Annotated in this window: 44 protein-coding genes and 2 tRNA genes (2 of these 46 cut by a window edge); 22 read left to right on the top strand and 24 right to left on the bottom strand. The window is 44.5% G+C overall.

The window, feature by feature from the left end; translation table 11 throughout:
* A protein-coding gene (locus BSR11_RS16365) for a TonB-dependent receptor domain-containing protein (protein WP_072671396.1) crosses the window boundary here: on the top strand, positions 1-4 show its final stretch. It extends 2192 nt beyond the left edge of the window; only the last 4 of its 2196 coding nucleotides appear in the window; its start codon lies beyond the left edge, outside the window; its stop codon occupies positions 2-4.
* A gap of 75 nt (positions 5-79) precedes the next feature.
* Here the strand turns inward: BSR11_RS16365 and BSR11_RS16360 are convergent, their stop codons facing one another.
* Positions 80-1246: a glycerate kinase gene (locus BSR11_RS16360; RefSeq protein ID WP_072671395.1), complete on the bottom strand. Its 1167-nt coding sequence runs from the start codon at positions 1244-1246 to the stop codon at positions 80-82.
* Between the two features lie 140 nt (positions 1247-1386).
* Here BSR11_RS16360 and BSR11_RS16355 point away from each other — a divergent pair, with 140 nt between their 5' ends.
* The 3 genes from BSR11_RS16355 to BSR11_RS16345 all read left to right on the top strand — a co-directional run bounded on the left by BSR11_RS16355 (position 1387) and on the right by BSR11_RS16345 (position 3575).
* On the top strand, positions 1387-1773 hold the full coding sequence (locus BSR11_RS16355) for a YacL family protein (protein ID WP_072671394.1): 387 nt from the start codon (positions 1387-1389) through the stop codon (positions 1771-1773).
* Positions 1774-1980: 207 nt separating this feature from the next.
* The gene (gene glnK, locus BSR11_RS16350; RefSeq protein WP_004394213.1) at positions 1981-2319 is read left to right on the top strand and encodes a P-II family nitrogen regulator; all 339 of its coding nucleotides are present in this window, start codon (positions 1981-1983) and stop codon (positions 2317-2319) included.
* Between the two features lie 26 nt (positions 2320-2345).
* The gene (locus tag BSR11_RS16345) at positions 2346-3575 is read left to right on the top strand and encodes an ammonium transporter (RefSeq protein WP_072671393.1); all 1230 of its coding nucleotides are present in this window, start codon (positions 2346-2348) and stop codon (positions 3573-3575) included.
* A 52-nt stretch (positions 3576-3627) separates the two neighbouring features.
* Here the strand turns inward: BSR11_RS16345 and BSR11_RS16340 are convergent, their stop codons facing one another.
* The 16 genes from BSR11_RS16340 to hemL all read right to left on the bottom strand — a co-directional run bounded on the left by BSR11_RS16340 (position 3628) and on the right by hemL (position 29977).
* Positions 3628-4719, bottom strand: a complete 1092-nt coding sequence (locus tag BSR11_RS16340) for an ABC transporter ATP-binding protein (RefSeq protein ID WP_072671392.1) — start codon at positions 4717-4719, stop codon at positions 3628-3630.
* A complete protein-coding gene (locus tag BSR11_RS16335; protein ID WP_072671391.1) occupies positions 4716-6320 on the bottom strand; it encodes an ABC transporter permease in 1605 nt (534 codons plus the stop codon). The genes BSR11_RS16340 and BSR11_RS16335 overlap by 4 nt, the downstream gene beginning before the upstream one ends.
* Before the next feature lie 230 nt (positions 6321-6550).
* Positions 6551-7549, bottom strand: a complete 999-nt coding sequence (locus tag BSR11_RS16330; protein WP_072671390.1) for an iron ABC transporter substrate-binding protein — start codon at positions 7547-7549, stop codon at positions 6551-6553.
* A 394-nt stretch (positions 7550-7943) separates the two neighbouring features.
* Entirely contained in the window at positions 7944-9356 is a 1413-nt protein-coding gene (locus BSR11_RS16325; RefSeq protein ID WP_072671389.1) for a phosphoglucomutase/phosphomannomutase family protein, read from the bottom strand.
* Positions 9357-9416: 60 nt separating this feature from the next.
* On the bottom strand, positions 9417-11822 hold the full coding sequence (locus BSR11_RS16320) for a glycoside hydrolase family 94 protein (protein ID WP_072671388.1): 2406 nt from the start codon (positions 11820-11822) through the stop codon (positions 9417-9419).
* A 61-nt stretch (positions 11823-11883) separates the two neighbouring features.
* Positions 11884-13815, bottom strand: coding sequence for a beta-N-acetylhexosaminidase (locus BSR11_RS16315; RefSeq protein WP_072671387.1), 1932 nt, complete (start codon positions 13813-13815; stop codon positions 11884-11886).
* Positions 13816-13870: 55 nt separating this feature from the next.
* A complete protein-coding gene (locus BSR11_RS16310) occupies positions 13871-15589 on the bottom strand; it encodes a glycoside hydrolase family 9 protein (RefSeq protein ID WP_072671386.1) in 1719 nt (572 codons plus the stop codon).
* 231 nt (positions 15590-15820) lie between these two features.
* Positions 15821-16816, bottom strand: a complete 996-nt coding sequence (locus BSR11_RS16305; RefSeq protein ID WP_072671385.1) for an ABC transporter ATP-binding protein — start codon at positions 16814-16816, stop codon at positions 15821-15823.
* A 40-nt stretch (positions 16817-16856) separates the two neighbouring features.
* A complete protein-coding gene (locus tag BSR11_RS16300) occupies positions 16857-17840 on the bottom strand; it encodes an ABC transporter ATP-binding protein (RefSeq protein WP_072671384.1) in 984 nt (327 codons plus the stop codon).
* A 2-nt stretch (positions 17841-17842) separates the two neighbouring features.
* Positions 17843-18868 (bottom strand): ABC transporter permease, encoded by a 1026-nt coding sequence (locus tag BSR11_RS16295; protein ID WP_072671383.1) that lies wholly within the window; start codon positions 18866-18868, stop codon positions 17843-17845.
* A 2-nt stretch (positions 18869-18870) separates the two neighbouring features.
* Positions 18871-19857 (bottom strand): ABC transporter permease, encoded by a 987-nt coding sequence (locus BSR11_RS16290; RefSeq protein ID WP_072671382.1) that lies wholly within the window; start codon positions 19855-19857, stop codon positions 18871-18873.
* A 219-nt stretch (positions 19858-20076) separates the two neighbouring features.
* A complete protein-coding gene (locus BSR11_RS16285) occupies positions 20077-21747 on the bottom strand; it encodes an ABC transporter substrate-binding protein (protein WP_072671381.1) in 1671 nt (556 codons plus the stop codon).
* A gap of 713 nt (positions 21748-22460) precedes the next feature.
* The gene (locus tag BSR11_RS16280) at positions 22461-25799 is read right to left on the bottom strand and encodes a hybrid sensor histidine kinase/response regulator (protein ID WP_072671497.1); all 3339 of its coding nucleotides are present in this window, start codon (positions 25797-25799) and stop codon (positions 22461-22463) included.
* Positions 25800-26054: 255 nt separating this feature from the next.
* A complete protein-coding gene (gene rsmC / locus BSR11_RS16275; protein WP_072671380.1) occupies positions 26055-27077 on the bottom strand; it encodes a 16S rRNA (guanine(1207)-N(2))-methyltransferase RsmC in 1023 nt (340 codons plus the stop codon).
* Between the two features lie 65 nt (positions 27078-27142).
* On the bottom strand, positions 27143-28228 hold the full coding sequence (locus BSR11_RS16270; protein WP_072671379.1) for an AI-2E family transporter: 1086 nt from the start codon (positions 28226-28228) through the stop codon (positions 27143-27145).
* 456 nt (positions 28229-28684) lie between these two features.
* Complete coding sequence (gene hemL / locus BSR11_RS16265; RefSeq protein ID WP_072671378.1) at positions 28685-29977, bottom strand: glutamate-1-semialdehyde 2,1-aminomutase; 1293 nt, start codon at positions 29975-29977, stop codon at positions 28685-28687.
* An 857-nt stretch (positions 29978-30834) separates the two neighbouring features.
* Between hemL and erpA the strand changes: the two genes are divergently transcribed.
* Entirely contained in the window at positions 30835-31176 is a 342-nt protein-coding gene (gene erpA / locus BSR11_RS16255; RefSeq protein ID WP_072671495.1) for an iron-sulfur cluster insertion protein ErpA, read from the top strand.
* Between the two features lie 71 nt (positions 31177-31247).
* On the opposite strand, the gene shyC is transcribed toward erpA, so the two are convergent.
* Complete coding sequence (gene shyC, locus BSR11_RS16250; RefSeq protein ID WP_072671377.1) at positions 31248-32540, bottom strand: peptidoglycan DD-endopeptidase ShyC; 1293 nt, start codon at positions 32538-32540, stop codon at positions 31248-31250.
* 130 nt (positions 32541-32670) lie between these two features.
* Here shyC and tyrS point away from each other — a divergent pair, with 130 nt between their 5' ends.
* Positions 32671-33861, top strand: a complete 1191-nt coding sequence (gene tyrS, locus BSR11_RS16245) for a tyrosine--tRNA ligase (RefSeq protein ID WP_072671376.1) — start codon at positions 32671-32673, stop codon at positions 33859-33861.
* An 83-nt stretch (positions 33862-33944) separates the two neighbouring features.
* Here the strand turns inward: tyrS and dacB are convergent, their stop codons facing one another.
* Both dacB and BSR11_RS16235 read right to left on the bottom strand, forming a co-directional pair.
* Complete coding sequence (dacB, locus tag BSR11_RS16240; protein WP_072671375.1) at positions 33945-35375, bottom strand: serine-type D-Ala-D-Ala carboxypeptidase; 1431 nt, start codon at positions 35373-35375, stop codon at positions 33945-33947.
* A gap of 115 nt (positions 35376-35490) precedes the next feature.
* On the bottom strand, positions 35491-36495 hold the full coding sequence (locus BSR11_RS16235; protein ID WP_072671374.1) for a porin: 1005 nt from the start codon (positions 36493-36495) through the stop codon (positions 35491-35493).
* Between the two features lie 565 nt (positions 36496-37060).
* Between BSR11_RS16235 and greA the strand changes: the two genes are divergently transcribed.
* Entirely contained in the window at positions 37061-37534 is a 474-nt protein-coding gene (greA, locus tag BSR11_RS16230) for a transcription elongation factor GreA (RefSeq protein ID WP_072671373.1), read from the top strand.
* Positions 37535-37685: 151 nt separating this feature from the next.
* Here the strand turns inward: greA and yhbY are convergent, their stop codons facing one another.
* Entirely contained in the window at positions 37686-37982 is a 297-nt protein-coding gene (gene yhbY / locus BSR11_RS16225) for a ribosome assembly RNA-binding protein YhbY (protein WP_040903858.1), read from the bottom strand.
* 118 nt (positions 37983-38100) lie between these two features.
* On the opposite strand from yhbY, the gene rlmE reads away from it, so the two are divergent.
* The 15 genes from rlmE (at position 38101) to nlpI (ending at position 54135) form a co-directional block, all read left to right on the top strand.
* Positions 38101-38730 carry a 23S rRNA (uridine(2552)-2'-O)-methyltransferase RlmE gene (gene rlmE, locus BSR11_RS16220; protein WP_004394171.1) on the top strand — a complete coding sequence of 210 codons (630 nt, stop codon included), beginning with the start codon at positions 38101-38103 and terminating at the stop codon, positions 38728-38730.
* A gap of 98 nt (positions 38731-38828) precedes the next feature.
* The gene (gene ftsH, locus BSR11_RS16215) at positions 38829-40766 is read left to right on the top strand and encodes an ATP-dependent zinc metalloprotease FtsH (protein ID WP_072671372.1); all 1938 of its coding nucleotides are present in this window, start codon (positions 38829-38831) and stop codon (positions 40764-40766) included.
* A 173-nt stretch (positions 40767-40939) separates the two neighbouring features.
* Positions 40940-41776, top strand: a complete 837-nt coding sequence (folP, locus tag BSR11_RS16210; protein ID WP_072671371.1) for a dihydropteroate synthase — start codon at positions 40940-40942, stop codon at positions 41774-41776.
* Positions 41777-41785: 9 nt separating this feature from the next.
* Complete coding sequence (gene glmM, locus BSR11_RS16205) at positions 41786-43126, top strand: phosphoglucosamine mutase (RefSeq protein ID WP_072671370.1); 1341 nt, start codon at positions 41786-41788, stop codon at positions 43124-43126.
* 253 nt (positions 43127-43379) lie between these two features.
* Positions 43380-43715 carry a preprotein translocase subunit SecG gene (secG, locus tag BSR11_RS16200; RefSeq protein ID WP_072671369.1) on the top strand — a complete coding sequence of 112 codons (336 nt, stop codon included), beginning with the start codon at positions 43380-43382 and terminating at the stop codon, positions 43713-43715.
* 26 nt (positions 43716-43741) lie between these two features.
* Positions 43742-43825, top strand: a tRNA-Leu gene (locus BSR11_RS16195).
* Positions 43826-43880: 55 nt separating this feature from the next.
* Positions 43881-43957 (top strand) — tRNA-Met (locus tag BSR11_RS16190).
* Positions 43958-44163: 206 nt separating this feature from the next.
* Positions 44164-44619: a ribosome maturation factor RimP gene (gene rimP / locus BSR11_RS16185; protein ID WP_072671368.1), complete on the top strand. Its 456-nt coding sequence runs from the start codon at positions 44164-44166 to the stop codon at positions 44617-44619.
* Positions 44620-44654: 35 nt separating this feature from the next.
* The gene (gene nusA, locus BSR11_RS16180; RefSeq protein WP_072671367.1) at positions 44655-46142 is read left to right on the top strand and encodes a transcription termination factor NusA; all 1488 of its coding nucleotides are present in this window, start codon (positions 44655-44657) and stop codon (positions 46140-46142) included.
* Between the two features lie 22 nt (positions 46143-46164).
* Complete coding sequence (gene infB / locus BSR11_RS16175) at positions 46165-48867, top strand: translation initiation factor IF-2 (RefSeq protein ID WP_072671366.1); 2703 nt, start codon at positions 46165-46167, stop codon at positions 48865-48867.
* Positions 48868-48963: 96 nt separating this feature from the next.
* Positions 48964-49359, top strand: a complete 396-nt coding sequence (rbfA, locus tag BSR11_RS16170) for a 30S ribosome-binding factor RbfA (RefSeq protein ID WP_072671365.1) — start codon at positions 48964-48966, stop codon at positions 49357-49359.
* Positions 49359-50297 carry a tRNA pseudouridine(55) synthase TruB gene (gene truB, locus BSR11_RS16165; RefSeq protein WP_072671364.1) on the top strand — a complete coding sequence of 313 codons (939 nt, stop codon included), beginning with the start codon at positions 49359-49361 and terminating at the stop codon, positions 50295-50297. Before rbfA ends, truB begins: the two co-directional genes overlap by 1 nt.
* A 126-nt stretch (positions 50298-50423) precedes the next feature.
* Complete coding sequence (gene rpsO, locus BSR11_RS16160; RefSeq protein ID WP_004394154.1) at positions 50424-50693, top strand: 30S ribosomal protein S15; 270 nt, start codon at positions 50424-50426, stop codon at positions 50691-50693.
* 283 nt (positions 50694-50976) lie between these two features.
* Positions 50977-53112, top strand: a complete 2136-nt coding sequence (gene pnp, locus BSR11_RS16155) for a polyribonucleotide nucleotidyltransferase (protein ID WP_072671363.1) — start codon at positions 50977-50979, stop codon at positions 53110-53112.
* Between the two features lie 117 nt (positions 53113-53229).
* Positions 53230-54135 (top strand): lipoprotein NlpI, encoded by a 906-nt coding sequence (gene nlpI, locus BSR11_RS16150; protein ID WP_072671362.1) that lies wholly within the window; start codon positions 53230-53232, stop codon positions 54133-54135.
* 50 nt (positions 54136-54185) lie between these two features.
* Here the strand turns inward: nlpI and BSR11_RS16145 are convergent, their stop codons facing one another.
* From BSR11_RS16145 to BSR11_RS16135, 3 genes are all read right to left on the bottom strand, one after another.
* Positions 54186-55064, bottom strand: coding sequence for a U32 family peptidase (locus tag BSR11_RS16145; protein WP_072671361.1), 879 nt, complete (start codon positions 55062-55064; stop codon positions 54186-54188).
* Positions 55065-55077: 13 nt separating this feature from the next.
* Positions 55078-56091, bottom strand: coding sequence for a ubiquinone anaerobic biosynthesis protein UbiU (gene ubiU / locus BSR11_RS16140; RefSeq protein WP_072671360.1), 1014 nt, complete (start codon positions 56089-56091; stop codon positions 55078-55080).
* Between the two features lie 174 nt (positions 56092-56265).
* Positions 56266-57671, bottom strand: partial view of a bifunctional diguanylate cyclase/phosphodiesterase gene (locus tag BSR11_RS16135; RefSeq protein WP_072671359.1) — the 3' portion only. 646 nt of this gene lie beyond the right edge of the window; the window shows 1406 of its 2052 coding nt (coding positions 647-2052); its start codon lies beyond the right edge, outside the window — the gene reads right to left on this strand; its stop codon occupies positions 56266-56268.

Here is a 57671-nt window from a genome sequence, read left to right as displayed (position 1 = left end):
CTAATAGTCATATTGAGTGACAAGTCGTGAATAGATAATGCCAGTGATCCTGACGGTCACTGGCATTTTTTCCTTAATATTAGCGGTTATGGTGTGTTGCTAACGGGTTGTTAGTGAGAGCTAAACCAAACACCGCGGCCACATTACGTGCAGTGAGCTCGATATTGTGCGCGGCCTCGGCAAAAGCGGTTGTTAAGTCAACGCAACCTGGTACAACACTGAACACGGCATCCATCCCATGTTGATGCACAACGCCGCAATCGGCAGACAAGCTTCCAGCAATGCCAATTACCGGAACCGAAAAACGTTTGGCGGTTCGCGCGACCCCGATGGGCGTTTTGCCATAAATAGTTTGACTATCAATACGTCCTTCGCCAGTAATCACTAAATCAGCATCTTTGACCATATCACTCAGATTAACGGCTTCCATAACAATCTCAATGCCGGGACTCAGGCTTGCACCAAGTAGGCCAATCAGCGCTGCTCCTAAACCTCCCGCCGCGCCTGCGCCGGGGATATCTTTGACATCGATTGCCAGTTGCGTTTTGATGATCTGCGCGTAATGGGCAAGGTTGGCATCAAGCTGCGCAACCATCTCTGGTGTTGCGCCTTTTTGTGGGCCAAATATCTGCGTTGCCCCTTGTTTACCGCATAAAGGATTATTCACATCACAAGCCACTTGTAGCGTGATGTTAGCTAAGCGTGGGTCGATAGCAGAGGTATCAATGCGAGCCAGTTTAGCCAGTTCTTCACCACCAAAACCTAAATCATCCCCTTGTGCATCAAGCATTTTAACCCCTAATGCTTGCGCCATGCCTAAACCAGCATCGTTAGTGGCGCTGCCACCAATCCCTATGATGATCTGCTCAACCCCGTGATCAAGTGCGGCTTTGATCAGTTCACCGGTGCCATAGCTGGTGGTTTTCATTGGGTTGCGCAGCTCTGGCGCGACAAGGTGTAAACCAGAAGCGGCCGCCATTTCTATCACGGCGGTTTTTCCATCGCCCATCAATCCGTAGAAGCCTTCAACTTGTTCACCTAAAGGACCTGTCACCGAGGCGGTAAAAATAGATCCTCCAGTGGCGTCAATCAGCGATTGAACCGTGCCTTCTCCACCATCAGCCATAGGTAACTTAATGTAATGCGCATCAGGGAAAACCTGTTTGCAGCCATTTTCTATTGCAGTGGCTACCTGCATCGCGGTTAAGCTTTCTTTATAAGAATCGGGAGCAATGACAATTTTCATTATTACACCTTATGGAGAGAGGCTATTCACTAGACTAAACCATTACTAGGTCAATGGAGGGCTTGTGTTTCTTTACTATCGATAATCACAGATAATAACAAGATTATATGTATCCCCAAGTAGCAATTGCAGAGAACCTGATGGACTACGAATTTAAAAAAAATACCCTTGATGGCAGCTATTACTGTTCATTTTCAATGGGCCACGAAATCATTGGCCGCTGGCTGCAAGAAGAGATCAGTCATGACCGTCAAAAGGTCGATTACGTGTTACAAGCCATTCATCAAGCCCAGCAAGCGCCGAGCCAAGAGCAAGTATTAGAAGGGCGTGAAATTAGCTTGATGATCCTAGCCGATGAAGTGACTGTGCAAGCCAATGTGTTGTCGCATGAGGATGAGTTAGACGTCGAGAGTGACTTTGATTTTTATGATTGTGAAAGCACAGCGAGCTGTGGTTTGGATGATTTTATCTTGATGATTGAGCAGTGGTGTGAATTTATTCGCTATCAGCCGACTTCGCTCGGTTAGGTCGAGGCTGACAATATGTTGCACAATATCAGTGAAACGTGAAGCGGTTGCTTCAATAGTGGGAATTAACGCACCTTTATGGTGCGTTTTGCTTATTTAAAGCATCAGCTTTAAGCTTAATTTATTTTATAAACAATAAGTTAAAAAGTTGGCACGTACCTTGGATTGTATGAGTAGGACATGGATGACTGCGATTGAGAGGATACGATGAAACTGATTAACGCGATAATTAAACCTTTTAAACTTGATGATGTACGTGAGGCTTTAGCTGATGTTGGTATTGAAGGGATGACGGTAACGGAAGTTAAAGGTTTTGGACGTCAAAAAGGCCACACAGAGTTGTACCGTGGTGCTGAATACCAAGTGGATTTTTTACCCAAGGTGAAATTAGAAATTGCCACTCAAGCTGATAATGTGGATCGCGTTCTTGAAGCGATCATTAAAGCAGCGCACACCGGGAAAATCGGTGATGGCAAAATTTTTGTTTATGATTTAAGCCACGCGGTTCGCATTCGTACTGGCGAAACCGACAGTGAAGCGCTTTAACATTCAATGGATTGGAGAATATGACTATGGAATTGTCACTGACAGTAACTGAGCTGCGCTATGCACTGGATACGTTCTTTTTATTAATTTCTGGCGCATTAGTGATGTGGATGGCGGCTGGATTTGCCATGTTAGAAGCGGGTTTAGTTCGCTCTAAGAACACCACCGAAATTTTAACGAAAAACTTTGTCTTATACGCGATAGCTTGTACCACCTTTTTGATTGTTGGTTATCACATTATGTATGTGGATAATACGGAAGGTGGCTTATTTCCTTCCTTAGGTGGCTTGATTGGCAGCCAAGAAGAAGGCGCAGATTTTGCCTTACAAGCGGATTTCTTCTTCCAAGTGGTATTTGTCGCCACCGCAATGTCAGTGGTCTCTGGCGCTGTGGCTGAGCGAATGAAGCTGTGGGCATTTTTGATTTTTGCCTTAGTACTGACGGCATTTATTTATCCGGTTTCAGGCTACTGGACATGGGGCGGTGGCTTTTTAGATGCTGCAGGATACAGTGATTTTGCTGGTTCTGGGATTGTCCATATGGCCGGTGCTTCTGCGGCTTTAGCGGGTGTGCTTTTACTTGGTGCTCGTAAAGGTAAATACGGCAAAAATGGTCAAATTTTCCCAATTCCAGGTTCAAACATGCCATTAGCAACCTTAGGTACTTTTATTCTATGGTTTGGCTGGTTTGGTTTTAACGGCGGATCACAATTGATGGTGTCGGACTTTGAAAACGCAACCGCGGTAGCGCAAGTTTTCCTCAATACTAATGCGGCAGCGGCAGCGGGAGCGATTGCAGCGCTACTGGTATGCAAAACTACTTGGGGTAAAGCCGATCTGACCATGATCCTCAATGGTGCATTAGCGGGTTTGGTGGCGATCACTGCCGATCCTCTGTCACCATCGCCCCTCTATTCGGTTGCGATTGGCGCAGTGGCTGGAGTGATAGTGGTGTTTAGTATCGTTGGTTTAGATAAACTTCGCATTGATGATCCGGTCGGTGCTATATCAGTGCACGGTGTGTGTGGTTTGTTTGGTTTGCTGGTGGTGCCTTTAAGTAACCCTGAAGCGACGTTAGCGGCTCAATTATTCGGTGCGGCGGTGATTTTTGCTTGGGTGTTTACGGCTAGCTTAGTGGTGTGGGCTATTCTCAAAGCGACGATTGGTATTCGAGTCTCAGAAGAAGAAGAAATGCAAGGTATGGATATTCATGACTGCGGCGTTGATGCTTACCCTGAATTTGTCACTCTAAAATAGCGATATTGAATCGTTGATCATCCCCTTACTGAAGGCTCAGTAAGGGGATTTTTTATGCCAGTAAACGGCAAGCGTAAGCGATGTTGGTAATAGCGACCGTTTGACCCACAGCAAATTCAGCGTGGCGGTTAGTGATCACCGATAAAGTGAGCTCATCGAGCTGTAGAGTATAAAAATAATCATGACCACGAAACTCACGGCTGAGCACCGTCGCTTGAACCTGTTGCTCGCTTAATTCACGACTGAGTTGAATGTCTTCTGGACGAATGGAAAGGGTGACACTGGTTTCTGATAATCCGGGCAGCGTGATATTACCTAAGCGAGTCTTGACCAGATCACCATCAACATGACCCGTAATTAAATTGGTGTGACCTAAAAACTGGGCAACAAAGGCGTTGATAGGCTGTTGATAGACCTGTTGTGGTGTGCCGATTTGTACTAATTGACCTTGCTGCATCACGCCAATTTTATCGGCGAAGCATAGCGCTTCGGCTTGATCATGAGTGACTAAGATGACCGTTGTTCCTGAGCGTTTAAATAATTGACGCATCTCATTACGTGTGGCTTCACGAAGCGCTGCATCAAGGTTACTAAACGGTTCATCAAGCAATACTAAGTCGGGCTCAGCGGCTAAGGTGCGAGCGAGTGCTACACGTTGCTGCTGACCTCCAGATAACTCGTTGGGATAACGATGAGATAAATGGCTCAGACCCATTAGCTCTAACCAAGGGATAGCTTTTTTAGCGCGTTGGGATTTCGGGGTTGTGCGCATGGCAAACATGATATTTTGTTCCACTGTCATATGTGGAAATAACGCATAATCTTGAAAGACAATACCAATGTTACGCTCTTGCGTCGGTAAGTTGGTCATGTCTTTGCCATGCAGAGCAATTTGCCCTGAGTTCGGCTGCTCAAAGCCAGCCAACATGCGTAATGTCGTGGTTTTTCCGCAGCCACTAGGGCCTAGTAAGGCTAAAATCTCGCCCGCTTGCAGTTGAAAAGAAACATCAGAGACCGCTGGTTGCTCGCCGTCGGTGAACCATTTGCTTAACTGCTGAGCTTCAATTTGGTATTGGCAATCTGGCGCTTTTTCGACTGCTAGCGTGTCTTGCATAGCGTCGATAACAAGTTGATATGAGCTCATTGGGTTCCTTTGATCTTTTCGCGATTTAAAATTAAACCGATCGATAAACTAGAAAATAAAACAATAGCCGCAGCGAAAGGTGCGGCCTCTGCCATCATCCCTTCTGATGTGCGTGAGAATACGGTCACCGCTAAAGTATGATAACCCGTCGGAGCGAGTAAGAAGGTGATTGGTAGTTCTTTCATGCAGAATAAAAACACTAAAGCGATGGACGCTAAAATACCGCGTCTTAAGCGAGGCAGAACCACATAAAAAAAACTAGCGCTGGGACTATAGCCTAAAGATTGTGCTGCTTCTTCGGTATTTTGACGAGTTTGGATTAAGGCGCTGCGAATCGGGCCCATCGCGAGGGCAAGAGTTGCCAAACTCCAAGTTAGAATCAGTAATGCTAAGGTTTGGTATAAGAAAAACGCACTATGCAGAGCAAAAAACACCATGGCTAAAGCTAGGGTTAAAGGTGGTAATGCATAACCGATATAAGCACTGCGTTCCATCATACGTGTTAGTGCCGATGGATAGCGAGTGGCTAAATAGCACAGTGGTAACGCCATCAAGGCGGCCAGTAAAGCAGCTGGCGCAGCAGCAAAGGCAGAGCGAGCAAAAGTAAAAGGGACTTGCATCAGTAAACTGACATCCGGTGGTATCACGATCATCCAATAGCTAAGCATGGCTAATGGTAAGCCGATTGAAGCTGAGAATACTAAGGTAATATAGATCCATGCGGCGGGAGTCCAAGCTCCTAAGGCTAGTAGTTTTGCATGACGTGTGACGCCACTGCCGACACTGGAGAGTCTTTTTTTCTTTAGTAATGAATATTCAATAAATAGGAAGCTACCCGCTAGGGCCAGTAACATCAGTGATAGCCAAGCGGCGTAAATGCGATCAAACGCCCCTGAATATTGGTTGAAAATGGCAAAGCTAAACGCTTCATAGCGCATTAATGCTACCGCGCCAAAATCGCCCAGCACATAAAGAGCCACCACCATATAGCCAGCCAATAGCGCTGGTAGTAAATGCGGTAGCATCACAAAACGAAAGGTGGCCAATCGTGAATAACCAAGGCTGTAGGCGCTCTCTTCTAAGCTACTATCTAGCCCTAGCAGCGCGGCACGTAGGTTTAAAAAAATGTAAGGATAAGTATAGAGCGAGAGTGCCCATACTGCGCCCCAGTAGCCGGAGATATTATTGATTCGAATATCAAATAGATGAGCTAATGCACCCATATTGCCACCGATACCAAGTAGCGCGTAGGCCATCACATAGCCCGGTATAGCTAGCGGAACAATCGCTAGAATGGTTAACAGTTTCTTCCCTGCGATCGAAGTACGGGTAACTAACCACGCCATGGGCAGTGCTAAAAAGGTACAAACGGCGAGTACGCCAAAGGTAAGGGATAATGTATTGAGCAAAAGTTGCCAATTACGGGCTCGAAATACCAATTCAACGAGCTGATCATAATCAGCTTGTGATGCACGCAGAACTAAGTAAAACAGTGGGATGATCATCAATAGCGAGATAAAACCAGCACTGAGCAGTAAATAAAGCGGGGGACGTTGACCAATCGCTCGTATTGAAAAGTCTGGTTGTGATGAAACACTCATAGGAGTTACTACCTGTATTCAGCGTCCTTGGTGGAGTTTGCTAATTATTGCTATCTCTGATTGAGCGTGATGGCGCTGAGACGGAGACAGTCTGATCAAGGCCAAATCATAGGGCCAAGTTGCATACTATAGATTACGATTAAATAGCAAAGCCAATGCTTGCGCACTGGCTTTGTGGTCGAGATATTACCATTAAGGGTAATGAATAAGGTACGAAATTATCGTAAAACTTATAGCAAACCTGCGTCACGCAACAGTTTTAAGGTACCTTGTAAATCAGCCAGTTGATCGAGATCAATACTTGGTGCCGCTTGCAATAGCGTATCTAGCTCACCCAATACAGGGTTAGGAATAATGCCCTGAGTGACTGGGTATTCACCAACTACAGAGGTGAAGTATTGTTGAGCGGCAGGAGACAACATGTACTCAATAAATTGAATCGCTTGAGGCTGTTTTTTACTGCTTTTTAAAACAGCAACACCCGCAACATTAACCAAGTTACCAATATCACCTTCAGCAAAGTACGTCTGTTTGGCTGGGAAGTTAGCATTGGCAGCAACAAAGCGAGGTAAGTAGTAGTTATTGACTAAGGCAAAATCGATTTCGCCATCACCAATGGCTTGTACTTGGGTGGTGTTATTACGATAAATTTTTGGTTGGTTGGCTTTCATTGCTTTTAACCACGCCAAGGTTTTCTCGTCACCATGTTGTACTCGCATCGCGGTAACGAATGACTGGAAACCACCGTTAGTGGGTGCTAGACCAAAGCGGCCTTTGTATTTTTCTGAAGTCAAATCAAACACAGAGGCTGGAATGTCTTCCGCAGATGCACGTTCAGTCGAATAAGCGATAACGCGTGAGCGGCCACTCGCCGCCACCCATTGACCCGTTTTGCTGGTATAAATTTCAGGTAGCTGTTTGTAAAGCGCTTCTGGCAATGTTGCTAGTAAGCCTGCATTAGCTAGGGCACCCATTGCGCCTGCATCTTGTCCCCAATACACATCGGCAGGTGAGCGAGCGCCTTCTTCTTGTAATAACACCGCAAGTTGAGCGGTATCACCGTAACGTACGTTAACTTTAATGCCACTCTGCTTTTCAAATTGTTCAATGATAGGCTTAACAAGCGTTTCACCACGGCCAGAGTAAAGCGTGATGTCTTGTGCGTGGAGTAATGGTGCGGTAATTAAACTACTGACTAAAGCGACAGCTGAGAGCAACTTCTTTTGCATGAATAAACCTTTTATCTCAAAGAGTAGGACAATCGACGGTATTTAACTTACTTACTGCAATGGAATGGCATTAAGCGTTATCGATACTATTATATAAATAAGTTTGATAATTATTATTAATCGTACTCCCTGGGTCAATAGTTACCCAGAGAGGAAAATTGCAAAAAGAAAGAATGTGATTTAATACCTTGAAATAAAACAATAAAGCTCAAAACTGAGTAATTGTAACAAATTGTATGATTAAGAAAGCGAGAAAGCGGTCTTGGTTTCCATTAAAAGATAGAGAGATAAAAGTGCTGGGCAGCTCGTCTTTATTTGAGAGCAAGAAGTGAAAGCACGATAGCTTTCACTTCTACATTTTGCATCCAATATACCTATTGAACGTTGACTGGATTTAAAGTTGTAAAAACGCTTTCATTTGGTCGACTAATCGCTCAGCGGTGGGTTTATCTGCCATCTCGGCAAAGATCCTTAGCAAAGGTTCAGTGCCGGAAAAACGAGCAATGATCCAGCCTCCATTACTGAAATAGACTTTCGCCCCATCTTCGTAGCTCACTTTTGCAATTTCCTGGTCAAAGTTGGGCAGCTGTTTTTCGACGTACAGTTTGTGATAGAGGGAGGCTTTTTGCTGTGGGTTAAATTTACAATCTCCTTCTGCGGTGTAAGCATAACCATAGCGACAGTAGATTTCTTGCAGCAATTCTGAGAGTTTTTTACCAGTGACGCTGAGCATTTCCACCAATAAGCTGGAAGCAAATACCCCATCTTTACCTTTGATATGACCACGAATGGTTAAGCCGCCGGAGCTTTCACCACCAATCAAAGCATCGACCGCTTCCATTTGCGAAGAAATATGCTTAAAGCCAACCGGAACTTCAAAACATTGCTCGCCATGATCAGCGGCAATTTTATCCAATAAATGCGTGGTAGCGATATTACGTACTACCGAGCCTTTCCAGCCTTTATATTCCAGTAAGTAATAGTAAAGCAGCATTAGCACTTCGTTGGGATGGATAAAATGGCCTTTTTCATCAATGATCCCCAGTCGATCCGCATCGCCATCGGTACCAATGCCAATGTCATAACCTTCATTTTTTACTAGGTGTTGCAGGCGATACAAGGTGGCAGCACTGGGGGATGGCATTAATCCGCCAAAATCGGGATTTTTACCATCGTTGATCACATCGACATCACAGCGGCCATTGATCAGTACCGTTTGTAGCGCATTTTTTGCCACACCAAACATAGGATCGATCAATACTCGTAAATTCGCTTTACGGATCGCGTCAATATTAATCAAGTTAATGATCGAATCGACAAAATCATTCATTGGATTAATGTTGATGATTTGTTGCTCGGCTACCGCTTGATCAAAATCGAGCGAGCGAACGTCACTCAGTGTCAGCGTGGCTATCTGTTGTTCAATCTTTTTAGTAATGACTTCATCAGCATCACGCCCACCACGGATAAACACTTTAATGCCATTATAATCGGCCGGATTATGCGAAGCAGTAATGCAAGCAGAATAAGCACAGTTCATGACTTTTGCTTGAAACATCACCACAGGTGTAGGGACAAACTTATTAATAAAACTCACCACTATGCCATTAGCGGCCAAGACTTCGGCAAACCAGCGTCCGGCTTTATCGGATAAAAAGCGGCGATCGTAGCCAATCACAAAACCTTGCTCGGCGACCTGTTCTTGCTGAATGATATTAGCCAGCGCTTGTGCGACAATGCGTACATTGTCTTTGGTAAACTCTTCACCAATAAAGGCTCGCCACCCTCCGGTACCAAATTGAATCATGCTTCTCTCCTTAGAGGGGCGCAAAAATGCGCCCCAAGCTGTTTAGTCCATAGGGACGACTTAGCCCATAGTGACGATGACTTGATTGACTGAGCCTGCCGCTTGCACTGGGATCGGCCCGTTAATTTTTTGGCCATTCAAAATAATCGACTTCACGCCTTTAGATACGCGATCGGGGTTTTCCACCTTGATCTGATAGGTCGCATCGCGCCATTGGCGGGTAACTTCAAAGCCAGGCCATGAGGTTGGAATACAAGGATCGACGTCTAAGCCTTCAAAGCCAGTGCGAATCCCCAAAATAAAATTGGTGGTGGCGTAGTAAGCCCAACCAGAAGTACCAGTTAGCCAAGGATGGTTGGCACGACCATGATCTTTATGATCGCGACCCATGATGAACTGTACATAGGAGTAGGGCTCAGCAACACGGGTTTCAATATGATCGTTTTGATTATAAGGATTGAGCGCATCGTACAATTCCATTGCTCGATCGCCGCGGCCGAGTTTTGCTTCTGCAACCCAAGCCCAAGGATTAGGGTGAGAGAAAATCGCGCCATTTTCTTTTACCCCTTGATAAACACGGGTCACAAAACCAATATCATCGTTCGGGGTGGCAAACGATGGCGCATTAAGATGTAAACCATATTGAGAGAAGAGGTACTCGTACACCGCATCCATGGCTTTGATGCCACGTTCATGGCTCACCGCACCAGACAGCACCGCCAGTGAATTGGATTCCAGATGTACTTTGCCTTCTACTTGGTCAAAAGTACCAATCTTATCGCCATCTTTAGTCAGGCCGCGAATGTACCACTGACCTTGTTCATCCCATAAATGGGTTTCACAGGCAGCGCGCACCCCGTTAGCCATGGCTTGGTATTTATCGGTGGCTGCTTCATCGTGACGGAATCGCGACAGTTCGAGGAATGCTTCTAGTGCCCAGAAGTGAAGGAAAGACACCATCGCTGATTCACCACCGCCGAGATTCAGACAGTCGTTCCAGTCGGCGCGTAGACCTTTACAAATGCCGGTTTGCCCCACGTACTCGGCAGAGAAATCGAGCGCTGCCATCATGTGCTGATATACGGTGGCATCACCACCATCGGCATAAGGGATCACTTGATCGATAAAGGCCATATCGCCGGTCTCTTTCACGTAATTTAAGATGGTCGGCACAATCCATAAATGATCGTCAGAGCAGGTGTCTTTGATACCGTGGATCTTATCGTCATCAGAAGGCGTTGGAACGACGGTTGGCGATTTTGATGGTTTAACATCGGCTTTTTCTGGATCAAACCAATCTGGGTCGAAAAGATGCAAACCGTAGCCCGCTTTTACTTGACCGCGCAGCAGATCAACTAAGCGTTTACGGGTCATTTCAGGGTTAGTATGAGGAACTGAAATGGCATCTTGCGCGGTATCACGATAGCCAAGCCCAGTACGGCCACCTACTTCGATGAAAGAAGCAAAGCGTGACCAAACCACACAGGTTTCTGCTTGGTAAAGAGTCCAAGCGTTAATCATGGTATCTAAACCGGAATTAGGGGATTTGACTTGAAACTTGGCGCAGCGCTCATCCCAGTGAGCTTTGATCGCCGCTAATGCTTGATCAACCTGCTGTGGGTCTTGATATTTTTCACGTAGTCTGACGCCATTACCTTTACCAACCCCTAATACCACAGCAAAGCGAACCTTTTCTCCAGGCTGTAGGACAAACTGTTTATGCAGCGCACCACAATGGTTATAGCAAGTTTGTGCGCTGTTCGAGCATCGACCTTGCTCTACCGCAATTGGGTTGGCTTCATCACGGTACATACCGAGGAATTGGTCACGTTGACCGTCATAGCTGTCGGCATCGAAAGTCGCGGTGAGATAATAAAAACCTAAGAAATCATCAGTGTTGTAATACAGATCGTATTCAATGACGCCATCTTTATATTCTGTGCCCGCAGAATAGAGCGACATCTGATGGTTTTGGTTATCGGATTTAATATGGCTAAAGGAAAATTCCACATAGTTGAAAGCACTGATGGTACGAGTTTCATTGGATGTGTTTTCAATCACCACATCCCACAGTTCGGCATCCTCTCCTTTGGGGACAAACAAGGTTTTACTGGCGACAATGCCTTGATATTCGCATTTAAAGCTTGAATAAGATAAACCATGACGCACTTCGTATTTGGCTTGGGCAAGGCTTTTTGCTACCGGTTGCCAAGAAATAGACCAGAACTCACCATTGGCGTCATCACGTAAATAAACATAGTGACCGGGACGGTCTTGGGTAAAGTTAGGGCGAAACTTAGTGATACGGTTGTATTCAGGTGAATGGTAAAAAGCGTAGCCTCCTGCGTTGTGTGAAATCACGCTGCAGAATTTTTCTGTGCCAAGATAGTTAGTCCACGGCGCTGGTGTGTCGGGGCGGGTAATGACGTATTCGCGATTTTCATTATCGAAATAGCCGTATTTCATGATGTTTTCCTTTTCAAACACTGCTCAATGGAGCAGATAAAAAATAAAGAGTTGTGTGAACCTAGTTCTGCTGCTTTGCTCGCCATGGATGGCGATAGTCAATACCTTGCTGATCAAGTAGCGGCAGGTGACCTTTTAAACGTGTGAGATAATCGGACCAATTACGGCGTTGTTTTTCCGTCCAGCCAGCTTCGGCGAGAGCGGTTAAGCGTGGGTAAATCATATAATCGAGACGAGATGGGTTATTGACTCGTTCGCACCATAGGGCGCATTGAATACCGAGGATACGTTTACGCAGCGGATCGTTATCGGTGACTTCAGCTAATGGCTCATAGCCATAAGCGCGCTCTAGCGGTGTCACTCCTGCCCAATCAACACCAGGTTCTTCTGGCGCGTAATCTTGTACGATGTCTAAGTAGGTAAATTGTCCCGGTTGCAAGATCACATCAAAGCCTTGCTTGGCGCAGTGCAAAGCGGCTTTTTCCGATAACCAAGAGTAGATCACGGTATCTTTACTGACTTTATTGCCATGATGGGCCTCTTCCCATCCGACCATACGTTTACCGAGTGATTTCAGTTTTTGCTCGGCATAACGCAGTAGATGTCCTTGTAATTCATGGCTATGGTGATAACCATGCTCTGCCATTAGTGCTTGGCATTTAGGACTATCGAGCCAGACACCATCAGGGACTTCATCGCCACCGATGTGAACCCATGGGCTTGGAAACAGGGCGGCGACCTCTTCTAACACGCGATCAATAAACTGATAAGTACCCGGCAGGGCTGGAGAGAGTACGTTATCGGTATAATATTGAATACTGCGATAGGCAGATTGGTCTTCCCTGTCGATTAACCATTCTGGCAGTGATTTGATGGCCGCGCGGCTGTGACCGGGAATATCGATTTCTGGGATGACGGTGATCCCACGCTCCGCGGCGTAGGCAATCACCTCTTTGATTTCATGCTGGCGATAAAATCCACCATGACGTTCCGTAAGCGTGCTGTACTGCGGCTCTAATACCTGATCCATACCGCGCCATGCGCCAATCTCCGTCAGTTGTGGTAGTGATTTAATTTCAATCCGCCAACCTTCGTCATCGGTTAAATGCCAATGGAAAATATTGAATTTGTAGTGGGCCAGTTGGTTGATTAAGCGTTTAACCGTTTCTAAAGAGTGAAAATGTCGCGCGCAATCGAGCATCATGCCTCGGTATTGAAAGCGCGGAGCGTCACTGATTTTCAGGCATGGAAAATCGAGCTGCTGAGCATTTTTTCGTGCCAATTGTAACAGCGTTGCGCTGGCGTAGATAAAGCCGGTTTCACTATTCGCGTAGACGAAAATAGCCTCTTCACCTATCTCTAACTGATAACTTTGCTCATCAAGTGTCGGTTTAAGACAATAAAGGATCGGCGTGGCTTCCGCTTGCTCGTCAATAGGGAAAGCGTATAACGCCATCAACTGCTCTCGAAACCACTGACTGGCGTGATGAGCCAGGTCGGTGTCGACGACTAAGCCACTTTGCGGCGATAAAGTCATCACTCCTTCGAGTCGCTGTAGATGATTAGGATAAGGAATAAGGCACAGCTCCGCGCGCTCAACCGTATCGATAACACAGCGCTGTTTATGACTAGATAGCAGAGCGATGGGGGTGACGGTAACGGCTTGGCGATGAATTTGCTTGGCACTCGAATATTCGATAAAAGCCTCTTTAATGCCATCGGTATAAAAATGGAATGGAGCGGTTTTTATCGTAAATTCACAATAAAAGTGGCTATTGGCAGCTAATATCTGACAATTAGGCTCGAGAGTGCAAAAGCTGCCGATTTGCTGTAATTGACCTTGAGTGAGTGAGTTGGGGTCAATATAGCGCTCAATGGCAAAATGTAAGCGCCAATCCATCAGTGGCTGATCGCTTAAATTATGCAGGGTTAGTCCGAAGCGGCAATGGCTGGCTTGCTCGCTCAATACAGCAAAATCCATCCGATAGTTCATACCCTATCCTTATTCTTATTGACGTTGAGGTAGTGAGTTTGATGTCCACTCATGGCTATTCTCCTGCACTGCGAAAGTGAGAAAACTGAGTAGTTATTGCTAGCAAATACCAAGCTGCATGAGGCATCCATTGTTCTGCCCAGCGCCAGTTTTGTAGCAAATCGTCTTTTTGTGGTTCTGGGTTAAAAGCGATATCTTGCTCATCGTCAAAACCCGCGGTAATCCCATTGCAGATCCCGCCTTTGGCATTAAAAAAGCCCAAATCTGGTAAGTAATCGGGGTTATGCAGGCCATGACCATCGAGCATGCAGATGTCGTAAGGATTAAGTCCCAAGATCCAATTCAGTGAATGGTTGGCTAGTGCGAGTAATGACTGACTAAGACGGCTATCAGTAAGATAAGGTTGTACTAGGTAAGCCATGCTAGCTAATGACGCGAGGCGAGCATTTTCCCCCTGCCACCAGTATCCAGTTTCGTTGTCGTGAGGCATGAAAAAAGCACTGCGTTTGACGCCTTTGGTGTCACACACGTATTGTCGTGGATAACCAAAGGGATTGTGTACTTGTGAGCTAATGGTCAGTTCAAATTGACAGGCTTGAGTGACGACCTGCTGCATACATTGGCGTTCTGATTGTTCTGGTTCAATCGCCAGATATTCACACAATGCGATCACAGGTAAGCCGGCTTCAACCCCATGATAATAAGGGCGTGAACCATCCTGATTGGCTGACCAAAAATAGCTATGCTGCTCATCACTCATTTGACGAGCTGATAAGCGTTTAGCCCATTGGCGAGCTTCGAGTAAATAGTTGTCTTGTTGAGTGCTTTTATAGAGCTCACAACTGGCTAATAGAGCGCAATATTCATCGATGATATTCTCTTGCTGATCATCAAGATAGGTGAGGTTGGCGGTGAGTAAATGTTGATAACCTCGCTGCGCTGCTTCTAGATACTGCTGCTGAGTAAACTCGCCGTGCTCGGATAAGCGAGCCGCCGCCGCTAGCGCGGCTATAGCAACGCCGGCACCTTGACGAAAGCCAGCTTGATAATCGCTAGATTTGTCGCCTTGTTGAGTGGCATAGCTACAAATCTCACGTTGTTTGGGATCTTTACTCCACTTGTCAAACACAGTAACGTAAAAAAAACCCTCGGCGTTTTGCATACGAAGCAGAAAATCAGCACCAAACAACGCCTCTTCCATGAGACGAATGCGAGAAAAATCAGCAAAACCCGAGTGATGGTTTAAAAGCGCTAACCCTTTGAGCATATTCCATACCACCATAGGCGTTTGTTGTGGGTTCAAATAGTTAGCGTAAGAAAGGTGACTGAAGTATTTACTAACGTCACCAGAAGCATCGTACCAGCCGCCGTGCACATCGGCAGTGAGTGAAGTGCCCAGCAGTGGTACTTGCTTATCTTGTCTATCGAATACGCCAGCACAGCGTTGTGATTTAAAATAATGCAGTACATCTGAAAAGGTACGCTGCATCAGTAGCCCAGATTGAATAGTGAAAGTGGCTGAGCGTGCGTTATCGACACAAAGATAGAATTGACCCTCTTGCGTGATGGTCGAAAAATCGAGACGATGAAAATGACCTTGATGCCAACCATCGACTTGTCCACCAAATTCAATCGCAATACGAGCCATCGTTTGATGTGTATGCGCACAAACCAAGCGGGCTTCTTCAACGTAAAAAGCCGATTGATAGGTCAATAATACGGCTTGTTTAGGTCCCAACGCTTCATAACCAAGGTGGTTAGTGAGTAATTGCATTGCTCTCTCCATTCATCACGCAAAATCGTTGTTATGTTGATGATTCAATAGTTATTTATCTCCTTGCCACTTGACGCTACTGCTGCAGTATTACCTCTAATCACATCATGTATCCATGGAATTGGGGCTTACTGACTGGTTGCTTATTTGCCGCTTCAAGTTGTTTGCAGATATCGATTCGACATTGCCTTATCGTGACCCCAAAGTCGCGAGTCAACGATAAGGCCAGTGTTAATGTTCAAATAAATAACAGCGTACAAAATGGTTTTCCGATAATTGGGTGACCTCTGGCAGTTTTTCTCGGCAGCGTTCACTTGCATGCATGCACCGCCCAGCAAAAGGGCAGCCTACCGAGTTTGGAGTCCAGAGTGGAATTTCACCTTTATTGCCTTTGAGTTTCTCATGAATCGATTTTTTAGGATCGGGTACCGCAGACACCAATAACTGAGTATAAGGATGCTGTGGGTCGTGAATGATCGCATCGGTATCGCCCCATTCAACCATATGACCGACATACATTACGGCCAGATCTTCCGCTATATAACGGGCGGTAGCGATATCATGAGTGATGTAGAGCAGAGACATTTGCTTTTCAAACTTCATCTCTTGCATTAGGTTCAGAACGCCGGCGCGAATCGATACATCGAGCATAGAGGTAGGCTCATCAGCCAGTACCACTTCTGCACCAACAGCGATGTTACGAGCTAAATTAACCCGTTGCCGCTGCCCGCCAGACAGTTGGTGGGGGTATTTTTCAGCCGTCTCTTTAGGGGGGATCAAACCAACCTGCTCAAGCAGATCATAGACACGTTCTTGCAGCTCTTTTTTATTGCCAGAGCTGACTTTTTTATGGATCAGCAATGGGCGAGCAATATGATGAAAAATGGTGTGTGTTGGATTGAGCGATCCAAAAGGATCTTGCCAAACCATCTGTACGCCTTCGCGATAATGCATTAAATCTGAGCGTGATTTAATGTTAAGAATATCTCTGCCTTTGTATTCAATCGTTCCTGAACTAGGGGCATACATTTTGGCGATCATCTTTGCGGTGGTGGATTTACCTGAGCCTGACTCTCCGACCACTGACAAACCACGACTTTTGTACATTTTGAATGATACGTCATTGATGGCGCGCATCATTGGTTGTTTAAGACTATTGCTATTGAGTGGGAAATCCTTGACGAGATTCTTACCTTCCACCAACAGTTGGCCTAATACATTACTCATTGTTATCTCCAGAAATTCAGTTGTTTGCCTACATCAATACTCATGCTTTTTGCTGAGCAATCGGCTCACCATAGAGATGGCAATTTGAGAAGCGTCCTTGTTCAATTAAACGCAACTCAGTGGGCACTTTGCTGCAGGCATCATGAACGCGATCGCAGCGAGCTTGAAAACGGCAACCATGGGGAATTTCCAATAAGTTCAGTGGATTGCCTGGGATTCCTGTGAGTTTATTTTTCGGTCCAGTTAAGGGCGGGAATGAACTGCCTAGCCCTTTGGTATAAGGGTGATAAGGGGTCTCTAAAATTTGTTTAGAAGGGGCAACCTCAATCAGTTCACCAGAGTACATTATCCCAATTCGATCCGAGAACTCGACCATCAAAGACAGATCATGAGTGATGAACAAAATAGCAAAGCCGAATTCTTCCTTTAACGCATAGATCTTTTGCAAGATCTCCCGTTGTACTACCACATCCAATGCGGTAGTGGGCTCATCCATAATGATCATTTTCGGATTAAGCGCTAAAGCAATGGCAATCACTAGTCGTTGGCGCATTCCCCCAGAAAACTGGTGTGGGTAGTCATTAAGACGGCTGGGGTGAATGTCGACAATCTCCAATAAACCTTCAGCGCGCCGTTTCGCTTGTGAGCGGCTCATGTTGGTGTGGCGCATGATCACATCACAAAACTGCTCTTCCATGGTTAATACTGGATTGAGCGCATTCATCGCACTTTGGAAGACCATCGACATTTGGCTCCAGCGAAAGGATTGCATACGTTCTTCGCTGTATTGCAATATATTTTCGCCGTTGAAAATCACTTCTCCTCCAGTGATAAACGCGGGCGGCTTATGTAAACGCATTAACGAGAAAGCGACGGTCGATTTGCCACAACCAGATTCGCCAGCAAGACCAAAGATTTCTTTAGGGGCAATATCAAAGCTGACATTATTACAAGCACGAACATCGCCAGCATCGGTAATATAATCAACACAGAGGTTGCGGATTGAGATAATAGGTTGGGTCATGATTATTTGTCTCCGCTCCAAATGGCTTGTTGAGGTTGCATGGCTGGCTTACGCTCTTTTCGCTCTTGTTTGGCAAGCTTCTTCCAACGTTTCATACCTTTATGAGAACGCAATTGTGGGTTTGCTATCTCATCAACCGCGAAGTTAAGTAACGCTAAGCCAGTCACCAATAAGGTTAAAGAAAGGCAAGGAGCTAACAGTTCCCACCACGCGCCAATTAACATTGATGAAGAGGTTTGTACGTTATAGAGCATGATGCCCCAACTGATGGTGTTTGGATCACCTAACCCTAGAAAGGAGATGGTGGCTTCCATCATGATCGCGTACATCACCGAACCGATAAAACTGGCGCCAACAATCGAAATCAGGTTAGGAAGAATTTCGACGAAAATGATCCGCCAAGAAGATTCACCCAGTACTTCAGCCGCTTTAACAAACTCTTTTTCCCGCAGTGCCATCGTTTGTGCTCGTACGACCCGCGCGCCCCAAGCCCAGGAGGTACAACCGATAATCAGCGCTATGGTGAGTGGCCCTGCCTGACCAATGAAGGCGGCAACAACAAACAGCAAGGGATATTGGGGGATAACCAGCATGATGTTCATCGCTGCAGTGAGAAAATCATCGATTTTTCCACCAAAGTAACCCGCAGAGACGCCAATAATTGTCGCTAAAAAGCATACGGTGATCCCAGCACCAAAACCGACCGCCAGTGATACTCTTGCTCCGTAGGCCACTTGCGCCCATACATCTCGTCCCATACGAGTAGTACCGAGCACATGATTCTCTTTTTTGGACATCGCCAAAGTTCGACGATCGTTGCCCAGATTAGTCGCTATCCAACCGTTTGGGTTAGCTTTGGCGGCTTTGACGATAAAGCTTGGGTATTCATGTGGATTTCCTGTCCGTTTATCTGGCGCATGTTGAGTAATTAACGGCGCAAAAATGGCCATCAGCAGGAAGAGGCTAAGAATGATCACCCCGATCATTGCCATTCTATTACCACGAAGAAGTTTCACGAGTGCTTGCATAATTATTTACCTCCCCGGCGTAAACGCGGGTCGAGCACAACATAAAGCATGTCGGCGAGTAAGTTAAAAAACAGCATAAAGAGCGTCATGATGATCAATTGGCCTTGCAATACTTGATAATCGCGAGCAGTGATTGCGTTGAACAAAACCGTACCAAGGCCGGGGTAGTTAAAGATAATCTCAATAATTAATTGACCACCTATCGCCATGCCGAGTGACATTGAGAGGGCAGTAACGCTGGGTAACAGTGCATTACGAGCGGCGTAGTTAAAAACGACTCGGTTTTCACTGAGTCCTTTGCCTTTCGCCATTGTGATGTAATCTTCAGCCAATAAGTTAATCATGTTGTTGCGCATGTTGACTAAGAAGCCACCTATTTGCACGATTGAGGCGCAAAGCAAAGGCAGTATAGCGTGAAATCCTACGTTTTTAATAAAGGCCCAGCTTGTCCAGTCTGGAATGGTACCTGGTGTGTAAGCGTAACCAGTTGGGAACCACCGTAAGCCGATAGCAAAGGTGTACATGGCGAGCATGGCAATAACCACTTGGGGAACCGCTTGAATCACCAGCATCCCAGGGGTTACAAAAGAGTCGTAGTAACTGCCTCGTTTCCAAGCAGCAAAGATGCCGAGGATAGAGCCAATCGAAAATGAAATAATCACCGCCGTGCCAGCAAGGAATAGTGACCAACCAAAAGCACCCGCTAAAAGCTCATTAACGCTTAATGGATAGAATTTGATTGATGTTCCAAGCTCCCAACTGAGGATGCTTTTCATATAGGTAAAATATTGCACCCAAATTGGTCCATCGACAAAGCCAAGCAGTTGTCTCATGGCTTCAATACGTTCTGGTGTCACTTGGGCGGTTGCGTGTGCGAACATCATGGTCACCGGATCTCCGGGCATGGCTCGCGGTATAATAAAATTGAGGGTTGCTGCAACCAGCAACGCCGCAAAATAGAATGACAAACGTCTTAAAAAATATCCCATAACTTACCCCTTACTCACCCAGTCATCCTGATAACCCTATGCTATTTGAAGCTGCGATAATGTTGGCTAGCTGCAACTCCGAGCCGTTTGGTTATATTATTCAGGTCGCTCACAGAAAGTTGAGAGCGAGAAATCCCCTGACGACACGCGCCATACTTATCATTAATAAGAGGGGGATTTTTAAAAGCGGCGCCATTACTGCGCCGCAGTCATCAACGTTTACTTAACGGGTTTTAAATCCAGTACATGCAGTAAACGCTCTGGGATACCAGCCCAAATACTTGGACGGCCTTTTGGATTTTCTTCATTCCACCAGCCAGTAAAGCGCGTGGTGTTGTATTGGTACATCCAAGCGCCAGAAAGCACAGGGACAGTGACTTGATTTTCAGCGATGATCTTTTGGATTTTGTGAGCAATCGCTAGCTGTTCATTACGGTCTGCGGTTTTGTAGAAGCTGTTGAGTAGACGATCAAGTTCTTCATTTTTAAAGAAATGCATCGCAAAACGAGGCATTCCATCACCAGACTGTAACGCTGAGTTGTAACCACTATTCCAATAAGTGTAAGGATCGGCACCATGGAAGTAGTTGGTATAAGCGACATCGTAGTTGCCTTCAAGCATAGCTTGGTTATAAACGGCAAACTCAGGCGTACGTGCTCTGGCTCTAATGCCTACTTCTTGTAACTGTTCAACGGCTAACTGAACCGTGTTATTGAAATCAGTCCAGCCATTAGGCGATTGAATTAACAACTCAAAGGTTTTACCTGATGGTGTTTCGACAAAACCATTACCGTTAATATCTTTAAAGCCGGCTTTGGCAAGTAGCGCTTTGGCACCTTCGACATTATAAGTATTGAAACCTTTATACTTGTTGTGAACTTCAGGATCAGACCAAGCTTCAAACGCGTAGCCGAGACCAGAAGCAAAATCGTTGACCGTACCACCGCCATAGAAAGCGATATCAATGATAGTTTGACGATCTATGGCCATTGAGAAGGCACGGCGGAAATCAACGTTCGTCAATGCTTCTTTTTTCGCAGGATCGGCGTTTTTGAAGTTAATCATAAACGCTTGCGTTCCTGCTGCTGGATACCAGTAATGGTGGTTTGGATTGGCGGCTGCATAAGTACGATCAATATCGGGGACAAATGAGGATGTCCAGTCAAGCTCAGAGTTAATGATTTGTCCCAATAATTGGTCGTTATTGGCAATTTGTGGTACGCGTAAACAGTCTACTTTTAGGCTTGCGGCATCCCAGTAGTTCGGGTTACGACATTGAATATAAAGCTGTGGAGTAAAGGTATCAATTTCGGTAAATGGACCAGTACCAACTGGGTTTTGGTTAGTAAATGTTGTCGGTTCTTTCACATCCTTCCAGATATGTTGAGCGACAATTGGTACTTGAGCAATTTCATAAGGAACGTTGGAGTTGGCTTCACTTAAACGAAAACGCACTTTGTAATCGTTAATTTTCTCAACGCTGGTTACCCACTTATTGATACCGCGCTGATCAAGTTCAGGTTTTTCCTTCACCAGATTGAATGAGAAAATCACATCATTCGCGCTAAAGCCTTTACCATCTGACCATTTGACGCCTTTACGAATATCGAAAGTGACACTCATTAAATCGTCGGACATGGAGAAGTTTTCGGCTAAACGCATGACGGGAGTATTACCGTGCATTTCATTAAAAATGACCAATGGTTCATAAATGAAGTCAGTGGTTGTTCTTAAATTCGTGGCAAGGTAAGGGTTAAAGTTGCGCACCATGGTTGGATAAAAATCAGGTACGATGGTCAGTTCACTGCGTGCAAACGCTGGAGCTGACACGGCCGCGGCTGCAGTAATTACGGCAGCGGCTAGGGCAGTTTTTTTTATATTGGCAAGCATAGCTGTTCCTTACTATTTGCTTTCATTTCACATACGGATATGAATAGGGTTTGAATGTTATCATCGGATTAACACTCGGCAATGACCCACCTCATGTGTTCATTTAAGTCAAAGCTTAATGGCATGAGTGGCCTGTAGGTCGTTGACAGGGGTAAGGAAACACCTTACAAGGAAAATTATCAATTCCAATTCCCGTTAAAAACGTCAAAATGTCTTTGTTTGACGTTAGTTTTGTTAAAATTAGCCTAAGGGCTGAAAGAACGTTGAAATATTGCACAGTGATTCACTTCGCAAACCTAGCCATTACACCTGTGGTTTGTTAGTGCTTACTATCTTTATTTTTATTTATTTCATTGGTGTTTTTCATCTTGATTTTTTATTGAGACCTTGCTCACTGGTGTTAAAAGTAGAAATTTCACTTCATAAATTAAATCTGGCAAATTGTTGTGATTATCTTCGCAAACTTGACTTATTACCCAGTTAGTCAAGATTCAATACTGAATTTGTTGCTGGTTTCACCGGAAAATTATTGGCATAGAGAGATAAATCAGAGGGTTGTTTTGATAAGAAAATCAACGTCAGATTGATGATAGCATTGATGATTGGGGGGCTTTGATCGTTGAGTGACCCGTGATGCGCTGAACGTATCAAGCAAGCCTATTTAAATAGACTTGCTTGATACAGCGACACGAAGGATAGACAATTCTCGTTACTTAATCGCTGGTTAGTAATTGCTGTAATTTATCTCGTTGTACTTCGATATAGGTGCGTTCCGGACCTTGTTCTTGACAATGATCTAGGATGTAGTCAAGAGAGTTCAATACCGTACGCCAACGGGGAGTTTTCGGTAATGTTTCAATACGTAAGTATTTATCCAATGTTCGAGTTTGTAAGGTGCTACGATCTAAATAAACCCGCCATAATCCACTTTGTTCAGCAAAAGTAAACTTACTTTGCCCAGTGACTTTTTCCCAGTAATCGAGAGCACTCGTCATTGCATCGACCAACACGGCGCGCATTAATGCCTGTTTTGATTGAGTTTCTCCGGCCACTTTTTCTGCGATGCGAGTAAATTCCCCTCCCAGTTCTTTTAGCTGCTGAAGTTTGTCTCGATCACCAGCAAAAGCATAACTGGATAAAGCATCGACAGCGGTTTCCAGTTGATGGATACGGTTGGCGTTAAGATTGCCGCCGACATTAAAAATATACATACTTTTGAAGCTATTCCCCTCCGGTAAGCACAGTACATCTGCGGAAAGATGTTGTCTGACATCATCAACATAAATATCAATGTTTCCGCAATAATGCTCTTGCTCAACCAGTAAGTATTTAGGCGCAATCAGCTCTTCGGCGTTAGAACGTTTGAGTTGTTCTTGGCTACGTTTAAATAGCTTACAAGCCGCTTCATTGGCAAAGCGAATTTTATTGTCTTCGCGCAAACACAAAATTGCTTCAGGTGCTGAGTCCAGTTGTTCTAATAATCGGCCTTGAGTTTCGAGTAAACTTGCTTCGACCATGGCTCGTTGTTTGAGCTCTTTTTGAAGTTGAGCATTTTCAATACGGCGTTGCTCTGCTTTACTGGCGGTTAAATGAGCTTTAATGCGAGCGGCAAGTTCTTGTTTATTAAAAGGCTTTGATAAGTAGTCATTGGCTCCTGCGGCAAAGCCTCTTATTCGATCATCGCTTTGATTTAATGCGGTTAGCATAATAATCGGTAATTGTGCGTGATCGTATTGTTCTCTTAATTGCTCACAGACCTGATAACCGCTCATGCCGGGCATCATCACATCGAGCAGTAATAATTCAGGTTTCTCTTTAGTTATCGCTTCGATAACCTCATGTCCATCGAGTGCTGTTCGCACACGATAACCCTCTAAACGTAAAAAGCTGTCTAATACACGCAGGTTAACGGGTTCATCATCAGCAATCAGTAATAAAGGCCCTTCTGGATTTTCAGGTTGTTGCGGTTGTTCGAGGTCGTCAATTGAGGTTAATTCTGGTGCTTGAAAATGAGCAATTTGACTACGCTGAGCTTGAGCGATTTGTTGCGAGGTCGCGAGCGGGAGGGTAAAGCTGAAAGTGGTGCCGACCATCGGCTGACTACTGACATATAACGAGCCTTGCATTAATTCGATTAATTGACGACTGATCGTCAATCCTAAGCCTGCACCTTGACGATAACGGCTACTATCATTTCCTGCTTGAATGAGTGGCTCAAAAATATGCTCCAACTGCTCTGCCGGGATTCCTTGCCCAGTATCGACAACTTGGATTCTGACTTGATGCTCCATTGGCGTAGCTGAAATAACAATTTTTCCTTCAGAGGTATATTTTATTGCATTACCAATCAGATTATACAGCACCTGTTCAAGACGCTGAGCATCAGCCGACACCCATAATGGTTGCTCGGCAATTTGGTTAATAATCCGTAGTGTTTTTTTGCCGATCAGATGATGAGACAGCTCAAGCACCATTCGGGTGGCGTTGGATAGGTTCACCGCTTGAATTTCAATATCAAGATGACCGTAACGCATTTTGTGATAATCGAGCAGATCATCAACAAGATTAGCAAGGCGTTGACCGCTATTAATAATAATGTCGAGTTGATAGCGATGAGCTGGGCTAATTGGTCCATTGGTACCGGAAGTCAAAGCTTCAGCAATGCCTATCATACCGTGTAGTGGAGTCCGTAGCTCATGTGATGTCGTCGCTAAAAATTCATCTTTAAGTTTGTTGGCTAGTTGTAGATCATCATTTTGTTTACGAATCACTTGGATATTATCTTCCAACTCAATATTTTGTGATTTTATTAGTTGGATTTTTTCTCGGATTGAGCGTTGCATTCTCTCAAAACTGACGGCCAAACGGCCAATTTCGTCCCGTCGTTGAGTGTGAATGATCGGTTGATCTAAGTCGCCAGCGGAGACGCGTTCTGCTGCCCAAGTGAGCTTGAGCAAAGGGAGAGTAATAAAGTTAGAGAGGTAGTGAGAAGCAATGACTACTAAGATGATCGCCGTTAACATGGCGAAAATAAATAATTTTTCCAGTTGTCTTACTCGGGCAAAGGCTTCTTTTTCTGGAAGTTCGACCACTAAGGCCCAATTGAGATTTTGCAAATGAATCGGTGCATAAGCGGCAATCTGTTTTTCACCGAGAGTATTCTCATAGGTTGTGACCGAGCGTGAGCCATTGAGTGCCAATTGAATCACCTGACTGCTGGTATCGACATCGGCTTGTTGATAGGCCAGTGTGCGAGAACGGTGATCTTGGCCGACCAATAACGTCCTTTTTGCTGAATCTTGACTATGATCGGCAATTAATTTGGTGATGCCATTATTTGGCAGACGGAACATGGCATAACTGTGAAGATAGCCTTGCTGGATGATCGGTGCACCCATCCAAGCATACTGGCGTCCATTTTCTTCGGCAAAATCAGACAGAATAACCGGTGTATAATCTTCATTGACTTTACGTTGTTCAGTGACTTGCTGCTCTAGTTGTTGGAACGTTCGTCCCAGAGGCGAGTTCTGCTGATTATCGGTCAGTAGATTCGTGCCATAGTAAGCATGTTTGAAAATTGAATAGACCACATTACCTTGTAAATCAACGATAAGAATATCATCAAAATCCGATCGTTTAAGTAACTCTAGATAGCTGGCATGATAACGTTTGTGTAGCAGACGATAGCGTTCACTACCCGCATAACTGCTCGATTTGGGCAAAATAGAGGTTCTAATTTGATCACCAGAACCGGGGATATAGCGTTGTTGAGCATGTTGACGAGCTTGCTCGATGTTCTCTCCTAATCGCTGAAAAGCATTGACTAGGCCATAAAAACGTCCACCGCTAGCATAAGCGAGTTCTGAACGCACAAACCCCATTACCTCAGATTCTTTGGCGCTGAGATAATCGATAATTTGTTGCTGCTTGGTATCACGTACAGAAATAAGGTGTGAGGTACTTTGTTCTTGTAAGTCTTTACTGTGTGAATGAAGAAAGAACAAGGCCGTTACCGTCAGCGGAGTCAAGCTCAGCGCCAGAAACGCTAACATCAGGGTGTTTTGTAGGCGTTTAAATTTATGTTGTCGATGAAACTTAAATTTAAACAAAGGGTTATTTGTAATGGTGCTCACAGTCAACAAAGCCTTAGTGAGAAAATTGAATAAAGTAACGCGTAGGAAATAACGAAATTAACGTGTTTTTTTACTTTGACAAGTAAGTTGACAGTAAACCGTGTCGGTGGGCGCAAATTTTTGATGTTACTCCCGTAAACTGTCGTTAAAAACGGCAATTTACGGGCGCTAGGCTTATTTTTTGGCGTGATAAATTGAGAATTTACCCGTCTTATTTAGCGTTACACAATTACCGAACGCTTGCTCTATTAATGGCGGGTATTTGAGGAAATTATTAGCGACGACAAACAGTTGACCAGACGCGGTCAGATAATTAGGAGCTTGCTGTAATAAAGTTTCTGTTGCTCGATAGCTGGTATCTAATCCTGAATGAAAGGGTGGGTTAGTCACAATTGAGTGATAATCTCGGTCAGTATCTGAATAAACATCGGAAGCAAAGACTCGTCCGGTCAGGCCATTTGCCGCCAATGTTGCTTGACTAGAATGAATAGCAAGAGCGCTGATATCACACATTTCGAGCTGAATCTCAGGGTTAAGCATACTCAGCACACAACCAAGCACACCAGCACCACAACCAAAATCGAGTATTTTACCTTGTAGTGGTGGTAAGCTATCAAGCAGCAGCTGACTACCTAAATCGAATTCACCATGGCTAAATACCCCTGGTAGGCTACGAATAGTCAGTGTGTGTTGTTGGTAATGGACGGTATAAGATTTAAACCAATCTTCTAAGTCAAATTCAGCAACGGGTTGTGTACATTGTCCCCAATAAAATGAACAACGACGAGCAGAATCGTATTTTTTTATCACGCCATAAGGGCTAAACAGTTTTTCAACCGCTTTTATCCCTGAGCGGTTTTCACCGACGACGATCACTTCACAGTGTGCTGGCAGTTTGGCCAGTAACATAGCGAGTAAAAACTGCGCTTCTAATTTAGCTTTTGGCCAATAAAGTAGCAATAAATCAGCCGTGACCTCGGCAGTTAATTCCGCGCCAAAATGACTTTTTACAGCAGAAGACGCTTGTAATTGACGATAATAGCCATAATGGGTAGTAAATACGGTAACGGAGTCGCAGTGTTTGCTCAACTCGATGGGAAAGTTATCTTCCACCTCCCCGGCGACCAAGACTTTTTTTCCAGTGAAATAAGTTAATTGACGCTGTGTGATCTGACTTGGGGCTGTGTAATGTGGCATAACAAACTCGTGGTGAACGACAAAGGGGACGATTTTCGCATAATCAGCGCTTGGCTTGAAGCGCTTTAATGGCGGTCTTTTTGATTTAAAAAGCCCGCAAATTCTTCTTCATAGAGGTTAAATAGAACAATGGTGATCGCAAAAATCAGTGGTCCGTAGATTAACCCTATCAAACCAAAGAGCTGGATCCCCCCTAATAGTGAGAAGAAGATCATTAAAGTATTCATACCTGCGCTGCCTTGCATCAGTAGGGGACGTAATAAGTTATCAATCGAACCAACAATCGCAATACTCCAGATTAATAAGAACAATGCCCAAGCGGTGTCACCAATAATAAACAGATAGAGAGTAGCTGGGACCCAAATTAAGGCGGTGCCAATTAAAGGAATAAAAGAGGCGAAGCCCATCATGGTGCCCCAAAAAAGTCCGGGTAAGCCGACGATCCACATCGCAAATCCACCCGCTACGCCTTGGGCAATGGCAGTAAGAAATGATCCCATAATTGCTGATTTAGATACCTGTTGGATTTCATGCAGTAATTTATCTTCTTGGCTACGAGATAAAGGCAAAATGTGTCGCAGTACATTGATGATCTTGTCGTGATCGCGAAGCAGGAAAAATAGCACAAACAGCATTAAGAAAAAGTTCATGACTAAATGCGTGACATCACCAACGATTTTGGCACTAATGGCAACCAAACTACTGCCAAAAGAGGTGGCGAATTGAGCGGTTTTCTGGGCGATTTGTTGAGGTGTCACCTCATGAAACGGGAGATATTGATTGGTCAATGTGAGTATCTTAATGATTAAAGGATGGCTAAGTGCGGCTTGAATGCCGCCTTCATTACCCCAGTGATAGAGTATTTGTGCAAAGCGAGCACCTTGTTGAATGATGGCTGAAAAAACCAACATTGAAGGAATAACAATAATGAACGTTAAAATGATACAAGAGAGCAAGGCGGTAAGATTTTTTTTCTGAGCTAGGCGTTGTTCTAAACGTTGATGGATAGGGAAAATCAATAGCGACAGAATAAATGCCATCATGATCGCATTACTATAAGGTTCAATCAGTCGATAACAACTGAATACGGCGATACATAATGCGCCGATCAATACCCAATGGTTGACGGTAAGTCTGGTTTTTTCGGACACGCTAGTGGCCCCTTTCTACTGGTTGATTTTCTATGTCAGGATGTCGGATCTCAGTGAGCGATTGACGGAATCATTAGATCCATTATCCATTTACTCACACCATCGTCACAAACAGATAAATGACATAGAGTTAGTTTCGATTTCGTTATAACCCTGTTTATAATGGCTTGGATTGAGTCTTTGGGCAATGGGAGAGATAAAAATGGGTTGTTGTGAAAAGAAATCTTGCTGCGCGACGAAAACCTCATGGGTGCAACGTATGCCTTGGACAACAATTTTACTTGTTTCCCTTGCCATATTAGTGATGTTTTTTTGGCACTAATGGCATTAGACGTTGTGAGTTTTCTGCATGGTAGGGGTGTTGAATCTTCGCAATGAATAGCATGGCGAAAAATCAATACCCCTTCAATTTAATAAGTTAAATTCGATATACGCTCATTACGCTCATTACGCTCATTACGCTTCTTGAGCTAATTGGGCAAAACTTCGGTCTGCTGCCTCTAAAGTTGCTTCTATTTCTCGACTACCGTGAGCCAAAGAGGTAAAGCAAGCTTCAAATGCGGAAGGTGCTAGATACACCCCATAACCTAACATTAAATGGAAGAAACGCTTAAACCGCTCAATATCGCATTTAGCGACTTCTTCGTAGCAGGTGACACTGGCTTGGTCGGTGAAGAAAAAGCCAAACATGCCTCCTGCTTGACTCACCACTAATGGAATTCCATGCTTATCGGCGAGCTGTTTAAAGCCATCGGCCAGTTGTTTGGTTTTAGCCGCTAAATTTTTCTCATTACCTTCTTGTCTTAATAGCGACAGACAAGCGTAACCTGCCGCCATGGCAATCGGGTTACCTGAAAGGGTACCTGCTTGATAGACAGGACCTGTTGGCGCAATATACTGCATCACTTCTTTACGGCCACCAAATGCGCCAACAGGCATGCCGCCACCAATCACTTTACCTAGCGTGGTCAAATCAGGTTTGATGTTATAAAAAGCTTGTGCACCACCTAGCGCAACACGAAACCCGGTCATTACTTCATCAAAAATCAATAATGCGCCTTCTTGATCGCACAATTCGCGTAAACCTTCATGGAATCCAGCAATGGGAGGGATACAGTTCATGTTTCCCGCCACGGGTTCGACGATAATACAAGCAATTTCCCCTGGATGAGCGGCGAACAATTCGCGTACCGATTGTAAATCATTAAAACGTGCCGTCAGCGTGTGCTTGGCAAAGTCTGCTGGTACGCCCGGTGAGCTTGGTTGACCCAGAGTTAAAGCTCCAGAGCCTGCTTTCACTAATAAGCTATCAGCATGACCATGATAACAGCCTTCGAATTTGATGATTTTATCTCGCCCGGTATAACCACGAGCCAAACGAATTGCACTCATGGTCGCTTCGGTGCCTGAACTCACCATGCGGACTTGTTCCATTGACGGCACCAATTCAGAGACGAGCTCTGCCATAGTGATTTCCATTTCCGTTGGCGCTCCAAAACTCAGCCCACGCTGCGCTGCATCGATCACGGCTTCGCGAATGACGGCATGATTATGACCAAGAATCATTGGCCCCCATGAACCAACATAATCAATGTAGGCTTTACCATCGGCATCAAAAATCAGTGGGCCATCGGCTCGATCAATAAAAATGGGTGAGCCACCTACACCACTAAAGGCGCGCACCGGAGAGTTAACTCCGCCTGGAATTTTAATTTGCGCCTTTTGATACAGATCTTCTGATTTGGTCATTGAGAATTCCTCTTTATATTAGTTAGGGCATGTTGACCTTAGGGTCTGTTTATCTTTCGCGGTTAAATTTTGTTCGAGATAAAAGTGTTTTAATCGCGGCGAGAGGTTTGTAGCCTAGTATTCTAGGCAAAATACCTCTCAACAAAGAGTAAAACACTTTTAGCCGAACCCTTCGGGCAGCGTTTGTGGCTCCTTTCTACTGCGTTATCGGCTTCTTAGGTAGAATAACTACATTTCAAAGCCTCTGCCTTGTATAAAGAAGCCACAAACTGCTGCAAAAATCAGCTCGAAAGATAAACAGACCCTAGGGATAAAGCCACTATCATCGCTGGCGATATGGGTTCTTGGCGGAGATAATAAAGCGTAATCTCCTTATCACGATGAAACCCTGCTGATACACTTACGGTAAGCTACAGCGGTGTGCTAGTACGAGCGTTGCTCAATCTGCTTGGCTATGTTGATGGAAACAAAACGACATATCGTTGAGTCACGAGGTTCGTCTTTTAGCTCAAGTTCGAATCAGCGTTCACTTAACAAGGCCAATCTACCCTAGGATTCATTACGTTGAGCATTGTACGCTGCTCAGTGATGAGACGAAATCATTTATAACATTTATCCGCTGACTAAGCGCAAAATGGTAGTATTGCCATTCGATGGCATACTTTTCTCGCCGAGGGGGACTGATGGTTTCACGCGCAATAATATTTACGATTCGGTGGGATTGGAATAGTAGCTACGATGAGATTATCCGGCTAATACTTGAACGAAACAGTCAGGTATTAGATAATCGTACGATTAGAAAAATAAACATGCTCATCAATAGGCAATGAGTATTGACACCAATGAGAGAGGTCGTCGTGAGTGAAGTTAATGTCCCTTTAACGTTTTCTGATGCCGCTGCCACACGAGTACGCACGTTAATTGAAGAAGAAGAAAATCCCCAGTTGAAATTGCGAGTTTATATTACCGGTGGGGGATGCAGTGGTTTTCAATACGGTTTTACCTTCGATGAAAATGTGAATGATGGCGATACTACTATCGAAAACAGTGGTGTGACTTTAGTCGTTGATCCCATGAGCTTACAGTATTTGATCGGTGGCGTAGTGGATTATAGTGATGGATTAGAAGGCTCGCGCTTTTTTATTAATAATCCTAATGCGACTACGACCTGTGGTTGTGGGGCGTCATTTAGCGTTTAAAATCTATTTGTGTTAGAGAACTACCCAGATTAAAAAGCCCTTACTGATATCATAAGGGCTTTTTTGTGAGGTTAAGGGGTTGCGTAGAGTAATTGCCCATAACGCGATAAGGTATCAAGGCGAATTTTAGCATTAGCTAAAAATGTCGCTTTTGCTTGTCCGGTCAAGGATTTTGATTGAGGAAGATCGACTGTGCGTGGATCTTTATGAACGCCATTAACCAGAAACTCGTAGTGTAAATGGGGGCCCGTGACTCGTCCGGTTCCACCTAATGTACCAATCACTTGACCTTGGCGAACCCGCTCTCCAGTTTTGACCGTACGTCGAGTTAGGTGAAGGTATTTAGTTAAATAGGTATTACTGTGGCGAATAAAGACATAATTACCGTTAAATTGGTTATAGCTAGAGCGTTCAACTACTCCGTCACCCGCGGCCCAAATTGGGGTGCCTACAGGCGCAACGTAGTCTGTACCTCGATGCGCCCTTAGCTGGCCTGTCACTGGATGAAGGCGGCGAGGGTTGAAGTTTGATGATACGCGCCGAAAATCAAGAGGTGCCCGTAGAAACGCTTTTTTCATCGCTCGGCCAGTTTCATCGTAATATTGTCCAGTATGATCGTCCAAAATTGCTGTAAAGGTTGTGCCTTGGTTAGTAAATTGAGTGGCGATGATTCGCCCTCGTCCCACTACTTCACCTTCAACTATTTTCTCTTCAAACAGTAAGCGAAAGTGATCTCCTGAGCGAATATCTAACGCAAAATCGATATCCCAACCAAAAATGCCCGCTAATTCCATAATCTGGTTAGCCGTTAAGCCTGCTCCTCTTGCCGCATTCCAAAAGTTTGAGGTGATTTCAGCTTGAGCGTAATTGTATTGATAAAAAACCTCTTTTTTATCAAACCGAGCAGAAAAACCAGCGTCGGTACGAGTGATATCAAAGGTTTCATAGGGGGTAATACGTCGTTTAAGTTGAATTAATTGGTTATTGTCATCAAACCCAAATTGCAACTCATCACCGGGGCGTAAGCGACTCAATTGTTGGTTGATTTGTTGATCACTGGACGTCAGTTCATGGAGTAAACGAGCGGAGAGACCAATACGTTGAAAAAGAAGTGCTGCACTTTCTCCCGAATTCACTTTATGCGTTTCCCAGCGCAGTAAAGCAGAAGGCAATACCGTACTGCCTGGCGCTAGTGCTTCCCGGTCAATAGTCAAAGGATAATGACGACCAATTTGTAGTCGTTCTGGGTGGTTTCTTAATGCTTCCTGATCCGGGAGGAAAAATAACGCGACAACAATCACCGCACTAAAAAAGGCAATACATGCCCGATGCACCCAGGGAAGACGAGCAAAAATCGCTAGCATACTCGTGTTCGTTCAATCATTCGTGAATAAAATCGTTATTTGGTTAGTCTAACTGGTTTCAAAAGGCATCGCTATTCAAGTAAGATGTCAAACTATTAAATTTTTGCCAAATCTGTGGGAGTGAACAAGAATGGCGAGTATTGAAGCGGCGTTAGCTGAGATTAAGCGTGGTGTTGAGGAGTTAATCCCAGAAGAGGAATTAATCGCAAAACTGAAAGAAGGTCGTCCTCTGCGGATTAAGCTTGGAGCTGATCCAACGGCACCAGATATTCATTTAGGTCATACGGTGATCTTAAACAAGCTGCGCACTTTCCAAGATTTAGGCCATGATGTTACTTTCTTGATTGGTGATTTTACGGGAATGGTCGGTGACCCAACGGGTAAAAATACCACTCGTCCCCCTTTGACGCGTGAAGATGTTCTACGTAACGCGGAGACTTATAAGCAGCAAGTGTTTAAGATACTTGATCCGACAAAAACGAAAATTCAGTTTAACTCTGAATGGTTGTCTGAGCTGGGCGCTGAAGGAATGATCCGACTTGCTGCCAATCAGACCGTCGCGCGAATGTTAGAGCGGGATGATTTTAAAAAGCGCTATGCAGGTGGTCAACCGATTGCCATTCATGAGTTTATGTACCCTTTACTGCAAGGTTATGACTCCGTTGCGATGGAAACCGATGTTGAATTGGGGGGCACAGATCAAAAGTTTAATTTACTGATGGGACGAGAGCTGCAAAAATCTCATGGTCAGAAACCTCAAGTGGTATTGATGATGCCATTATTAGTTGGCTTAGATGGCGAAAAGAAAATGTCTAAGTCCGCGCACAACTATATTGGGGTAAGCGAAGCGCCAAGCGAAATGTTTGGTAAGATCATGTCAATCTCTGACGATTTGATGTGGAGTTATTATGAATTGTTGTCTTTCCGTCCGTTAGCGGAAGTCGAGCAATTTAAAGCTGATGTAGCCAACGGTGCTAACCCAAGAGACGTTAAAATTCTACTGGCTAAAGAGATCATCGCTCGTTTCCATTCACAAGCCGATGCTGATGCGGCAGAACAAGAATTCATTAATCGTTTTCAAAAAGGTGCTCTACCTGATGAAATGCCAGAGTTTACCTTTGCTCAAGGGATTGCGATTGCTAATTTACTTAAAGATGCTGGCTTGGTTGGCTCAACTTCGGATGCGATGCGCATGGTAAAACAAGGCGCGGCTAAGCAAGATGGTGAAAAAATTGATGATGCTAAGTTCACTCCAACGGTTGGAACTTATGTCTATCAAGTTGGTAAACGTAAGTTCGCACGAGTAACTATTGAGTCATGAGTAGTGATAAGCTTTGATGCTGTTAAATTGTCAAAGCATGAGTTATCCCCAATAAACAAAAAGCGCCGTTAGGCGCTTTTTGTTTATTGGCCGTGAGCCATGTTGATCACATCTTGATAAAAACGCAGCTCAAATTGGGTAATGGGTGGTTCTATCGGTAAGTGAGCATTGGCGGTGGATGGGAAATAATCCGTTACGTACTGAATAAATAGACTCAGTGGTTTACCTTGCTCATCGACGACAAAACCCGCCATGTTATGCGTACCGTATAACGAGCCACTTTTGGCGATAAGCTGACCTCGCACGCTACTATGACGCATACTACGACGATAGAGTAAAGTTCCATTCTCTCCGGCCGTTGGCAGCAAACTCAATAACGATAATTGCTGATCGTGAGCAGCCAAATAGGCAAGGATTTGACGCATCGACTCTAAGCGTAAGCGGTTATTACGTGATAACCCTGATCCATCGACTAACTGAGCATCTTGCAAGTCAATTCCGGTGTTGGCAAAAATAATTTGTTTCATGGCTTCTGTACCATTAGCAAAGCTTCCGGGCTGCAAGAAAAAGTGCCGGCCTAAGGTTTTGGTAAGCGAGTCAGCAATCAAGTTGTCCGAGTCTTGCAGCATGATTTTGAGCAGTTCAGGCAACGCTACTGAGCGATGTATTGCAATACTCGCCATAGTCTGTATTTCTGGGGGCTGACCGATTTTTATCTCGCCTTCTAAATGGATGCCAAGTTGCCGTAGTAGTTGATGAATGACGCGTTGAGCATAAAGTTCAGGATTTTGTACAGCAAAGCGAAGCGGTAGTGGTTGCTCACGTTCCGCTAAACAGCCTGATAGTTGATAATGATTGTTAGGTGTGGCGATTAACTCTAAATCACAATGTAAGCTTTGCTGTAGAGCTTGAGAGACCGTTTTAGCCTCACTACTAACATGAACTGGGTAATGAGGAGGGACATAAACTCGAGTAGAACCGTTATCTTGAGTATAAATCGACGCTTGAATACAGTTGCCATCAAGATTAATCGCGCCGACTGGAGCGCTATAACACACGCCAAGACTATCCCAAGGCCAGCCCACTGCTCGTTGATAACCACTGAATTGACTGATGTCGAGCCAGATATCTCCGCTAATCTTGCGACCGTGTTTAGAACGATAATGACTGAATAATTGACGTAAGTTGGCAGTAGTCAAAGTCGGATCACCAGAAAAAATCAAGGCCAGCTGATGGTTATCAGCACGTAACTCGGTGGTAAAACGAAATTGTTCACCGAGTTCGAGTTGGCTCGCCAAAGCGGTAATGATTTTTAAGGTGCTGGCAGGCGGGAAATACCCATCGGTGTATTGATTAACGGTTTGTTGTTCATTGAGTAACTGGCTGACTAAGCCGCTGCGGGTACCTGTTGGCAGTTGTGCTTTTGCTTGCTCAAAATCGGCCCAAACGGGGGGCGCGATAAACAGGTAAAGCAACATGAAAATAGAAGAAAGGTAGCGCCATAGACAATGCATAAACGATCGACAATCAATCAAACAGGAAGGCAAGTATAACCAGAGAATAAAACGCCTGCTAGTGCGCAGGCGTTTGGAGTATTAATTAAGCATGATGATGCATAATTAAGGCGACTTAGAAGTCGTAACGTAGACCTAGAGCTAGCTCATCTTCAGCGTTCACTTTACCTACTTTATCTGAATCTAGCAGGTTGAAGTTGTATGAGATGTATGAGCGGAAGTTAGGTTTGAAGAAGTAAGTTGCATCGATAGCGATAGAGTCGATTTTTTCTTGGTCGGATTTTGTTCCGTCATTTTTTACTTCTTTAAGGTTATAAGTTGTCGTAAATACGGTTTGTTGCATAGTGTATTTAGCTGCTAACTCGTAGCCTTTGATATCTTTTTTGTTGATGCCCTGAACCTTAATAGCATCACTCTTATCTTGACCATCAACATAAGTACCGGCAAAGTACAAATCGTTGATTGCATAAGAGGCCGCTAGCATCCACTGATCAGCTTTGTCTTGATCGGCGTAACCAGCACCAACAGCAAAGCCAGTGTCAGCAAATGCATAAATTGCAGATAGTGAGTAACCATCTTGGTTATTATCACCAAAATTTACCCCTTCTTCACGGTCAGCAAAACGGTAGCTGGCTTTTACTGCAAGATCATCAAATTGACCTGCGTAAGTCAGCATGTTGTCAGCACGGTCAGCAACGGTCAGTTTGTAAGCCGCTTTGTTACCGTGGTAAGACATGATATCGGTAAAGTCAGTGATCACACCTAGTGCGCCGTCATTTTTACCGTAAGTCACTAGACCAAAATCACCACCGATACCAGCAAAAGCATAACGGTTAGTTAGGTTATTACTATCTGAATCGATATCGCCATTATCAGCAGTAGTAAATTCACCTTCGTAGAAACCAAGACCATACAGGCTGTCATTGATTTGAGTTTTACCTAATACATTAATACGTACACGTGAAGCATCTTCTGCTTTACCATCTTTTAGAGATAGACGTGCTTCAGCGCGGCCACCTAGCGCAAGCGAAGTTCCATCTTGGTTGTAAATTTCACCAGCATTAACACCAGCGGTCATTGCAGCAGCTGAAACTGCTAGAGCAATCAGAGTTTTGTTCATTTTATTAAGTCCTAATTTACTGTCCATAAATTGTTATCGGCGACATAACAAAGTTTGAAAGCGATGGTTCAAATCATTGATATGTGCAACGAACAACCAATGTTCCCACTCGTGTAACCTCTAAAGAAGTGACTCTCAGGTGGAACATTCGACCTATTCGTGTCTACCTTTGTAACTGCAAAGTTCCATTATCCGTTAGTAAAATGATATAAATTTCAGTTATGAACAGTGTTTTATTGTGATGTAAAAAATATCAAGATACTGATTTATATTAGTTTTGTTGGTTTTTTTAAGCTGGTCTGACCGTCGATTTTAAGTGGGTTATTTAGATTTTTTTAGTTATTTTGAATGTTTTTTCGACAGGTGAGTGTGTGGGTTGGATCACATTAAATTTACCTCATCGTGCTCAATCTCAATTTCTGATCGCAATGATTGAATTTGGATGATTTCGTCGCCATGTTTGTTTACACTGAGAATCATGCATTCAAAAATGACTACCTGACCCCCTTATCGGGTTGGGTAGTTTTGTATTGTCCAAAGATAATTTTGGCATAGAGGTAATAATATGGAAAAAGTTCCAATGACAGTGCGTGGCGAAAAGTTGCTGCGCGATGAACTTGAGCGACTGCTTAAACTACGTCCCAAAATCACTCAAGCGATCGCTGAAGCTCGTGAATTAGGTGATTTAAAAGAGAATGCCGAATATCATGCCGCTCGAGAAGAGCAAGGGATCTGTGAAGCTCAGATCCGCGATATCGAATATAAGTTATCGGTAGCTCAAGTGATTGATATAGCAAAGATAGAAAACACAGGAAAAGTGATTTTTGGTGCGACAGTGAGCTTGATTGATGTCGATACTGATGAAGAGAAGCGTTATCAAATCGTTGGTGATGATGAGGCGGAAATCAAAGCTGGACGGATTTCAGTCAGTTCGCCGATTGCTCGTGGGCTAATTGGTAAAATGGAAGGTGATGAAGTCACTATCTCGACTCCTGGCGGCGATAAAGTTTTTGAAATAGATAAAGTTGATTATCTGTAAATCGAGCTGAGACACTTTTGACATTAACCGTTGAGATCACTGTCTTGGTTTGTCTCCAGTGTTTCCGAGAGACAATAATAAAAAGGTCGCCTACAGCGACCTTTTTATAAGCTTAAGTAGCGAGGTTCGCATACTTAGCGAACGGAGCAATTTATTTGCGAGGTAATTCGATTTTACGCTGCTCAGATGGGCGGTAAAGGACCAAAGTTTTACCGATTACTTGGACCTTTTCTGCACCCGTTTCACGAACGATCGCGTCAACAATCAATAGTTTCGTTTCACGGTCTTCTGATACTACCTTGACTTTAATGAGTTCATGATAGTTAAGCGCAATTTCGATTTCTGCCAAAACAGCTTCAGTGAGGCCATTGGCACCCATTAATACTACTGGGTTTAAGTGGTGAGCCAATCCTTTCAGGTGCTGCTTTTGTTTGTTGCTTAGATTCATTACGCGACCAAATTTATTAATATTAGGGTTGAAAACCACCATTTTAGCGCCATCTACTCAGGAAGACTATATTTTCTACAAGACTTTCTCGAATAGAATCACCTTAGTTAGGTATCGAATGAGTAAACAGAAACATTCCGCGAGTTCTTCTCGTTGGTTGAAAGAGCATTTTGATGACATCTATGTTCATGAAGCAAAAAAGAAAGGTTATCGTTCACGTGCGATTTTTAAGCTAAAAGAGATCCAAAGTAAGGATAAGTTACTGCGTACTGGTATGACCGTCGTTGATTTAGGGGCTGCACCCGGTGGATGGTCACAATATGCGGCTAGTATTGTTGGTGATACAGGACAGGTCATTGCTTGTGATATTTTGCCGATGGATTCGATTGCTGGTGTCTCTTTTTTACAAGGTGATTTTCGAGAAGAGAGCGTACTTGCAGCATTAATCGAGCGTATTCAACCAGATATGGTTGATGTGGTGATGTCTGATATGGCCCCTAATATGGCCGGAAATAATTCAGTGGATCAACCAAGAGCGATGTATCTGGTCGAATTAGCATTAGATATGTGTCGACAAGTTCTGATTCCTAATGGTAGTTTTGTGGTCAAAGTGTTCCAGGGCGAAGGTTTTGATCATTATGTCCAAGAGGTACGTAGTATGTTCAAGGCGGTCAAAATTCGTAAACCAGATTCTTCAAGAGCTCGCTCTCGAGAGGTTTATGTTGTTGCCACTGGTTACAAAGGTTAACTATTTGCCCTTATCGGTAAGAGTTAACACTATAGCTACAGCCTACAAACTGTAGTACCCTACCTTTAATTACAACTAGTTATCGCGAGGCTTGCACCTTGAGTGACATGGCAAAAAATCTAATACTGTGGCTGGTTATCGCCGTTGTGCTGATGTCGGTTTTCCAGAGCTTTGGCCCTGGTGACAGCAGCGGAAGAACAGTGGACTACACCACATTCGTACATGAAGTTGGTCAAGGCCAAATTCAGGAAGCTCAATTCAAGAACAGCGAAATTACTTTTACTCGCCGTGGTAGTAACAATCGTTTCGTTACTTACATGCCAGTATATGATCAAAAGCTGCTTGATGATCTGATTAATCAAAACGTAAGAGTACAAGGAACGCCGCCAGAAGAGCAAAGTTTGCTTGGAACTATCTTTATCTCTTGGTTCCCAATGATACTGCTAATTGGGGTATGGATTTTCTTCATGCGTCAAATGCAAGGCGGTGGCGGTAAAGGCGCCATGTCCTTCGGTAAAAGTAAAGCGCGGATGATGAGCGAAGAGCAGATTAAAACGAACTTTACTGACGTTGCTGGCTGTGATGAAGCCAAAGAAGATGTTAAAGAGCTGGTCGATTATCTTCGTGATCCAAGCCGATTCCAGAAGTTGGGCGGTAAAATCCCAACAGGCGTATTGATGGTAGGTCCTCCAGGGACGGGTAAAACTTTGCTTGCTAAAGCGATTGCTGGTGAAGCAAAGGTACCCTTTTTCACTATCTCTGGTTCTGATTTCGTTGAAATGTTTGTCGGTGTCGGCGCATCGCGCGTGCGTGACATGTTTGAGCAAGCCAAAAAAGCGTCGCCTTGTATCATTTTTATCGATGAAATTGATGCGGTCGGTCGTCAGCGTGGTGCTGGTGTCGGCGGTGGTCACGATGAACGTGAACAAACCTTAAACCAAATGCTGGTTGAGATGGACGGTTTTGAAGGTAATGAAGGGGTTATCGTCATTGCCGCAACTAACCGTCCTGATGTATTGGACCCAGCATTATTGCGTCCTGGCCGTTTCGACCGCCAAGTTGTCGTTGGTTTACCTGATGTTCGTGGCCGTGAACAGATTCTTAAAGTTCATATGCGTAAAGTTCCATTAGCGAATGATGTTGAACCGTCATTGATTGCTCGTGGTACCCCTGGTTTCTCAGGCGCTGATTTAGCCAACTTAGTCAATGAAGCTGCGTTGTTTGCCGCTCGTGGTAATAAACGTAATGTGTCTATGGTTGAGTTTGAACTGGCTAAAGACAAAATCATGATGGGTGCAGAGCGCCGTTCAATGGTAATGTCGGAAGAGACTAAAGCGTCAACGGCTTATCATGAGGCCGGCCATGCAATTGTCGGACGTTTGGTGCCTGAACATGATCCGGTGTATAAGGTCTCTATCATCCCTCGCGGTAGAGCGTTGGGTGTGACAATGTACTTGCCAGAACAAGATCGTGTCAGTATGTCTAAACAGCATCTTGAGTCGATGATATCCAGCCTTTATGGCGGTCGTCTTGCTGAAGAGCTGATTTATGGTGCTGATAATGTTTCCACTGGGGCTTCGAATGACATTGAACGAGCGACTGCAATTGCTCGTAAGATGGTTACTCAATGGGGTTTTTCAGAGAAACTCGGTCCTCTTTTGTATGCAGAAGATGAAGGTGAAGTGTTCTTAGGTCGTAGTGTGACGCAAACTAAGCACGTTTCTGAAGATACGGCCAAACTGATAGATGATGAAGTTCGTAAAATCATTGATCGTAACTATGACCGTGCTCGTGAAATCCTAGAGAACAACATGGATATCATGCACGCGATGAAAGATGCGCTGATGAAATATGAAACCATCGATGCAGGACAGATTGATGATTTGATGGCTCGTAAATCGGAGATTCGTGAACCTGCTGGTTGGGCCGATCAGGCCGCTAGAGCGACTCAAGACAATGTTGAACCGGAGCCAAGCAACTCTGCACCAGTTGATGCGGATGTTCCACCAGCTTCAGAGCATAAAGATAAAGATTAATCTCTATTTTATGATGAAACCCCGATTCTTTCGGGGTTTTTTGTTTGTTGGTGAAGGTGTTTTAGGTTTGATAACGTAAGCAATAAATTATTTATTGCTTGGTATAATTCTTGAGGTTAGCAAGGGATGGAGGTAACGTATTCTTTATTAATCCATTCTATATTCAGAGGCTTATGAAAATTCAAACCACATCTAAACAGTTGAAGCTTGACCAGCCTCAAGTGATGGGAATACTGAATACGACTCCGGATTCTTTTTCTGATGGTGGTCAATATACTACTGTGCAACGTGCGTTTTATCGAGCAAAGCAGATGATTGATGCCGGAGTTAATATCATTGATATTGGTGGTGAGTCGACTCGTCCCGGTGCGCCAGAGGTATCGCTCAGCGAAGAGCTTGAGCGAGTCATTCCCGTGATTCAGGCCATTCGCCAGTATTATCCTGATATTTGGATATCGATTGATACTAGTAAACCTGAGGTTATGCGTCAGGCGGTACAGGCAGGCGCTGACTTAATTAATGATGTACGAGCGTTACAAGAGCCGGGGGCTTTGCAAGCTGCCGCCGATGCTCAAGTGCCAGTGTGTATTATGCATATGAAAGGCCAGCCAAGAACGATGCAAATCGCTCCTGAGTATGATGATATTCTAAAAGAGGTGGATGGATTTTTAGCCGAACGTATCGCCGCATGCGAGAAAGCGGGGATCCAGCGGCAGAATATTATTCTGGACCCTGGTTTTGGTTTTGGTAAATCGCTTGAACACAATTATCATCTGCTCGCGAATTTAGAGGTATTTCATCATTTTGGTTTGCCTTTACTAGCAGGAATGTCTCGTAAGTCAATGTTGTTTAAGCCACTAAATAAAGAACCAGCACAATGCATGGTGGCAAGCGTAACGAGCGCAACATTAGCGGCTTTAAAAGGTGCGCACATTCTTCGTGTACATGATGTTGAACAAACTATAGAAGCATTGGCGATCATACAAATGATGCACCGCCATAAACATTAAGGAATCATTATGTCTAATACTAGACGTTATTTTGGCACTGATGGCATTCGAGGCCGAGTTGGTGAATATCCAATCACGCCTGATTTTGTTTTAAAACTGGGTTGGGCTGCAGGGCGTGTTTTGGCTCAGCAAGGCACCAAAAAAGTGATTATCGGTAAAGACACGCGAATTTCAGGTTACATGCTAGAGTCAGCATTAGAAGCCGGGCTGGCTGCTGCTGGGCTAAAAGCGATTTTCACAGGGCCAATGCCGACCCCTGCTGTTGCTTATCTTACCCAAACTTTTCGCGCCGAAGCGGGGATTGTGATTTCTGCGTCGCACAACCCTTATTATGACAATGGCATAAAATTTTTCTCTTCCGCCGGTACGAAATTACCTGATGAATTGGAACTGGCTATCGAAGCCGAATTGGATAAACCCATTGAATGCGTTGAGTCCGCAGAATTGGGGAAAGCGACTCGTTTGGTTGATGCTGCTGGTCGTTATATCGAATTTTGTAAAAGTACCTTTCCTTCTGCTTTAAGTCTCGCTGGTTTAAAAATCGTCGTCGATTGTGCCCATGGCGCGACTTATCATATCGCGCCTAATGTTTTTAAAGAACTGGGTGCAGAAGTGATTTCGATCGGTACTGAGCCAAATGGTTTAAATATTAACGATCAGGTTGGGGCGACCGATGTTCGTGCATTGCAACAAAAAGTGGTTGCTGAGCAGGCTGATTTGGGACTGGCTTTTGATGGTGATGGTGACCGAATCATCATGGTGGACCATTTAGGTCATAAAATCGATGGTGATCAGATTGCTTATATCATCGCTCGAGATGCTTTGCGCCGAGGTGAATTGAAAGGTGGGGTGGTTGGTACACTGATGACGAATTTAGGCATGGAAAATGGCTTGAAACAGTTAGGTATTCCATTTGTCCGCGCAGCCGTCGGTGATCGCTATGTAATGGAAAAGCTGCTCGAAAAAGGGTGGAAAATTGGTGCTGAAAATTCAGGGCATGTTATTTTGCTTGATAAAGTTACGACTGGAGATGCGATTGTCGCGGCTTTACAAGTATTGGCCTCTGTGATTGATAGTGATTTGTCTTTACATGAATTATCGCAAGGTATGACACTCTATCCGCAAGTGCTAGAAAATGTTCGCTTTAGTGGGCAAACTAAACCACTTGAGTCACCAGCGGTACTAAGCGCGGTAAAACAGGTTGAGGCTAAGCTCGGTGATAAAGGGCGGGTATTGTTACGTGCGTCGGGTACTGAACCTCTTATTCGAGTGATGGTTGAAGGTGAAGATGCTCAGTTAGTGCAAACTTCAGCATTAGATATTGCCGCCGCAGTTAAAGCCAGTTGCTAAGTTTTTTACGTATTTCTCTATTTCTAATTGCGATAAATGTTAATGAATAGAGAAAATAGAGTTATTAATATCGATTGTTGAGCCTTTTTTGACCGTTTGATTGATAAAAAAGACTTTTTTGTTAAATACCGCTTGTCAGCGAAACGGGCATTCGTTAGTATTGCGTCCGCCCTCGATGAGGAGGTCGCTAGCCTTGTTTAAGTCGCATGATTGAACGGCGCTGGCTCAACAATTTGGAACATAGGTGGAAGCAATGTTTACAGTTCTACTTGTGATTTACCTGTTGGCAGCGGTTGGTATTATTGGCCTAGTGTTGATTCAACAAGGTAAAGGCGCAGATATGGGAGCCTCATTCGGTGCTGGCGCTTCAAACACAGTGTTTGGTGCTGGTGGCTCAGGTAACTTTTTAACCCGAATGACTGCAATTTTTGCAACCGCATTTTTTGTTATTAGCTTGGTGTTAGGCAACATGTCTACACACAAAACCGAATCACAATGGGTTGACCCGTTACAAGGTCATGTGGTCGAGCAAGCTGATAATTCAGTGAGTGATATTCCAGCCCCTAAAGGCGACGAGATTCCTCGCTAAGCTTATCTTAAGATAAGTCAGGTTATGCCGAGATGGTGAAATTGGTAGACACACTAGCATGAGGTGCTAGCGCCTATGGTGTGAGGGTTCGAGTCCCTCTCTCGGCACCATTATTTACAAACTTGTAAATCACCTTGTAGCGAGTATAATTGCTTACAAGTCGGACGCGGGGTGGAGCAGCTTGGTAGCTCGTCGGGCTCATAACCCGAAGGTCGTCGGTTCAAATCCGGCCCCCGCAACCATTTACCTGTCTGGTAAATTGGTGCAAGTTTGGCAGTGTTAACCTCACTGCAGTTGAGAATAATTTCTCAATTTATCAGGGTCCAGCAACAAAAAAACCCGACTTTCGGGGTTTTTTGTTATCTGAATTTCATCATGAAAATTTCAGGTGCTTGCTTGGAATTTAAATTGGGCTCTATGCCCTTTTTTTGTTTCTGGAGTGGTTTAAATGACTGGTTTAGAGAGACAACTTACTGAAATGCTTGAAGCACCAGTTGCAGCTGCAGGTTATGAGTTAGTTGGATTAGAATTTGTACGTGCTGGTGAACATTCAACACTGCGTATTTATATTGATCATGAGAATGGTATCACGGTTGATGCTTGTGCTGAAGTGAGTCACCAAGTCAGTGCGGTACTGGATGTTGAAGACCCAATTACTGTTGCTTACAACCTAGAAGTGTCCTCCCCAGGTTTGGAAAGACCACTCTTTAAAGCAGCACATTACGAGCAGTTTATAGGTCACGAGGTCAGCATTGTCTTGAAAATGGCTGTTGCTAATCGCCGTAAGTGGAAAGGTATTATCCATGCGGTTGAAGGCGAGACAGTCACTGTTATTACCGACGGGCAAGAAGAATATTTCGCCCTGAGTAATATTGCCAAAGCTAACCTGATCCCTAAATTTTAGTTCTCCTAGAGAATAGAGCTTAAGAGGCTATAACAATGAGTAAAGAAATTTTAGCGGTCGTTGAGGCGGTTTCTAATGAGAAAGCAGTACCTCGTGAACGTATTTTTGAAGCGTTAGAGACAGCTTTGGCGACTTCGACCAAGAAAAAACACGAAATGGAAATTGAGGTTCGTGTGGCCATTGATCGTAAAACCGGTGAGTTTGAAACTTTCCGTCGTTGGTTAGTGGTTGAAAATGTTGAGCATCCAACCAAAGAAATCTCGTTTGATGCGGCAAATTATGATGATGAAACGGTTCAGTTGGGTGATTACATTGAAGACCAAATTGAGTCAGTAACCTTTGATCGCATTACCACTCAAACCGCTAAGCAAGTGATTGTACAGAAAGTACGTGAAGCAGAGCGCGCTCAAATCGTTGAACAATTTATTGATAACGAAGGTGAGCTTGTTACTGGTGTCGTCAAAAAAGTGAATCGTGATAGCGTGATTGTTGATTTGGGCAACAACGCTGAAGCGGTGATTTTACGTGAAGATCAATTACCACGTGAAAACTTCCGTTCAGGTGACCGAGTGCGTGGCTTGCTTTTCAAAGTGGCTCCCGAAGCTCGTGGTTTCCAACTGTTTATTACGCGATCTAAACCGGAAATGCTTGCTGAACTTTTCCGCGTTGAAGTTCCAGAAATTGGCGAAGAGATGATCGAGCTAAAAGGTGCTGCTCGTGATCCTGGCTCGCGCGCTAAAATTGCGGTGAAAAGCAATGATAAGCGTATCGACCCTGTCGGTGCTTGCGTTGGTATGCGCGGCGCGCGTGTACAAGCGGTTTCTAGTGAACTAGGTGGTGAGCGTATCGATATCGTGCTGTGGGATGATAACCCTGCTCAGTTCGTTATCAATGCGATGGCTCCTGCTGATGTGGCTTCGATCATTGTTGATGAAGACGCCCACTCAATGGATATTGCGGTTGAAGCCGATAATTTAGCTCAAGCGATTGGTCGCAATGGTCAAAACGTCCGCTTAGCTTCTCAACTTACTGGTTGGGAGCTCAACGTGATGACGGTTGCAGATTTACAGAAAAAGCATCAAGAAGAATCAACAGCCTCTATCGAGAAATTTATGAAGTACCTCGATATTGAGCAAGATTTTGCCGAGATGTTAGTAGAAGAAGGTTTCTCTACATTAGAAGAGATAGCTTATGTCCCAGTGAGCGAGTTGCTTGAAATTGATGGTCTGAATGAAGAGATCATTGAAGAAATACGCGCTCGTGCTAAGGACGCATTAACGACAATTGCCCTAACGCAAGAAGAGTCATTTGAAGGACTTGAGCCAGCAGAAGATCTGCTTGGTTTAGCTGGCTTAGAGCGTGATATGGCATTCAAATTGGCAGCGAAAGGAGTAGCTACTCTGGAAGATCTCGCTGACCAAGGCATCGACGATCTTGAAGGTATTGAAGGCCTAACCGGAGAGCGTGCGGGCGAACTAATTATGGCGGCTCGCAATATTTGTTGGTTTGGCGAAGACGCATAGTTTCAGCAGGGGAGGAAGCGGCATGACACAACTTACAGTTAAAGCACTGAGTGAAGAAATTGGTACGCCAGTTGACCGCTTATTAGAACAGCTTGCTGATGCAGGTATGGAAAAAGCGGGTTCAGATCATGTAAGTGAAGAAGAGAAACAAAAACTTCTTACTCATTTGCGTAAAGAACATGGTGAAGGTTCTGAGCCGACTCGTTTAACCCTCCAGCGTAAAACCCGCAGCACATTGAGTGTGAATGCCGGTGGTGGTAAAAGTAAGAATGTTCAGGTTGAAGTGCGCAAAAAACGGACGTATGTTAAGCGCAGTGTAATTGAGGATGATGCTAAACGTGAAGCTGAAGAAGCAGCGCAACGTGAAGCAGAAGAAAAAGCCAAACGTGAAGCGGAAGCAGCATTGAAACGTGAGGCTGAAGAAAAGGCTGCACGTGAAGCGCAAGAGAAAGCGAAGCGTGAAGCCGAAGAGAAGGCGAAGCGTGAAGCCGAAGAAGCTCAACGTGATGTACCGGTTGAAGTCAATCAAGCAAAACGTGAGCGTTCTGCACAAGATAAATCAAAGCAAGAAGCAGCACGAAAAGAGGCCGAACAATTAAAACGCCGCCAAGAAGAAGAGGCTCAGCGTAAAATTGAAGAGGAAAGTAAGCGTCAACTAGAGATTGCACGTGAATTGGCCGAAAAAAATAAAGATCGCTGGTCTGCTGAAGAAGAGAAAAAAGGCAATATGCAAGAAGATACCGATTACCATCTAACCACCTCAACTCATGCACGTGAGGCGGAAGATGAAGCAGACCGTCGTGAAGAAGGCGCTCGTCGTGCAGCCAAACTGAAGAAGACGAAATTATCCTCGCGTGATGATAAACAAGAGCGTGGTTCACGTACTCGTGGCGGTAAAGCGGGACGTAAAGGTCGTATTAATAAACCGACATCAATGCAACATGGCTTCGATAAGAGCGCGGTTGTTGCTAAATCAGACGTTGTGATTGGTGAAACCATCGTGATTTCTGAGCTGGCCAATAAGATGTCGGTAAAAGCCACTGAAGTCATCAAAGTGATGATGAAAATGGGCGCTATGGCTACCATCAACCAAGTGATTGACCAAGAAACGGCTCAATTAGTGGCAGAAGAGATGGGGCATAAAGTTATTCTACGTAAAGAAAATGAGCTAGAAGAAGCGATTCTTTCTGATCGTGATAATAAGTTTGAACTCGTTTCACGCGCTCCTGTGGTAACGATTATGGGTCACGTTGACCATGGTAAAACGTCAACGCTTGACTACATTCGTCGTACTCACGTGGCCGATGCAGAAGCGGGTGGTATCACCCAGCACATTGGTGCTTACCACGTAGAAACCCCTAACGGTATGATTACCTTCCTTGATACTCCGGGACACGCTGCGTTTACTTCAATGCGTGCTCGTGGTGCTAAAGCGACAGATATCGTTGTGTTGGTTGTTGCTGCAGATGATGGTGTTATGCCACAAACCGTAGAAGCGATCCAGCATGCTAAAGCAGCGGGTGTTCCTCTTATCGTTGCGGTCAACAAAATCGATAAAGAAGCGGCTAATCCAGATAACGTAAAAAATGAGCTGGCTCAGTACGATATCATGCCTGAAGAGTGGGGCGGCGAAAACATGTTCGTCCATATCTCAGCTAAACAAGGTACCAATATTGATGGCTTACTCGAAGCGATTCTTCTGCAAGCGGAAGTCCTTGAGTTGAAAGCAGTGAAAGAAGGTATGGCGTCAGGCGTCGTGATTGAATCTCGTCTAGATAAAGGCCGTGGTCCAGTTGCCACCGTCTTGGTTCAGTCGGGTACCTTGAATAAAGGTGACATCGTTTTATGTGGTCAGGAATATGGCCGTGTACGTGCGATGCGTGATGAAGTGGGTAACGAAATTGAACATGCTGGCCCTTCTATTCCAGTCGAGATCCTTGGTTTATCAGGCGTTCCTTCTGCGGGTGATGAAGCTACAGTGGTTCGTGATGAGCGTAAGGCTCGTGAAGTGGCCAACTATCGTCAAGGTAAATTCCGTGATGTTAAACTGGCTCGTCAACAGAAGTCTAAACTTGAGAATATGTTCTCGAATATGACGGCTGGTGATGTCGCTGAGTTGAACGTGGTACTGAAAGCTGACGTACAAGGTTCTGTAGAAGCGATCGCCGAATCACTGAAAAAACTATCAACCGATGAAGTTAAAGTGAACATTGTTGGTTCTGGTGTTGGTGGTATCACGGAGACTGATGCTGTATTAGCAGCAGCGTCGAACGCTATCGTCGTTGGCTTTAACGTCCGTGCGGATGCTTCTGCTCGTCGTACGATTGAAGATGAAAATATCGATCTACGTTACTACTCGATCATTTACCAATTGATCGACGAAGTGAAGCAAGCCATGAGCGGTATGCTTGCACCTGAATTTAAGCAAGAGATCATTGGTCTTGCCCAAGTACGTGATGTCTTTAAATCACCTAAACTGGGTGCAATTGCGGGTTGTATGGTAACGGAAGGCACCATTAAGCGTAATAGTCCAATTCGCGTTCTACGTGATAACGTTGTTATTTACGAAGGCGAACTTGAGTCACTACGTCGTTTCAAAGATGATGTGTCTGAAGTTAAGAATGGTTACGAATGTGGTATCGGCGTTAAAAACTACAACGACGTACGTGTGGGTGACCAGATCGAAGTCTTTGAAACCGTTGAGATCCAGCGTACCATCGACTAGCAACTAAAATTGCATTTACGGTAATGTTAGGTTGTTGAATACACCATGGGGGGCTGGGAAACCATCCCCCCATTCTTTCTATTAGTGAGAAAAAATATGCCAAAAGAATTTAGCCGTACTCAGCGAGTGGCTCAGCAATTACAAAAAGAATTAGCGATGATTTTACAACGTGAAGTTCGTGATTCACGTTTAGGAATGGTCACCATATCCGATGTGGAAGTATCAAGAGACCTAGCGTATGCGAAAGTATTTGTGACCTTCCTTTGCATCGGTGAACAAACGCCAGAGTCTTGTCTCAAGGCGCTGCGTGAACATGAAGTACATATTCGTATGATGCTTGGTAAGCGAATTCGTTTACGTTTAACACCAGAAATTCGCTTCCATTATGACAACACGCTAGTGGAAGGGATGCGGATGTCTAACTTAGTGACTGAAGTGGTCAATCAAGATAAACGTCGTCAACAAGATGCAGGTCGAGAGGACGAAGAGTAATGGCACGACGTCGTAAAGGCCGTGCGATTAACGGCGTCTTACTACTCGATAAAACCACTGGTATCTCATCGAACGATATATTACAGAAAGTGAAACGCCTCTATTTTGCTGAAAAAGCAGGACATACTGGTGCGCTTGATCCATTAGCGACAGGGATGTTACCAATTTGTTTGGGGGAGGCGACCAAGTTTTCTCAGTTTTTACTCGATTCAGATAAGCGTTATCGCGTGATTGCTAAATTAGGTCAGCGCACCGATACCTCAGATTCAGATGGTCAAGTCGTGGAAACTCGTCCGGTCAACGTACAGCGTGAAACATTACTGACTCATATTGCTTCTTTTCAGGGGCAAACTTGGCAAGTTCCTTCGATGTTTTCGGCATTAAAACATCAAGGTAAACCACTTTATGAGTATGCACGCCAAGGGATTGAAGTTGCCCGTGAAGCTCGAAAAATCAATGTCTATGAAATCACCTTACATCGTTTTGAAGGCGATGAAGTAGAGATGGAGGTTCACTGCTCGAAAGGAACTTACATTCGAACGATTGTCGATGATTTGGGTGAAATGCTCGGTTGTGGTGCGCATGTTACTATGTTGCGTCGTATTGGGGTGGCGAATTACCCCTATCAAAACATGGTGACTTTAGAGCAATTGAATGCCTTGGTTGAACAAGCGCAGGGCGAAGAGAGCGACAAGTATCAGCGGCTGGATGAACTACTGCTGCCGATGGATACCGCCGTGCAAGATTTGCCTGAGGTTAATGTTATCTCTGAGTTGGCAAATATGATTCAACATGGACAAGCGGTACAAGTTTTCGGCGCTCCCACTGAAGGTCTGGTTAGAATGACCGAAGGAGCACAACGGCGTTTTCTTGGGGTCGGGCAGATTGATCAAGATGGCAAAGTGGCGCCGAAACGTTTAGTGGTTTATCCGCAATAATCGATTCAGGTTGAGTGAGTTTGCGCTTGTGTGTCAGCTCGTTATTCCCTATAATTCGCGCTCGCGTGTCGGCTGAATCAGAGATTGGCTGGCACAATAATAAACTTAACTCTTTAGGAGAGAATGATGTCTCTGAATGCAGAAACTAAAGCAGCAATCGTTGCTGAATACGCACGTGCCGAAGGCGATACTGGTTCACCAGAAGTACAAGTAGCATTGCTAACTGCTTCTATCAACCACCTACAAGGTCACTTCAAAACGCACAAAGGCGATCACCACAGCCGTCGTGGTCTGCTACGTATGGTTTCAAGTCGTCGTAAACTTCTAGATTACCTAAAAGGTAAAGATCTAGGACGCTACCAAGACCTTATCAAACGTCTAGGCCTACGTCGCTAATCAGTGGCTGCATAGTACAGTTTGTTTAAAAAAGGGGCATTAGCCCCTTTTTTGTTATCTAAATTTGGCATATCCCTAGCTAAGTAGTTTATACTACACCCCGTCCAACTTTGATGGTTGGCACGGTTATTTCTCATCGCATTACAGTCACCCCAGTCGACCAGCAGGTCGCGGCTATTAAAAAAAGATTAGGACCCATGAGTCTTTTTTTACTAGTCGCGATTGGTAGTGCTTTGAGTCTTGTTCAATTTATCTAGGTCTTACCTAGAAAAGGAAAAACTTAATGTTCGAAAAACCAGTAGTGAAAACTTTCCAATACGGTAATCATACCGTGACGTTAGAAACCGGCGTAATGGCTCGCCAAGCGACAGCCGCTGTAATGGCAACGATGGATGATACCGCCGTTTTTGTTTCTGTGGTTGGTAAAAAAGATGCCGTAGAAGGACAAGATTTCTTCCCACTTACCGTTAACTACCAAGAGCGTACTTACGCTGCGGGTAAAATCCCAGGTGGTTTCTTTAAACGTGAAGGTCGCCCTTCAGAAAGTGAAACATTAATCGCTCGTCTTATTGACCGCCCAATTCGCCCTCTATTCCCTGATGCATTCACAAATGAAGTGCAAGTGATTGCTACCGTGGTTTCGGTTAATCCGAACGTTCAGCCAGACATCATTACCATGATTGGTACCTCTGCAGCCCTCGCTATTTCTGGTATGCCATTTAATGGCCCGATTGGTGCAGCTCGTGTTGGTCATATCAATGGTCAATTAGTTCTTAACCCAAGCCCGAAAGAGTTGGATCAATCTCGTCTTGACCTTGTTGTGTCAGGAACCGAAGGTGCGGTATTGATGGTCGAGTCCGAAGCAGACATTCTTAGCGAAGAAGAGATGTTGGCGGCAGTGGTTTATGGTCACGATCAACAACAAGTGGTGATCAATGCTATTAACGAGTTCGCGGCTGAAGTTGCCACTCCAGCTTGGGAATGGGTTGCACCACAAGAAAATACGGCATTAAAAGAGACCATTGCTCAGTTAGCTGAAGCTCGTCTAACGGAAGCGTATCAAATCATCGAAAAAATGGCGCGTTACGAAAAAGTTGCAGCGATCAAAGCTGATGTGATTGCGGCCATTCTTGCTGAAGATGATTCGCAAGATGTGATGAAAATCAAGAAGCTGCTAGGCGCACTTGAAAAGCAAGTCGTTCGTGGACGCATCATCGCTGGTGAAAAACGCATTGATGGTCGTGAAAAAGACATGATCCGTGCTTTGGATGTCCGTACTGGTGTATTACCACGTACTCACGGTAGTTCTTTGTTTACTCGTGGTGAAACGCAAGCGTTAGTTACGGCGACACTAGGTACTCAACGTGATGCTCAAATCATTGATGAGTTAACGGGTGAACGTAAAGATTACTTTATGTTGCATTACAACTTCCCTCCTTACTGTGTTGGTGAGACAGGTTTTGTTGGTTCACCGAAACGTCGTGAAATTGGTCATGGTCGTTTGGCTAAGCGCGGTATCGCAGCAGTAATGCCTTCTGCGGATGAATTCCCGTACACAGTACGCGTTGTTTCTGAGATCACCGAATCAAACGGTTCATCATCAATGGCCTCAGTATGTGGTTCATCTTTGGCTCTTATGGATGCTGGCGTACCGATTAAAGCTTCTGTTGCTGGTATCGCGATGGGACTTGTCAAAGAAGACGAGAACTTCGTTGTCTTGTCTGACATTTTGGGTGATGAAGACCATCTTGGTGATATGGACTTTAAAGTAGCAGGTACTTCAAACGGTGTGACTGCACTACAAATGGATATTAAGATCGAAGGTATCACCAAAGAGATCATGCAGATTGCATTGAACCAAGCGAAAGGTGCTCGTTTGCACATTCTTTCGGTTATGGATCAAGCGATTGCTGGTGCTCGCGATGATATTTCAGAATTTGCGCCTCGTATTCATACCATGAAGATCAGCTCTGAAAAGATCAAAGACGTGATTGGTAAAGGCGGTGCGGTGATTCGTATGTTGACCGAAGAAACGGGCACAACGATTGAAATCGAAGATGACGGTACGATCAAAATTGCCGCAACGGATGGTGAGCAAGCACAAGAAGCGATTCGTCGTATTATGCAAATTACCGCTGAAGTAGAAGTCGGTAAGATTTATACGGGTAAAGTCGCTCGTCTTGCTGACTTTGGTGCTTTTGTGACGATTCTACCTGGTAAAGATGGCCTAGTACATATTTCACAAATCGCGGATAAGCGTATTGAAAAAGTATCAGATGTCCTTGCTGAAGGCCAAGAAGTACAAGTCAAAGTGTTGGAAATTGACCGCCAGGGTCGTGTTCGTTTGAGCATGAAAGAAGCGGTAGAGAAACCAGCAGAAGAAGCCAGCGCAGAAAATGCTGCACCTGCAGCAGAATAATTGCTCAGCGAAACAAGTGAAATAACAGTTTTCGCTTTTTCGTTATAAAGCATGTTATAAAGGGAGCCTATTCGCTCCCTTTTTTATTGATTAGGGGAACCACAGGAGTACTGATTTGTGAAATGGTTTCAAAGCGCTCTAGTAAGTGTCATGGTTTTGTTATTGGCTGGATGCGCCTCAAAAGGTGGTTCTCAAGCAACGCACTGGGTCTATCCACCAATGGCGATTCCTTTGCAATCAACAATTCAACAGGAAGTGCAAATCGCTCGTTTAAGCCAATTATTACAGCGTACTGACTTGAACGATGAACTGCGGGCAAAAATGTTTTTTGAACGTGGTAATGGCTACGATAATCTTGGATTGCGAGATTTAGCACGATTAGACTTTACTCAGTCATTAGCCTTAAACCCAGCTCAACCTGATATTTTTAATTTGCTTGGGGTCTATTATACCGAAGCCGGTGAATTTGATGCTGCTTATGAAGCATTTGACTCTACTTTAGAGCTCGATCCGAGTAATGAATACGCCCTGAGAAATCGAGCTATCGCCCTGTATTATGGTGACCGACCAGAGCTGGCGTTACAAGATATTCAAGCTCATTACCAGCAAGATCCGAGCGATCCTTTTCGCGCTTTATGGCTCTACATTATTCAATCGGATGTCAATCCACAGCAAGCGAAGCATGATTTATTGAACCGCTATCAAGAGCATGATGAGCAGTGGGGATGGGTATTGGTTGGTGTTATGTTGGATGAAATCCCTCAAGATCAAGTATTTAAAGCACTATTAACCACTACTCGTGATAATACTTTATTGGCGCAGCAGCTCACAGAAGCTTACTTCTATCTTGGCAAACGTTATCAAATGGAAGATAACTTCGCTCAAGCCATTTCGCTGTATAAATTAGCGATTGCTTTTAATGTCTATGAGTATGTTGAGCATCGTTATGCCTTTATTGAATTAGGCCGTATGTATCATGATTTGCGAGAAGCTCATTTAGCCAAAGCGCGAGTCGAACAATAACGCGATTTACGAACGCCCAAGCCAATTTTTATCAGTTGGGCGTTAGAGAACTATTGATAATGAACGTCTAATCCTGGTAATTGATGCCAATAACCATTGCATTGATGGTTGTCTAACGGTTGAGGATGCTCGGCGTTTTGATTGGCTCTAAACGCATCGATAAGTGAAAAAGTCTCCTGCCCTAATGGACTAAGACGAACGACATCGACGAATCCTTGCATGCCTGCTTGCTCATTGATTAAGTTATAGCAATAGCCAGATTGAGTTTGAATGCCATTGAGGTTAAAGACGGCTTGTCCCTCCTGGCTAGTGACCTGAATACCGGTTGGATAGCGAATACAACAGGTTTGACATTCGTCTTTAGCGAGGTTTTCTGCGCGCGCAGTGAAACAGCGGGCCGAATAGGCGAGTGGTAAATATCCATGGGCAAATACCTCTGTGGTAAACTTGCCACGAATATTTAAATCATCACATTGATTCAAGACATTGATTAACCACTCACGTGACAACTCAACCGGCATACACCAGCGAATCATACCTTGTTGTAGAAATTGTTTGAGAACATAAGCGTTATAGCAGTTGATGGCAGGACCAACGACAAAGGGAACGCCTTGTTGAGAAGCGAGTTGGATAGCGGCTACGTCATTTGCTTCAATAGTAAATTCACCGTTATCAATATACTTCTTCATCAGATTGATTTCACTGGGCGCTTCTAAGAGTGCCATGGTTGAGAGAACGACCTCTTTTCCCTCTCCAGCAAGCTGTTTCGCCATATCGAGCCAATCAGCAGCCTTTATTTCTCGACGTTTTGAACATACTGTTTCCCCCAAATAAATGATTTCTGCTGAGCTAGAGCAAGCTTGTTGATAAAACGATTCGACGTCGGTTTTGGGCCAAAAATACAGTAATGGACCTAAAGCGTATTTCATGATGATTATCCTATTATTGCCACTGTCGATGATAGGCACCGAGCGTGGTTTGTCTCCCTTCTGATACATTAGCTAGACAGTTATCCCACTCGGTTCGAACTTGATAACGCTCCGGGGCAGCAAGATAGCTATCAATCGCTGCACGCCAAGTTCGGGTGACTTGTTCAACGTAGGCAGGGCTGCGTTGTCGTCCTTCAATCTTCACTGAGGCGACATTAGCGGCAAACAATTCTGGCAACATCGACAGTGTGTTTAAACTTGTCGGTTCTTCAAGCGCGTGATAATGCTTGGATTGACCCGCGATATCACTGATAAAGCGTCCTTTGCATAAGGTCGGATAGCCTGCATTTTCACCGTGTTTATAGCGGTCGATCAGAACGTTATTTAAGCGAGACTCAAGTCCACTATCTGTTTCTTGCCAGCGAACATATTTGGCTGGTGAGCAAGCGCCAACAGTATTAGGGGATTCTCCCGTTAGGTAAGAAGATAGATAACAGCGGCCTTCGGACATAATACATAGGCTACCAAAAGCGAAGACTTCTAGCTCTACGCCAGCAGGGATTGTCCGAGACAGTTGTTTTACTTGATGAATGGAGAGCACTCGAGGTAGCACAACACGCTTAATATTGAATTGCTGCTGATAGTATTCGATCGCTTTCGCATTCGTCGCCGAAGCTTGTACGGAAAGGTGTAATTCCATCTCTGGATAATGTTGCGTTGCATAATCTAATAAAGCTATATCAGCGATGATCAAAGCATCAACACCTGCATTTACCGCTTTATCAACGGCTTGTGTCCAGCGCTGAAATCCTTCAGGATGGGCAAAAGTGTTTAAAGCGACATGAACTTTTTTACGCCGATCATGGGCATATTGGATCGCTTTATCGAGTTTGTTACCACTGAAATTGAGTCCTGCGAAGTGACGGGCATTGGTCTCATCTTTGAAGCCGAGATAGACCGCATCGGCGCCACAATCAACGGCGGTTTTAAGGGCTGGTAAGTTACCCGCTGGGCATAGTAGTTCCATTGCTCATTACTGTCTTTAAGAAATTTGCGTTAGTGTAAAAATTATTCTGTGCTAGGGAATTGATATAAGGCAGGTTTCAGGCAATCAATGGCTATTTTAGAAGACTCGTAGTAAAGAAAAGCACCGATCTAGCAATAGGAGGGATCGATAGAGTGAATAACAATACGCAGTGCTTTAGTAACTACGGCGATGTTGAGAAAAGAGAACTTCGACCTCTTCTTTAGGTTGGGGGCGATAAAAATGAAAGCCTTGGATGGTATGGCAATGGAGGTTAGATAACAGTATCGCTTGCTGCTGAGTTTCAACGCCTTCTGCTACCACTGTTAGGTTGAGCGATTGACCCAGTTTAATAATGCTTTCGATCACCGTGATCTGTTTGGGCAATGTATCCATATCGCTGATAAATGATCGATCAATTTTTAATTCATCGATTGGAAAACGAGCTAAGTACGCCAGTGATGAGTAACCGGTCCCAAAATCGTCAATCGATAAGCTAAAGCCTAATTTTTTGATCGCACTGAGCATTTGTAGAGTATGTTCACTCCCACTCATGATCGCACTTTCGGTCAATTCAAAGGTAATATAGCGAGGATTTAATTGGGTTTGGCGAAGCAGCTTAGTTAGGTAATCGATTAATTGTGGGTTGGCAAACTGTTCCGGCGAGATATTGATTGCAACATTGCCGGGAAGTAGATTTTGTTGTTCCCAACGCTTAACGGTTGTAAACACTTCGCGAATCACCACTCTGCCCAGATGCTCGATTAACCCCGCTTTTTCTGCAACAGGAATAAAAGCACCAGGACTGATGTACCCTTCAATTGGATGCTTCCAACGCACTAACGCCTCGGCACCATTAATACTAAAATCACGCGTGTTGACTTTGGGTTGATACCAGACTTCCAAACCATTTTGTTGCAAGGCTTTTTGTAGCTCAATTTCTAGCCACAGGCGCATGCGCGCTTCTTTGTTCATTTGATTATTAAATTGTACTAAACGATTACGGCCACGTTCTTTAGCTTCATACATCGCGGTATCAGCATTTTGCAGTAATACCCGGGCATTATGGCCATCGCCAGGGTAAACCACGCTACCAATAGAACACGCTAAGCGTTTACTAAAGTGATGCAAATCAAACGGTTGATTAATTAAGTTGATGATCCGTTCTGCAAGATCTTTACCGCTGTGGCGATGTTCAGGATAAGGTAAGATGAGCGCAAACTCATCTCCGCCCAAATGACCGAGGATCGCTTGCGAGGGCAGCAAACGCTTTAGACGGATTGCGACCTCTTTTATTACGTTGTCGCCGATATGATGCCCTAACGAATCATTAATATTTTTAAAGTTATCAATGTCTAGATAGAGCATGATCAACGGTGTATGTTGTTCAATCAGATAATCAAGACGTTTGATAAAGCTGGAACGTGTATAGACGCCACTTAAGGTATCTATATACCCCTCATCGCTTTGACAAGTGGATGACAGAGGTAATATCGGCGATTTATCTTCCCTATTTTCCATAACGACAAGCTGAGCATGGCTACCGAAGAGTGGGGTTCTCACTGCACTTAACTGAACCCTTT

The sequence above is a fragment of the Vibrio injensis genome (assembly GCF_001895205.1).
Lineage (GTDB): Bacteria > Pseudomonadota > Gammaproteobacteria > Enterobacterales > Vibrionaceae > Vibrio > Vibrio injensis.
This window is presented reverse-complemented; position numbering and strand designations above follow the sequence as displayed.

Coding starts and splice junctions, on each gene's coding strand:
- BSR11_RS16325 (WP_072671389.1), bottom strand. CDS start 9,356: ATGATTCAATTTGGTACCGGAGGGTGGCGAGCCTTTATTGGTGAAGAG.
- tyrS (WP_072671376.1), top strand. CDS start 32,671: ATGGCGAGTATTGAAGCGGCGTTAGCTGAGATTAAGCGTGGTGTTGAG.
- nusA (WP_072671367.1), top strand. CDS start 44,655: ATGAGTAAAGAAATTTTAGCGGTCGTTGAGGCGGTTTCTAATGAGAAA.
- BSR11_RS16145 (WP_072671361.1), bottom strand. CDS start 55,064: ATGAAATACGCTTTAGGTCCATTACTGTATTTTTGGCCCAAAACCGAC.
- glnK (WP_004394213.1), top strand. CDS start 1,981: ATGAAACTGATTAACGCGATAATTAAACCTTTTAAACTTGATGATGTA.
- glmM (WP_072671370.1), top strand. CDS start 41,786: ATGTCTAATACTAGACGTTATTTTGGCACTGATGGCATTCGAGGCCGA.
- greA (WP_072671373.1), top strand. CDS start 37,061: ATGGAAAAAGTTCCAATGACAGTGCGTGGCGAAAAGTTGCTGCGCGAT.
- BSR11_RS16280 (WP_072671497.1), bottom strand. CDS start 25,799: ATGTTAGCGTTTCTGGCGCTGAGCTTGACTCCGCTGACGGTAACGGCC.
- shyC (WP_072671377.1), bottom strand. CDS start 32,540: ATGCTAGCGATTTTTGCTCGTCTTCCCTGGGTGCATCGGGCATGTATT.
- BSR11_RS16320 (WP_072671388.1), bottom strand. CDS start 11,822: ATGAAATACGGCTATTTCGATAATGAAAATCGCGAATACGTCATTACC.
- BSR11_RS16310 (WP_072671386.1), bottom strand. CDS start 15,589: ATGCAATTACTCACTAACCACCTTGGTTATGAAGCGTTGGGACCTAAA.
- truB (WP_072671364.1), top strand. CDS start 49,359: ATGGCACGACGTCGTAAAGGCCGTGCGATTAACGGCGTCTTACTACTC.
- BSR11_RS16345 (WP_072671393.1), top strand. CDS start 2,346: ATGGAATTGTCACTGACAGTAACTGAGCTGCGCTATGCACTGGATACG.
- BSR11_RS16235 (WP_072671374.1), bottom strand. CDS start 36,495: ATGAACAAAACTCTGATTGCTCTAGCAGTTTCAGCTGCTGCAATGACC.
- BSR11_RS16315 (WP_072671387.1), bottom strand. CDS start 13,815: ATGAACTATCGGATGGATTTTGCTGTATTGAGCGAGCAAGCCAGCCAT.
- rbfA (WP_072671365.1), top strand. CDS start 48,964: ATGCCAAAAGAATTTAGCCGTACTCAGCGAGTGGCTCAGCAATTACAA.
- BSR11_RS16295 (WP_072671383.1), bottom strand. CDS start 18,868: ATGCAAGCACTCGTGAAACTTCTTCGTGGTAATAGAATGGCAATGATC.
- secG (WP_072671369.1), top strand. CDS start 43,380: ATGTTTACAGTTCTACTTGTGATTTACCTGTTGGCAGCGGTTGGTATT.
- rpsO (WP_004394154.1), top strand. CDS start 50,424: ATGTCTCTGAATGCAGAAACTAAAGCAGCAATCGTTGCTGAATACGCA.
- BSR11_RS16300 (WP_072671384.1), bottom strand. CDS start 17,840: ATGACCCAACCTATTATCTCAATCCGCAACCTCTGTGTTGATTATATT.
- BSR11_RS16290 (WP_072671382.1), bottom strand. CDS start 19,857: ATGGGATATTTTTTAAGACGTTTGTCATTCTATTTTGCGGCGTTGCTG.
- rsmC (WP_072671380.1), bottom strand. CDS start 27,077: ATGCCACATTACACAGCCCCAAGTCAGATCACACAGCGTCAATTAACT.
- dacB (WP_072671375.1), bottom strand. CDS start 35,375: ATGCATTGTCTATGGCGCTACCTTTCTTCTATTTTCATGTTGCTTTAC.
- BSR11_RS16330 (WP_072671390.1), bottom strand. CDS start 7,549: ATGCAAAAGAAGTTGCTCTCAGCTGTCGCTTTAGTCAGTAGTTTAATT.
- hemL (WP_072671378.1), bottom strand. CDS start 29,977: ATGACCAAATCAGAAGATCTGTATCAAAAGGCGCAAATTAAAATTCCA.
- ubiU (WP_072671360.1), bottom strand. CDS start 56,091: ATGGAACTACTATGCCCAGCGGGTAACTTACCAGCCCTTAAAACCGCC.
- BSR11_RS16305 (WP_072671385.1), bottom strand. CDS start 16,816: ATGAGTAATGTATTAGGCCAACTGTTGGTGGAAGGTAAGAATCTCGTC.
- BSR11_RS16360 (WP_072671395.1), bottom strand. CDS start 1,246: ATGAAAATTGTCATTGCTCCCGATTCTTATAAAGAAAGCTTAACCGCG.
- BSR11_RS16285 (WP_072671381.1), bottom strand. CDS start 21,747: ATGCTTGCCAATATAAAAAAAACTGCCCTAGCCGCTGCCGTAATTACT.
- BSR11_RS16355 (WP_072671394.1), top strand. CDS start 1,387: ATGGACTACGAATTTAAAAAAAATACCCTTGATGGCAGCTATTACTGT.
- folP (WP_072671371.1), top strand. CDS start 40,940: ATGAAAATTCAAACCACATCTAAACAGTTGAAGCTTGACCAGCCTCAA.
- BSR11_RS16335 (WP_072671391.1), bottom strand. CDS start 6,320: ATGAGTGTTTCATCACAACCAGACTTTTCAATACGAGCGATTGGTCAA.
- pnp (WP_072671363.1), top strand. CDS start 50,977: ATGTTCGAAAAACCAGTAGTGAAAACTTTCCAATACGGTAATCATACC.
- infB (WP_072671366.1), top strand. CDS start 46,165: ATGACACAACTTACAGTTAAAGCACTGAGTGAAGAAATTGGTACGCCA.
- BSR11_RS16340 (WP_072671392.1), bottom strand. CDS start 4,719: ATGAGCTCATATCAACTTGTTATCGACGCTATGCAAGACACGCTAGCA.
- rimP (WP_072671368.1), top strand. CDS start 44,164: ATGACTGGTTTAGAGAGACAACTTACTGAAATGCTTGAAGCACCAGTT.
- yhbY (WP_040903858.1), bottom strand. CDS start 37,982: ATGAATCTAAGCAACAAACAAAAGCAGCACCTGAAAGGATTGGCTCAC.
- rlmE (WP_004394171.1), top strand. CDS start 38,101: ATGAGTAAACAGAAACATTCCGCGAGTTCTTCTCGTTGGTTGAAAGAG.